The 47,041-nt window shown below is 59.0% G+C and carries 43 protein-coding genes, 1 tRNA gene and 1 pseudogene; 28 read left to right on the top strand and 17 right to left on the bottom strand.

All coding sequences use genetic code 11. The features are described 5' to 3' along the window. The 6 genes and pseudogenes from HCZ30_RS16095 to HCZ30_RS16120 all read left to right on the top strand — a co-directional run. Positions 1 to 220 (top strand): annotated as a pseudogene (locus HCZ30_RS16095) (phosphate ABC transporter permease subunit PstC); the annotation flags it as partial. Next, a complete protein-coding gene (pstA, locus tag HCZ30_RS16100; protein ID WP_167639337.1) occupies positions 217 to 1,554 on the top strand; it encodes a phosphate ABC transporter permease PstA in 1,338 nt (445 codons plus the stop codon). The pseudogene HCZ30_RS16095 and the gene pstA, both read left to right, overlap by 4 nt. A gap of 11 nt (positions 1,555 to 1,565) precedes the next feature. After that, positions 1,566 to 2,363 (top strand): phosphate ABC transporter ATP-binding protein PstB, encoded by a 798-nt coding sequence (pstB, locus tag HCZ30_RS16105; protein ID WP_167639338.1) that lies wholly within the window; start codon positions 1,566 to 1,568, stop codon positions 2,361 to 2,363. A gap of 12 nt (positions 2,364 to 2,375) precedes the next feature. Then, on the top strand, positions 2,376 to 3,083 hold the full coding sequence (gene phoU, locus HCZ30_RS16110) for a phosphate signaling complex protein PhoU (RefSeq protein ID WP_167639339.1): 708 nt from the start codon (positions 2,376 to 2,378) through the stop codon (positions 3,081 to 3,083). A gap of 11 nt (positions 3,084 to 3,094) precedes the next feature. Then, a complete protein-coding gene (gene phoB / locus HCZ30_RS16115) occupies positions 3,095 to 3,781 on the top strand; it encodes a phosphate regulon transcriptional regulator PhoB (protein WP_167639340.1) in 687 nt (228 codons plus the stop codon). Positions 3,782 to 4,050: 269 nt separating this feature from the next. Then, a complete protein-coding gene (locus tag HCZ30_RS16120; RefSeq protein ID WP_348640409.1) occupies positions 4,051 to 4,800 on the top strand; it encodes a helix-turn-helix transcriptional regulator in 750 nt (249 codons plus the stop codon). A 454-nt stretch (positions 4,801 to 5,254) separates the two neighbouring features. Here the strand turns inward: HCZ30_RS16120 and tsf are convergent, their stop codons facing one another. Together tsf and rpsB are read right to left on the bottom strand one after the other, a co-directional pair. Continuing rightward, entirely contained in the window at positions 5,255 to 6,127 is an 873-nt protein-coding gene (gene tsf, locus HCZ30_RS16125; protein ID WP_167639342.1) for a translation elongation factor Ts, read from the bottom strand. A gap of 73 nt (positions 6,128 to 6,200) precedes the next feature. After that, on the bottom strand, positions 6,201 to 6,962 hold the full coding sequence (rpsB, locus tag HCZ30_RS16130) for a 30S ribosomal protein S2 (RefSeq protein ID WP_167639343.1): 762 nt from the start codon (positions 6,960 to 6,962) through the stop codon (positions 6,201 to 6,203). Positions 6,963 to 7,183: 221 nt separating this feature from the next. On the opposite strand from rpsB, the gene HCZ30_RS16135 reads away from it, so the two are divergent. The 3 genes from HCZ30_RS16135 (at position 7,184) to HCZ30_RS16145 (ending at position 9,828) form a co-directional block, all read left to right on the top strand. Further along, on the top strand, positions 7,184 to 8,077 hold the full coding sequence (locus tag HCZ30_RS16135) for a PfkB family carbohydrate kinase (RefSeq protein WP_167639344.1): 894 nt from the start codon (positions 7,184 to 7,186) through the stop codon (positions 8,075 to 8,077). Next, on the top strand, positions 8,074 to 8,997 hold the full coding sequence (locus HCZ30_RS16140; RefSeq protein ID WP_167639345.1) for a pseudouridine-5'-phosphate glycosidase: 924 nt from the start codon (positions 8,074 to 8,076) through the stop codon (positions 8,995 to 8,997). The genes HCZ30_RS16135 and HCZ30_RS16140 overlap by 4 nt, the downstream gene beginning before the upstream one ends. 75 nt (positions 8,998 to 9,072) lie before the next feature. Further along, entirely contained in the window at positions 9,073 to 9,828 is a 756-nt protein-coding gene (locus HCZ30_RS16145) for a DUF502 domain-containing protein (protein ID WP_348640410.1), read from the top strand. On the opposite strand, the gene HCZ30_RS16150 is transcribed toward HCZ30_RS16145, so the two are convergent. Then, the gene (locus HCZ30_RS16150; protein WP_167639346.1) at positions 9,825 to 10,856 is read right to left on the bottom strand and encodes a patatin-like phospholipase family protein; all 1,032 of its coding nucleotides are present in this window, start codon (positions 10,854 to 10,856) and stop codon (positions 9,825 to 9,827) included. The genes HCZ30_RS16145 and HCZ30_RS16150 overlap by 4 nt on opposite strands. Positions 10,857 to 10,893: 37 nt before the next feature. Continuing rightward, positions 10,894 to 11,667, bottom strand: a complete 774-nt coding sequence (locus HCZ30_RS16155) for a 3-hydroxybutyrate dehydrogenase (RefSeq protein ID WP_167639347.1) — start codon at positions 11,665 to 11,667, stop codon at positions 10,894 to 10,896. Between the two features lie 345 nt (positions 11,668 to 12,012). Here HCZ30_RS16155 and HCZ30_RS16160 point away from each other — a divergent pair, with 345 nt between their 5' ends. From HCZ30_RS16160 to HCZ30_RS16170, 3 genes are all read left to right on the top strand, one after another. Continuing rightward, positions 12,013 to 13,827 carry an extracellular solute-binding protein gene (locus HCZ30_RS16160; protein WP_432442773.1) on the top strand — a complete coding sequence of 605 codons (1,815 nt, stop codon included), beginning with the start codon at positions 12,013 to 12,015 and terminating at the stop codon, positions 13,825 to 13,827. Continuing rightward, entirely contained in the window at positions 13,817 to 13,933 is a 117-nt protein-coding gene (locus HCZ30_RS16165) for an entericidin (RefSeq protein WP_167639348.1), read from the top strand. The genes HCZ30_RS16160 and HCZ30_RS16165 overlap by 11 nt, the downstream gene beginning before the upstream one ends. Positions 13,934 to 14,030: 97 nt before the next feature. Continuing rightward, positions 14,031 to 14,381: a hypothetical protein gene (locus tag HCZ30_RS16170; RefSeq protein ID WP_167639349.1), complete on the top strand. Its 351-nt coding sequence runs from the start codon at positions 14,031 to 14,033 to the stop codon at positions 14,379 to 14,381. A 9-nt stretch (positions 14,382 to 14,390) separates the two neighbouring features. Here HCZ30_RS16170 and HCZ30_RS16175 read toward each other — a convergent pair whose 3' ends face one another. Further along, positions 14,391 to 15,017 (bottom strand): helix-turn-helix domain-containing protein, encoded by a 627-nt coding sequence (locus tag HCZ30_RS16175; RefSeq protein ID WP_167639350.1) that lies wholly within the window; start codon positions 15,015 to 15,017, stop codon positions 14,391 to 14,393. A gap of 66 nt (positions 15,018 to 15,083) precedes the next feature. Between HCZ30_RS16175 and HCZ30_RS16180 the strand changes: the two genes are divergently transcribed. Genes HCZ30_RS16180 through HCZ30_RS16190 form a run of 3 tightly spaced genes read left to right on the top strand, consistent with a single transcriptional unit; the run spans position 15,084 to position 18,446 of the window. Then, positions 15,084 to 16,610 (top strand): class I adenylate-forming enzyme family protein, encoded by a 1,527-nt coding sequence (locus HCZ30_RS16180; protein ID WP_167639351.1) that lies wholly within the window; start codon positions 15,084 to 15,086, stop codon positions 16,608 to 16,610. After that, entirely contained in the window at positions 16,585 to 17,235 is a 651-nt protein-coding gene (locus HCZ30_RS16185) for a DsbA family oxidoreductase (RefSeq protein WP_167639352.1), read from the top strand. The genes HCZ30_RS16180 and HCZ30_RS16185 overlap by 26 nt, the downstream gene beginning before the upstream one ends. Beyond that, positions 17,235 to 18,446, top strand: a complete 1,212-nt coding sequence (locus HCZ30_RS16190; protein ID WP_167639353.1) for an MFS transporter — start codon at positions 17,235 to 17,237, stop codon at positions 18,444 to 18,446. Before HCZ30_RS16185 ends, HCZ30_RS16190 begins: the two co-directional genes overlap by 1 nt. Here HCZ30_RS16190 and mfd read toward each other — a convergent pair. Next, entirely contained in the window at positions 18,427 to 21,888 is a 3,462-nt protein-coding gene (mfd, locus tag HCZ30_RS16195) for a transcription-repair coupling factor (protein WP_167639354.1), read from the bottom strand. The genes HCZ30_RS16190 and mfd overlap by 20 nt on opposite strands. A gap of 37 nt (positions 21,889 to 21,925) precedes the next feature. Continuing rightward, positions 21,926 to 22,450 (bottom strand): component of SufBCD complex, encoded by a 525-nt coding sequence (locus HCZ30_RS16200; protein WP_167639355.1) that lies wholly within the window; start codon positions 22,448 to 22,450, stop codon positions 21,926 to 21,928. Positions 22,451 to 22,567: 117 nt separating this feature from the next. On the opposite strand from HCZ30_RS16200, the gene hemB reads away from it, so the two are divergent. Further along, positions 22,568 to 23,566: a porphobilinogen synthase gene (gene hemB / locus HCZ30_RS16205; RefSeq protein ID WP_167639356.1), complete on the top strand. Its 999-nt coding sequence runs from the start codon at positions 22,568 to 22,570 to the stop codon at positions 23,564 to 23,566. A gap of 79 nt (positions 23,567 to 23,645) precedes the next feature. Further along, entirely contained in the window at positions 23,646 to 24,206 is a 561-nt protein-coding gene (locus HCZ30_RS16210; protein WP_167639357.1) for a YSC84-related protein, read from the top strand. Here HCZ30_RS16210 and HCZ30_RS16215 read toward each other — a convergent pair. Continuing rightward, positions 24,196 to 25,428 carry a DUF2254 domain-containing protein gene (locus tag HCZ30_RS16215; RefSeq protein WP_167639358.1) on the bottom strand — a complete coding sequence of 411 codons (1,233 nt, stop codon included), beginning with the start codon at positions 25,426 to 25,428 and terminating at the stop codon, positions 24,196 to 24,198. The two genes, HCZ30_RS16210 and HCZ30_RS16215, sit on opposite strands and share 11 nt — an antisense overlap. 58 nt (positions 25,429 to 25,486) lie before the next feature. Here HCZ30_RS16215 and HCZ30_RS16220 point away from each other — a divergent pair, with 58 nt between their 5' ends. Then, positions 25,487 to 26,077: a nucleotidyltransferase family protein gene (locus HCZ30_RS16220; RefSeq protein ID WP_167639359.1), complete on the top strand. Its 591-nt coding sequence runs from the start codon at positions 25,487 to 25,489 to the stop codon at positions 26,075 to 26,077. Here the strand turns inward: HCZ30_RS16220 and HCZ30_RS16225 are convergent. Further along, entirely contained in the window at positions 26,074 to 27,126 is a 1,053-nt protein-coding gene (locus HCZ30_RS16225; protein ID WP_167639360.1) for a Hint domain-containing protein, read from the bottom strand. The two genes, HCZ30_RS16220 and HCZ30_RS16225, sit on opposite strands and share 4 nt — an antisense overlap. 302 nt (positions 27,127 to 27,428) lie before the next feature. Next, positions 27,429 to 32,174 carry a Hint domain-containing protein gene (locus HCZ30_RS16695; protein ID WP_246212941.1) on the bottom strand — a complete coding sequence of 1,582 codons (4,746 nt, stop codon included), beginning with the start codon at positions 32,172 to 32,174 and terminating at the stop codon, positions 27,429 to 27,431. A 923-nt stretch (positions 32,175 to 33,097) separates the two neighbouring features. Between HCZ30_RS16695 and HCZ30_RS16250 the strand changes: the two genes are divergently transcribed. Beyond that, positions 33,098 to 33,370, top strand: a complete 273-nt coding sequence (locus tag HCZ30_RS16250) for a hypothetical protein (protein WP_167639361.1) — start codon at positions 33,098 to 33,100, stop codon at positions 33,368 to 33,370. Positions 33,371 to 33,409: 39 nt separating this feature from the next. Here HCZ30_RS16250 and HCZ30_RS16255 read toward each other — a convergent pair whose 3' ends face one another. The 3 genes from HCZ30_RS16255 to HCZ30_RS16265 form a co-directional block, all read right to left on the bottom strand. Continuing rightward, positions 33,410 to 33,571 carry a hypothetical protein gene (locus HCZ30_RS16255; protein ID WP_167639362.1) on the bottom strand — a complete coding sequence of 54 codons (162 nt, stop codon included), beginning with the start codon at positions 33,569 to 33,571 and terminating at the stop codon, positions 33,410 to 33,412. A gap of 15 nt (positions 33,572 to 33,586) precedes the next feature. Continuing rightward, positions 33,587 to 33,670 (bottom strand) — tRNA-Leu (locus HCZ30_RS16260). A gap of 42 nt (positions 33,671 to 33,712) precedes the next feature. Continuing rightward, positions 33,713 to 34,075: a hypothetical protein gene (locus HCZ30_RS16265; protein ID WP_167639363.1), complete on the bottom strand. Its 363-nt coding sequence runs from the start codon at positions 34,073 to 34,075 to the stop codon at positions 33,713 to 33,715. A 696-nt stretch (positions 34,076 to 34,771) separates the two neighbouring features. On the opposite strand from HCZ30_RS16265, the gene HCZ30_RS16270 reads away from it, so the two are divergent. Both HCZ30_RS16270 and HCZ30_RS16275 read left to right on the top strand, forming a co-directional pair. Further along, positions 34,772 to 36,553 carry a restriction endonuclease gene (locus tag HCZ30_RS16270; RefSeq protein ID WP_167639364.1) on the top strand — a complete coding sequence of 594 codons (1,782 nt, stop codon included), beginning with the start codon at positions 34,772 to 34,774 and terminating at the stop codon, positions 36,551 to 36,553. 54 nt (positions 36,554 to 36,607) lie between these two features. Further along, positions 36,608 to 37,990, top strand: a complete 1,383-nt coding sequence (locus HCZ30_RS16275; protein WP_167639365.1) for a KAP family P-loop NTPase fold protein — start codon at positions 36,608 to 36,610, stop codon at positions 37,988 to 37,990. A 24-nt stretch (positions 37,991 to 38,014) separates the two neighbouring features. On the opposite strand, the gene HCZ30_RS16280 is transcribed toward HCZ30_RS16275, so the two are convergent. Then, the gene (locus HCZ30_RS16280) at positions 38,015 to 38,647 is read right to left on the bottom strand and encodes a recombinase family protein (protein ID WP_167639366.1); all 633 of its coding nucleotides are present in this window, start codon (positions 38,645 to 38,647) and stop codon (positions 38,015 to 38,017) included. A 461-nt stretch (positions 38,648 to 39,108) separates the two neighbouring features. Between HCZ30_RS16280 and HCZ30_RS16285 the strand changes: the two genes are divergently transcribed. The 4 genes from HCZ30_RS16285 to HCZ30_RS16300 all read left to right on the top strand — a co-directional run bounded on the left by HCZ30_RS16285 (position 39,109) and on the right by HCZ30_RS16300 (position 42,204). After that, the gene (locus tag HCZ30_RS16285; protein WP_246212943.1) at positions 39,109 to 40,479 is read left to right on the top strand and encodes a hypothetical protein; all 1,371 of its coding nucleotides are present in this window, start codon (positions 39,109 to 39,111) and stop codon (positions 40,477 to 40,479) included. An 8-nt stretch (positions 40,480 to 40,487) separates the two neighbouring features. Continuing rightward, positions 40,488 to 40,871 (top strand): hypothetical protein, encoded by a 384-nt coding sequence (locus tag HCZ30_RS16290; protein WP_167639367.1) that lies wholly within the window; start codon positions 40,488 to 40,490, stop codon positions 40,869 to 40,871. Continuing rightward, entirely contained in the window at positions 40,871 to 41,305 is a 435-nt protein-coding gene (locus HCZ30_RS16295; RefSeq protein ID WP_246212945.1) for a hypothetical protein, read from the top strand. Before HCZ30_RS16290 ends, HCZ30_RS16295 begins: the two co-directional genes overlap by 1 nt. Before the next feature lie 527 nt (positions 41,306 to 41,832). Further along, the gene (locus HCZ30_RS16300; RefSeq protein ID WP_246212953.1) at positions 41,833 to 42,204 is read left to right on the top strand and encodes an NUDIX hydrolase; all 372 of its coding nucleotides are present in this window, start codon (positions 41,833 to 41,835) and stop codon (positions 42,202 to 42,204) included. A gap of 482 nt (positions 42,205 to 42,686) precedes the next feature. Here HCZ30_RS16300 and HCZ30_RS16305 read toward each other — a convergent pair whose 3' ends face one another. From HCZ30_RS16305 to ypfJ, 3 genes are all read right to left on the bottom strand, one after another. Beyond that, the gene (locus HCZ30_RS16305) at positions 42,687 to 43,421 is read right to left on the bottom strand and encodes a hypothetical protein (RefSeq protein WP_167639368.1); all 735 of its coding nucleotides are present in this window, start codon (positions 43,419 to 43,421) and stop codon (positions 42,687 to 42,689) included. 187 nt (positions 43,422 to 43,608) lie between these two features. Then, positions 43,609 to 43,905 (bottom strand): hypothetical protein, encoded by a 297-nt coding sequence (locus HCZ30_RS16310; RefSeq protein WP_167639369.1) that lies wholly within the window; start codon positions 43,903 to 43,905, stop codon positions 43,609 to 43,611. Positions 43,906 to 44,186: 281 nt separating this feature from the next. Then, positions 44,187 to 45,038 carry a KPN_02809 family neutral zinc metallopeptidase gene (gene ypfJ, locus HCZ30_RS16315; RefSeq protein WP_167639370.1) on the bottom strand — a complete coding sequence of 284 codons (852 nt, stop codon included), beginning with the start codon at positions 45,036 to 45,038 and terminating at the stop codon, positions 44,187 to 44,189. Between the two features lie 108 nt (positions 45,039 to 45,146). Here ypfJ and HCZ30_RS16320 point away from each other — a divergent pair, with 108 nt between their 5' ends. The 3 genes from HCZ30_RS16320 to rocF all read left to right on the top strand — a co-directional run. After that, positions 45,147 to 45,725 (top strand): YqaA family protein, encoded by a 579-nt coding sequence (locus HCZ30_RS16320; protein ID WP_167639371.1) that lies wholly within the window; start codon positions 45,147 to 45,149, stop codon positions 45,723 to 45,725. After that, on the top strand, positions 45,725 to 46,210 hold the full coding sequence (locus tag HCZ30_RS16325) for a disulfide bond formation protein B (protein WP_167639372.1): 486 nt from the start codon (positions 45,725 to 45,727) through the stop codon (positions 46,208 to 46,210). Before HCZ30_RS16320 ends, HCZ30_RS16325 begins: the two co-directional genes overlap by 1 nt. Before the next feature lie 13 nt (positions 46,211 to 46,223). Beyond that, positions 46,224 to 47,041, top strand: an 818-nt coding sequence (gene rocF / locus HCZ30_RS16330; protein ID WP_167639373.1) for an arginase, incomplete at its 3' end; no start/stop codon positions are given.

Consider the following 47,041-nt stretch of genomic DNA (forward strand, 5'->3'; position numbering starts at 1 on the left):
GCTTGGGGCAGGGGCCGCGGCCCGCCTTTCGCTCAACCCGTTCGAAGCGATGACCACCATCACCACGCGTATCGTCTCGCAGCTGACCGGCGACGCCGACTTCAGTTCGCCGACCGCTCTGGTGGCCTTCGCACTGGGCACCACGCTGTTCGTCGCCACACTCGGCCTGAACGTGCTCGCCCTCTACATCGTCCGCAAATACCGGGAGCAGTACGAATGACCGATACCTCCGCAAACGGCCAGAACAACGCTGCCCCGAAAAAGAACTCGCTCTTCGTGCAGGACGCGCGCCTCAAGCGCCGCAAGTCCGCCGAGAAGCGTTTCCAGTGGTACGGCATCGGTGCGATCAGCATCGGCTGTATTTTCCTTGTGGTGCTCCTGACCAATATCTTGATGAACGGCTCCTCGGCGTTCCGTCAGACGTTTATCGACTTGCCGATCACGCTGAACGCCGAAGAGATCGAAGCCGCCGAAGCCTCCATGCTGAAAACCGGCGCCTACAAGAACATCATCTACGCGGCGCTCGAAGAGCAGGTCGCGTCCAAGGGCGTCGAGACAGAGATGTCCGGCAAGGACCTCGGCAAGATCATGTCCGACTCCGCACCGGGCGAGCTGCGTGGCTTCGTTCTCGCCAATCCGGACGCCATCGGCACCACCGTCGATTTCAGCTTCTTCGCGTCCTCCCGCGTCGACGGATACTTCAAGGGCCGTGTCGAGCGCGCGGACCTCGTGAACGACAAGAACCTCGATGCAGCGCACCTCGATATCATCGACCAGTTGAAGGACGCCGGCATCGTCGGTCTGCACTTCAACGCCGAATTCATCTTTGGCGCCGACGCCTCCGACAACCGTCCGGAGCAGGCGGGCATGGGTCTGTCGATCCTCGGCTCGTTCTACATGATGATCGTCGTTCTGCTGCTGGCGCTGCCCATCGGTGTTGGCGCTGCAATCTACCTCGAAGAATTCGCACCGCAGAGCAAATTCACCGACGTCATCGAAGTGAACATCTCGAACCTCGCCGCCGTGCCGTCCATCGTGTTCGGTATCCTCGGCCTCGCGATCTTCATCCAGACGATGCACTTCACCAAATCGGCCCCGCTGGTGGGCGGCCTGGTGCTGACCCTGATGACGCTGCCGACCATCATCATTTCGACCCGTGCGGCGCTCAAAGCTGTGCCTCCGTCGATCCGCGAAGCCGCTCTGGGCCTCGGTGCGTCGCGTATGCAGGCTGTCTTCGACCACGTCCTGCCGCTCGCCATGCCGGGTATCCTCACGGGCACCATCATCGGTCTGGCACAGGCGCTGGGTGAAACCGCACCGCTACTGCTGATCGGTATGGTCGGCTTCCTCGCAACCAACACGCCGGAGAGCTTCATCGCCGGCTTCGACACGCCGAACTCGGCCATGCCCGCACAGATCTACCAGTGGGCATCGCGCGCCGATCCGGCATTCTATGAACGCGCATGGGGCGGGATCATAATCCTCCTCTTCTTCCTTCTGGCCATGAACATCATCGCGGTGATCCTGCGCCGCAAATTCGAACGTCGCTGGTAATGAGTTATGCTATGAACGATATGCGCTACATTGAACGAGCTACTGATATGAACGAGACCAAGATTACCGCCCGCGACGTCCACGTCTTCTACGGCGACTCCGAAGCGATCAAGGGTGTCGACGTCGATATCCAGGCCCGTGCGGTCACCGCATTCATCGGCCCGTCGGGCTGCGGCAAATCCACCTTCCTGCGGACCATCAACCGCATGAACGACACCATTCCGAGCTGCCGCGTGACCGGCGGCATCACGCTGGACGGCGAGGACATCTACGACAAGCGCGTCGACGTGGTGCAACTGCGCCAGAAGATCGGCATGGTGTTCCAGAAACCGAACCCGTTCCCGAAGTCGATCTACGACAACATCGCCTACGGCCCGCGCATCCACGGCCTGACGAAGAATAAGGCGGAAATGGATGAAATCATTGAGAAATCTTTGCGTCGCGCCGCGATCTGGGACGAGGTAAAGGATCGCCTTCAGGCGCCTGGAACCGGCCTTTCGGGTGGTCAGCAGCAGCGTCTGTGCATCGCCCGCGCCATCGCCACGTCGCCCGAAGTTCTGCTGATGGACGAGCCGTGCTCCGCGCTTGACCCGATCGCCACCGCGCAGGTCGAGGAACTGATCGACGAGCTGCGTCAGGAATACACCGTGGTCATCGTGACCCACTCGATGCAGCAGGCCGCCCGCGTGAGCCAGAAGACCGCGTTCTTCCACCTCGGCCATCTGGTCGAATACGGCGACACCTCGGACATCTTTACTAACCCGAAAGACCAGCGCACCGAGAGCTACATCTCGGGCAAAATCGGCTAACCGGAGGCACCCATGGCTCAACACATTTCTTCTGCCTTCGACCGCGACCTCGAAGCCGTTCAGGCGCAGATCATCAAGATGGGTGGCCTCGTCGAGGCCGCGATCCTCGACAGCGCCAAGGCGCTCGAAGAGCGTGACACCGAACTGGCCGAGAAAGTCCGCAAGGCTGACAAGGCCGTCGACGCTCTCGAAACTACCATCAACGAAGAATGCGCCCGCATCATCGCGCTCCGTGCACCGGTTTCGACCGATCTGCGCACCGTTCTGGCCGTGATGAAAATCAACGGCAATCTGGAGCGGGTAGGCGACTACGCCAAGAACTGCGCCAAACGCGTTCCCGTCATCGCCCAAGGCCAGCGTATCAGCGGCCCCGACGCCGCGCTCCGCCGCATGGCCCGCGAAGTGCAGGACATGCTTAAGGACATGCTCGACGCGCTGATCCAGCGCGATGCGGCCCTCGCTGCCGACGTGCGCCTGCGCGATCAGGACGTCGACCAGATGTACAACGCGCTGTTCCGCGAAGTGCTGACCTTCATGCTCGAAGATCCGCGCAACATCACGGCCTGCATGCACCTGCATTTCATCGCCAAAAACATCGAACGTATGGGCGATCTGGTCACTAATATGGCCGAGCAGGTCATCTACCTCGTCACCGGCGAACTGCCGGAAGATCCGCGTCCCAAAGGCGATAACACCTCGCTCATCGCCGAAGTGAAGTAACAGGTATCTCCATGTCCTCCGAACCCCACGTTCTCATCGTCGAAGACGAACCCGCACAGCGCGAAATGCTGGCCTACAACGTAGGCGCCGAAGGCTATCGGGTATCGACCGCAGCCAATGGCGAGGAAGCCATTCTGATGATCGCCGAGGACGAACCGGACGTGGTCATCCTCGACTGGATGATGCCGAACCTGTCGGGCATCGAGGTCTGCCGCCGCGTGAAATCGCGCCCCGAAACCCGCGAGATCTCGATCATCATGCTCTCGGCACGGTCTGAGGACGTCGACCGCGTGCGCGGGCTCGAAACCGGCGCAGACGACTACGTGGTCAAGCCGTACTCGGTCAACGAACTGCTGGCCCGCGTACGTAGCCAGCTGCGCCGCACGCGTCCCGCGCTCGCAGGTCAGACGCTGGTGTTCGAGGACATTCAGCTCGACGCCGAAACGCACCGCGTGACGCGGGCAGGGGAACAGCTGAAGCTCGGCCCGACCGAGTTCCGTCTGCTCTCGACCTTCATCGAAAAGCCTGGCCGTGTCTGGTCGCGCGAGCAACTTCTCGACCGCGTCTGGGGCCGCGACATCTACGTCGACACACGCACCGTCGATGTCCATGTCGGACGCCTACGCAAAGCGCTCACGGCATACGGCGGCGGTGATCCGGTCCGCACGGTCCGCGGCGCAGGATACGCACTCGGTTAATCAATCAGAAACGCCCGTGTGATCCGTCACGCGGGCGTTTTCATATCCCGCAAGGGCACATCCGACAGCTTCTCCATCGTGCAACGCGTAAATGGCATAATCAGTATTATGTTGCTTATTGTCGTCTAAATCGTTCTTGCCGGCTTCTGAACGCGTTACTGGATACAGCAAACCTACGACCTAGGCACCGCTAGCCTCATTCATACTTTTGTAAAGGTATGGAAAGTGATACTCCTACCTGGCGTAGAAACTCGAACAAAGACTCGCTTGTGTTAAATTTTATCGATCACCTCGAAGCCATTACCAACGCCCCATCCGTCGAAGAACTCTGGGAACTCCACTCGACACGCATGGCCCGCTACGGCTTCGACCGGATCATTCTAGGTTACACACGCTACCGCACAACGAGCTCCCTCGGCGATCCGCAAGATTGGGTCGTGCTCACCAACCAGACGACCGAATACATGCGCGCCTTCATCGACGAAGGCATGTACTTCAACGCGCCCATGGTCCGCTGGGCCTTGGAAAACGACGGCGCCTGTAGCTGGAGCTGGGTCGCGGAAAACCTCGACAGCATGTCCCAAGGCGAACTTCGCACCGTCGAATATAACCGCTCCATGGGCGTGACAGCCGGCTACACGATCAGCTTCCGCTCCGTGACCGCCCGCACCAAAGGCGCCGTCGCGCTCACCGCGAAAAAGAACATGACGCAGGATCAGGTCGACGGGATCTGGGAAAAGCATGGCCGCGACATCACGCTGGCCAACAGCGTGGCTTACCTCAAACTCCTGACGCTCCCGTATGCGCGCCATCGCCAGCTCACCAAACGCCAACGCGAAGTGCTCGAATTCGTCGGCGACGGCAAAACTACCGCCGACATTGCTTATCTGATGAATCTGACGCCAGCGACCATCGAGAAGCACCTTCGCCTTGCCCGTGAAGCGCTCGATGTGGACACAACCGCTCAGGCCGTCCTCAAGGCCGCGTTTTATAACCAGATGTTCATTATCGACGCGTAATCATTAGGAAATTCCCAAAGGTCAGGTTTCCACTACTTTCGTGACGCAACGTCAAATGGCAAGTAGTAACCGTTCCGTGAGTGGTGGTTCATTGAGCCAAAGGAACGCCCAGCAGGACTAACCCTTGCGATTACAAGGCTCTTGGTTTTGTGCCGTGTTTGCGGCGCGTTGGGACGGCTATGTTTGCTAGGTCGTTTCAGCATCAGGCTAGTTGTGTGCTAATCCATCCCGTGCGCACAATATAGTTCGCGGCACTGCGTTCTCCCGACGCAGTGCCGCTTTTTTATGTCCGGGCACTGCTGCCTTTGTGCCCCAAATATCCTGGGGTGAATTGGCCCTCGGCCAAGAGGGGCAAAGCCCCTCCTCCGCACCTTGCCCCGCAGCACACCGACCAAAGAAAAAGCCCGCCGGATCGCTCCGACGGGCCTTCAATCATTCCAAAAAGAACGAAGTCTTACTTGTTCATTGCTGCAACTTCAGCAGCAAAGTCCGACTCTTCTTTCTCGATGCCTTCACCGACTTCCACGCGGATGAAGCCGGTAACCTTGACGCCGGCTTCAGCAGCAGCGGCTTCAACGGTCAGGTCGGGGTTTACGACGAATGCCTGACCCATCAGGGTCGATTCAGCGATGAACTTCTTCATGCGGCCTTCGATCATCTTTTCGATGACGGCTTCCGGCTTGCCGGATTCGCGAGCGATTTCGATCTGGATCGACTTCTCTTTCTCGACAACAGCAGCGTCGAGCGAGGTTTCGTCGAGAGCAGCCGGGTTCACAGCAGCGATGTGCATCGCAACCTGCTTGCCGAATGCTTCGTTGTCGCCGTCCAGAGCGACGAGAACGCCGATCTTGCCCATGCCGTCAGCAGCAGCGTTGTGGATGTAGCTGACAACCTGACCGCCTTCGATCGAAGCCATGCGGCGTACGCCCATGTTTTCGCCGATGGTAGCGATCTTGTCGGTGATGGTGTCTGCAACCGACTTGCCGTCGATTTCGGCAGCGTTCAGCGCTTCGACGTCAGCAACGTTCAGAGCAGCGGCAGCGATCTTAGCGACCATGCCCTGGAATTCTGCGTTCTTCGCAACGAAGTCGGTTTCCGAGTTAACTTCGACAGCGACGCCTTTGTTGCCCGAAACGGCGACGGCGACGAGGCCCTCAGCAGCGGTACGGCCCGACTTCTTGGCGGCTTTTGCGAGGCCCTTGGTGCGCAGCCAGTCAACTGCGGCGTCCATGTTGCCATCGTTTTCGACGAGAGCTTTTTTCGCGTCCATCATGCCTGCGCCGGTCGACTCGCGCAGTTCTTTCACCATTGCTGCGGTGATAGCCATGTCACATCTCCTGAAAATAAGGGTCCGGACGCGCATAACCGCGTCCGGTATCATTTTTACGAAGGGTCAGTAATTACTGAGCGTCTTCGGCGAGAGCTTCTTCAGCCAGCTCTTCGTAGGCGCCCATGTCGACGCCGGCTTTCTGCAGCTGGGTGCTCATGCCGTCGAGAGCAGCGCGTGCAACGAGGTCGCAGTACAGCTGGATAGCGCGAGCAGCGTCGTCGTTGCCCGGGATGACATAGTCAACGCCTTCCGGCGAGCAGTTGGTGTCGACAACAGCGACGACCGGGATGCCGAGCTTCTTGGCTTCGAGGATCGCGAGGTCTTCTTTGTTGACGTCGAGAACGAACAGCATGTCCGGAACGCCGCCCATCTCGCGGATGCCGCCGAGCGACAGCTGGAGCTTGGTCTGTTCACGTTCTGCGTTCAGGCGCTCTTTCTTGGTCAGGCCTTCGAAGCCGTTTTCCGAAGCTTCGTCGTACGACTTCAGGCGAGCGATCGACTGCGAAACGGTCTGCCAGTTGGTCAGCGTGCCGCCGAGCCAGCGGTGGTTCATGTAGAACTGAGCCGACTTTTCAGCAGCTTCTGCGATCGGCTTCTGAGCCTGACGCTTGGTGCCGACGAACAGGATGCGACCGCCGCGAGCAACGGTTTCACGGATTGCGTTCAGAGCAGCGTCCAGCATCGGGACGGTCTGGGTGAGGTCCATGATGTGGATGCCGTTGCGCGAGCCGTAGATGTACTGCTGCATCTTCGGGTTCCAGCGCTGGGTCTGGTGGCCGAAGTGAACACCAGCTTCAAGCAGCTGGCGCATGGTGAACTCGGGAAGAGCCATGTCCTTTTCCTTTTCCGGTTTGGCCTCAGCGGAGGATCAGACTTTTCGTCAACCGGTGGACCGTATGGGATGTCTCCCCATAGGGCCCGCCTCCGCCTGCGGGTTTGAGTGCTGGGCCTTTACGCCAGAAATTGACAGCTGACAACAGTAAAAGAGAAGTTGCGTACGCTTAATCGCTTTCCGGCCTTGCGGCGGCGCTCCGGTCGGGTCATGACACGTCTATGAACACTTCGCCAGACATCCTTTGTATCGGGTCGGTCCTTTGGGACATCATCGGCCGTTCCTCTGTCGTCATGCGCGTCGGGTCCGACGTGCCGGGTCATATCACCCGCGTTCCGGGCGGTGTTGCGATGAATATCGCGATGACCCTGACGCGCTTTGGTATGACCCCTGCTCTGCTCTCTGCCATCGGACGTGATCCGGCGGGCGAAGAACTGACCGAGCAAGCCGCCGCGATGGGTATGATCGTCGATCACCTTTATCATTCAGACGACCTGCCGACCGACAACTATATGGCGGTAGAGGGTGCCAACGGTCTGATCGCGGCGATTGCCGATGCGCATTCGCTCGAACAGGCAGGTGACAAGATCCTGCGTCCGCTGTCGGATGGCTCACTGGGATCAGAGGATGCGCCGTACGAGGGCCTCGTGGCGCTGGACGGCAACCTGACGGTCGAACTCCTCCGCCAGATCGCGCATTCGCCGCTGTTCAGCAAATCCGACCTCCGCGTTGCGCCTGCAAGTCCGGGCAAGGCGGACCGCCTTCTGGCGCTGGTCGGGCATCCGTCGGCGACGCTCTATGTGAACCTCGAAGAAGCCAGCCTGCTGTGCCACACCGACTTCCCGTCCTCGGAAGCGGCGGCCAAGGGTCTCATCGCGCGCGGTTGCAAGCGCGTGCTGGTAACGGACGGCGGTAGCTCCGCCTCCGAAGCGACTGGCGAAGACGTCATTACACTCACACCGCCCAAGGTGCTGGTCACACGCGTGACCGGCGCGGGCGACACTTTCATGGCAGCGCATATCGCGTCCGAACGCGAAGGCATGAACCGCCACGACGCGCTCGAACGCGCGCTCTTTGCCGCTGCAACCTACGTTTCAGGAGAAATTCCCAAATGATCCCGATGGCATTTTCCGCCGAAGTCACCGAAGCGATGAAGAACGGCACGCCGCTCGTCGCTCTGGAAAGCACGATCATCACCCACGGTATGCCTTATCCGCAGAACGTCGAAACCGCGCGGCTCGTTGAAGCTGCCGTGCGTGATAATGGCGCTGTTCCGGCGACCATCGCCATTATCAAAGGCACGCTGCACGTCGGCCTCGATAGCGATCAGCTCGATGATCTGGGTCAGGCCAAGGACGTCAAGAAACTCAGCCGCGCCGACATCGCAGCCTGCCTCGCCACCGGCGGCACGGGCGCGACCACTGTTGCGGCGACGATGATCTGCGCCGAAGCCGCAGGCATCGACGTGTTTGCCACGGGCGGTATCGGCGGCGTGCATCGCGGCGCCGAAGACACCTTTGACATTTCCGCCGACCTTCAGGAACTGGCGCAGACGGCTGTCACCGTTGTGGCCGCTGGCGCGAAGGCGATCCTCGATCTGCCGAAGACGTTCGAAGTGCTCGAAACGCTCGGCGTTCCGGTGATCGGTCTGGGTCAGGACGAACTGCCTGCGTTCTGGTCGCGCTCGTCGGGCATCCCGACGCCGATCCGCCTCGATACCGCGGACGAGATCGCGGCCGCCCACCAGATGCGCGGCCTCCTTGGCCTGCCGGGTGGTCAGCTGGTCTGCAACCCGATCCCCGAGGACGCTGAAATCACCGCCGAAGAAATCCTGCCACACATCGAAGCCGCTCTGGCCGATGCGGACGCACAGGGTATCAAGGCCAAGGAGGTCACGCCGTTCCTCCTCCAGCGGATGTACGAGATCACCGAGGGCCGCAGCCTGACCGCGAATATCGCATTGGTGCTTAACAATGCACGTCTTGCCGCGAAAATCGCCGTTGCTTTGGACAAGCTGTCACGAAAGTCGGAATAACGGGCGATAAGAGATTGAGCGGGGGCGACCCCGCTCTTACATATCAATACAGAACCTTTTCCCGTCGGGCCGATAGTGAACGAATTTTCCCAGATTACGCCTCCGAAGCAGCGCACGAGCCTGTTCGGTGTCCTCCGCAATAACTTCCTTGCCGGACTTGTCGTTGTGGCCCCTATCGGCCTTACGATCTGGCTGATCTGGTCCGTCGCAGGTTGGGTCGACGGTTTCGTCTGGCCCTTCGTGCCGGGCGGCTATCATCCCGAAGCGCTGGTGAACCGCTGGTTCGGTGATCCGAACCCGACAAGCCCCGACCACATCCGCGTCAACGTGCGCGGTCTGGGCGTGGTTCTGTTCCTGATCTTCACCGTATTCGTCGGTTGGATGGCGAAGGGCCTGATCGGTCGCAGCTTCCTCAACTGGGGCGAGAACATGGTCTCGCGGATGCCGGTCATCCGTTCGATCTACAACGGCGCGAAGCAGTTGGCGGAGACGGTGTTCGCACAGACCGAGTCCAGCTTCGACCGCGCCTGCCTCATCGAATATCCGCGCAAGGGCGTCTGGGCGATCGGCTTTGTGTCCACGGACGCCAAAGGCGAGATGGCCGAGAAGGTCGTGACCGAGGAAAAGGTGCTGACCGTGTTCCTGCCGACCACGCCGAACCCGACCTCGGGCTTCCTGCTGTTCCTGCCGGAAAGCGAAGTCACGATCCTCGATATGACGGTCGAGGACGCGGCGAAGCTCGTGATCTCTGCGGGTCTCGTTTATCCGAACGGCAAGGACAAGAACGGCAAAGACGGCGTCGCCGTCACGCCGCTCAAGGACAAAGCCTAAGCGAACATCGCGCTCAGATCGACGCTGCCTTCGGTGCCGATCTGGTCTTTGTGCTCTCCCAAGAACCGCTCCATCGCGGCATAGCCCGCATTCCGCAGACGCGACAGAACGGTCGGCAGAGCGATCATTTTGGTCGCGATGCTGAGTTCGGTCATCAGCGCCGCATCCTCGACCAGATGCACCTTCACGTCCTTCATCTTGCCAGCGGGCATGTCGTCGTCCGCGATCAGGCGTTTGACGAAGCTGATGGCTCGGAGTTCGCGCAGCAAGGACGTGTTGAAGCTGATTTCGTTGATCCGGTTCTGGATCGACTGCGCGTCACGCGGCACTTCCTCGCGGTAAAGCGGGTTGATGTTCACGATCAGGATGTCGTCGGGCAGATGCTTGGGGAACAGCGGGAAGAGCGCGGGATTGCCCGTGAAGCCGCCATCCCAGAACGCCTCGCGCTCGCCCGTCTGGGGATCGTCGATCTCCACCGCTTCGAACAGGGTCGGCAGGCAGGCGGAGGCGAGGATCGCATCGGGGCTGATTTCGGTGTCGGTGAAAATGCGGATCTTGCCGGTGCGGACGTTCGTGGCGCAGACGTGTAGTTCGGGGCCTTCGTTCGACAGCAGCGCCTCCCAGTCAAGATCACCCAGCACGCGGCCCAGAGGGTTTTGCAGCACCGCGCCGTTGGAATAAGGCGACATCATCCGCATCGTCGTGTCCCACCAGATATAAGCGGGCGAGTAGTTCAGCGCGTGGGCGTAAAGCTCGCTGACCTCGGCGAAGGGCTCCATCCATTTGGCGAGCGCGGGATGGGTGATGGCGCCGACGCTGCTCCACACCCAGCGGAGTTGCTCCTTGGCCCCTTCCCGTCCGCCAGCGACGAGACCGGATTTCAGCGCCGCGCCGTTCAGCGCTCCGGCGGATGTGCCGGAGATAGCTGCGATTTCGATGTCGTCCTCTTCGAGAAGGCGGTCCAGCGCGCCCCACGTGAAAGCACCGTGCGCGCCGCCGCCCTGAAGGGCCAAGTTGATCCGTTTCATCATCTTTTCCCTTCAGTCTTTCTTGTCGGTTCGTGCGTTAAAGGGCGGTCCAGCCACCATCCACGCTGATCGTCGTACCCGTGATCTGCGCAGCGGCGTCGGAGCAGAGGAAGACCGCCGTGCCGCCGATCTGTTCGACGGTCGCGAATTGCTTGGACGGCTGACGTTCGAGGATGACCTTCTCGATCGCCTCTTCCTCGGTCATGTTATATTTCTTTGCCGTATCAGGGATTTGCGCGTCCACCAGCGGCGTGTGCACATATCCCGGACAGATGGCGTTACAGGTGATGTCCTCTTTCGCGGTTTCCAGCGCGGTGACTTTGGTAAAGCCTACAACGCCGTGCTTGGCGGCAACATATGCACCTTTGTAGGGCGAGGCCGTCAGACCGTGGGCGGAGGCGATGTTCACCACGCGGCCCCAACCCGCCTTGCGCATCATCGGCAGCGCAGCGGCGGTGGTGTGGAAGGCGGAGGACATGTTGATCGCGATGATGGCGTCCCATTTCACGGTCGGGAAATCCTCGATCGGAGAGACGTGCTGGATGCCCGCGTTGTTCACGAGGATATCGCAGGCACCCGCTTTTTCGATCAGCGCGCGGCAGTCTTCGCCCTTGGACATATCGGCAGCGATGTAGCGGACGACCACGCCGAATTCGGCTTCCATATCGGCGGCCAGCTTGTGGTCCTCGTCGCGGTCGGTGAAGGAGTTCAGCACCACATTCGCGCCAGCGCGCGCCAGTTCACGCGCCACGCCAAGCCCGATGCCCGAGTTGGAGCCGGTAATCACAGCAGTTTTACCAGACAGTGTCATTGGGGAAGCCTCCTCCGTAAAGCCATTCGTTAAACGGATAATGCTGCACCTGCAGAAAAATTCAATGGGACATGCCGCGAATATGAGGGGGATTCGCACTTGCGCCCCTGCCGATTCCGAGGCAATAGAGCCGCCTGCCCGAAGCAGCGAATAGCCATAAAAAAAACGCCGGCACGAAGCCGGCGTTAAGTCATTGAGGCAGGTTTCATACAGGCAAGAAACCTATCGAGCAGTGCACTCTTTATAGGCAATTACCCGCGAACTTCCAAGCATTAAGTTTGAACTGGGCCAAAACCCCCGATACGCTCAATCAAAGGCATATGAGCAGAGGGGAGAGTTCATCGAATGAACGTCCAGCTAAATAAGAAATTCAGATATGGCATTGCCGTTGCTGCACTATTCGCTGCGGCGGGTATGGCAAATGCCGAAGCGAAACACGCGATTGCAATGTACGGCGACCCCGCGCTGGAAGAGGGCTTCGTCTCTCTGCCCTACGCGAACCCCGACGCGCCCAAGGGCGGGTCGATGGCCACCGCAGAGGTCGGATCCTTCACCTCGCTGAACCCGTTCGTGGATACCGGACGCTCGCCGTGGCAGCTGCCCTACCTGATGGGCGAAAGCCTGATGGGCCGCTCGCTGGACGAGCCGTTCTCGCTCTACGGTCTGCTGGCTGAAAGCATCGAAACGGGTCCGAACCGCGAATGGGTCGAGTTCACGCTGAACCCCGCCGCCGCATTCTCGGACGGCTCGCCTGTGACCGTTGAGGACGTCATCTGGTCGTTCGAAACGCTCGGCACCATGGGTCACGGCCGCTATCGCGGATTCTGGGCCAAGGTCGAAAAGATCGAACAGACCGGCGACCGTTCGGTACGTCTGACGTTCAACACCGAAGACCGTGAACTGGCTCTGCTGGCGGGTCTGCGTCCGATCCTGCAGAAATCGCAGTTCGAAGGCGTGGATTTCGTCGAAGAAGCGCCGGACATGATCCCCGTGACCTCGTCGCCCTACGTCATCACCGACTACGAACTGGGCCGTTTCATCGAGTTCACCCGCAACCCCGACTACTGGGGCGCGGATGTGCCGTTCCGCAAGGGCACAAACAACTTCGACACGCTGCGCATCGATTTCTTCGGTGACGAAGCGCCCGCGTTCGAAGCCTTCAAGACCGGCGAAGTGAACTTCACCCGCGAATTCAACGAAGCGCGCTGGATCAGCCAGTACGACTTCCCGCGTGCGCAGGACGGCTCGGTCAAAAAGGACGAACTGCAACACCAGCGTCCGTCGGGCATGACCGGTTTTGTGATGAACACGCGCTCCGCGCCGTTCGACGACTGGCACGTCCGCGATGCGATGATCGACATCTTCAACTTCGAGTTCATCAACGAGACCATGACCGGCGGCACCCAGCCGCGCATCACGTCGTACTATTCGAACTCGCCGCTGGGCATGAGCAACGGCCCCGCTGAAGGCCGCGTTCTGGAATTCCTCGAACCCTACGCCGGCGACCTGCTGCCGGGCGCGATCGAAGGCTACGAGCTGCCTGTTTCCGACGGATCGGAGCGGAACCGTGCTGGCACGGGCGCTGCCCTCGCAGCGCTTGAGGAAGCCGGTTACACCATTCAGGACGGCGTGATGAAGAACGAAGCGGGCGAGCCGCTGGAATTCGAAATTCTCCTCCAGACCGGTGCATCGGAGTTCCAGTCGATTGCAGATATGTTCATCCAATCACTCGACCGCTTGGGCATTAAGGCCACCGTCGATGCCGTCGATAGTGCCCAATACAAAGAGCGTACCGACAACTTCGACTTCGACATGACCTACTATCGCCGCGGGCTCAGCCTGTCGCCGGGGAACGAGCAGTTCGGCTATTACGGCTCCGAATACGCCGACACCGTGGGCAGCCGGAACCTGATGGGCGTGAAGTCCGAGGCCGTCGACGCGATGATCAACCAGATGCTGACCTCGGAAAGCCAGAGCGATTTCGTTGCGGCTGTCAAAGCGATGGACCGCGCGCTGACTGCCGGACGGTATGTGATCCCCACCTATCAGTGGAACATCAGCCGGATTGCATATGACGCGAACCTCCATTACCCCGAGGACATTCCGATTTTCGGCGACTGGCCGGGATGGCAACCTGATGTGTGGTGGTATGAAGACTAAGATCCTCCTCGTCCTCGCGCTCACGGCGCTGTCTGCCTGCAACACCGTAGCCGGTGTGGGCGAAGACATCTCCGAAACTGCGCGAAGCGTTCAGACCTGGTTTTGAGAATACGCAAAGAAGGGCCGGTTCATCCGGCCCTTTTTCGTTTCAGGAACCAAAGCCTCTGCCCTCGCGTTTTTCCTGCAACCAAGGAGATACCGCTATGAAATGGCAGCAAGTAACCGAGCACTGGAACGCATTCGTGCCGAGCATCCTCACCCGCTGGCCCGAACTGGACAGCGACACCGTGGATGCGATCGAAGGTGACCGCACCGCCCTGCTCAAGGAAATCGTCCACACCTATCAGGTTCCCGCCCGCGAGGCAGAGGACCAACTGGCGGAGTGGATGGAAGGCGCGACGCCCGCCGATGTGATCATGGATCCCGAAATGGACAACGAACGCATTCTGGCCGCAGCCGACAACATCCCCGAAGGCGAAGACGCCTATGACGACGACCGCCGTTTCGGTGATGACGGCTACGAGGCCAATCCGATCGGTCGCACCGACGCCTAAGACGTTCGCTTAATAGAGCGAAGTTACCCAGAGGATGTTGGCATCCTCCTGACTGGTCGAGATGACGTTGTGGCCCATGGTGGCGTCATAATACGCGCTATCGCCGCGGCGCATCTCGACCGGCTCGTAGAATTCGGTGAACAGCTTGATGGTGCCCGTCAGCACGTAGAGGAATTCCTCCCCGTCGTGACGCACCCAGCCTTCGAATTCATCCATGCTCCGTGCGCGCACCCGCGCCCGGTACGGAAGCATGTTTTTCTTTGTCAGTTGGTCAGCGAGCAGTTCGTGCTCGTAGGTGGTCGTGATGTGCGACTGGCCTTCGCTGTTGCGGGTCAGCGCCATGCGGCCATTCACCTGACTGCGGCTCGGAGTTGTGAAAAGCTGGGGCACTGAAATGCTCAGACCGACCGCCAATTTCTTGAGCGCCTCGTAGGTCGGAGACATCTGGCCGTTCTCGATCTTCGAAAGCGTAGAGCGGGCAAGTCCGGCGTGCTGCGCGGCTTGCTCTAGCGTCCAGTCACGTTCCTTGCGCAGCTCGCGCACACGGGCGCCCAGATCGAGCGGCGGCGCGGTTTCCTGCGCACCACTGTCACGGGCAATCTGAATGAGGCTGCGCTTTTCTGAGTTTTCCGACATGGACGCTCTTATATTCGAGTATTATCTTTACTTACAACGCCCAACGGTAAATTCTGGAATTCAGATATGTTGAGCATCACCGAACCGCGGGCAGTCGATCCCTGCCCTAAAAGCTTCAATATGGCGGCACATGTGCTGTCAAATGCTTCTTTACAGCCGGACCACGTCGCACTCGAAGTGCTCGGTCAGGAATGGTGGAGTTATGCCGAGCTTGAACAGGCGGTTCTGGGGCTCGGAACGGGGCTGAAGGCGCTCGGTATCAAGCCCGGTGAGCGGATGATGATGCGGCTGGGAAACACGCCGTGGTTCCCCATCGTCTACCTTGCCGCCATCGCGGTTGGCGTAGTGCCGATCCCGACATCGACGCAACTTACGGTCGAGGAAATTACCAAGATGTGCGAGAGCGTGAAGCCTGCGCTTATCGTCGGCGAACAGGGCATCACCCTGCCCGAATGCCGCGTTCCGGTGATCGCGCTCGACCAGCTGAAATCCTTCCGTGATTTCCCGCCAGCGAACTACGTTTTCGGCAAGCCCGACCGTCCCGCCTACATCATCTTCACCTCGGGCAGCACCGGAAAGCCCCGCGCCGTCGTCCACGCGCACCGCGCGATCTGGGCGCGGCAAATGATGTGGGGCGGCTGGTACGAACTGAAGTCGACCGACCGCCTGATGCACGCGGGCTCGTTCAACTGGACCTATACGCTGGGCGCGGGCCTCATGGACCCGTGGAGCATCGGGGCCACCGCGCTGATCCCGCCCGACGGAACGCCGACCACCAAACTGCCCGAACTGATTGCTAAATCCCGCGCCACGATCTTTGCCGCGACGCCCGGTGTGTTCCGCCAGATGATGCGGACGGACCTGCCGCCGATGCCCAAGCTGCGCCACGCGATCTCTGCTGGTGAAAGTATGCCCTACGCGATGAAGCGGCAATGGAACGCGGCGGCGGGCACCATGGTCTTTGAAGCCTACGGTATGTCCGAGTGCTCCACCTTTATCTCTGGCAGCCCCATGCGCCCCGCGCCGCCCCATGCCATTGGCTACCCGCAACCGGGCCGCCGGATCGCGATCCTCGGTGACGATGGCCCCGTGCCTGTGGGGGAAACAGGCCACCTCGGCATTCACAACTCCGACCCCGGCCTGTTTATCGAATATGACGGCCAACCCGAGGAAACCGCCTCCAAATTCCAAGGTGAGTGGTTCCTGACCGGCGATATGTGCCACATGGATGACACTGGCGCGATCTACTACGACGGCCGCACCGACGACATGATGAACGCGGGCGGCTACCGCGTCTCGCCCATCGAGGTGGAGGACGCCATGGCCAGCGCGGAAGGCATCCGCGAATGTGCAGCAGCGGAGGTCAGGGTCAAGATAGATGCAACGGTAATTGCCCTGTTTTACGTTGCAGACACCGATCTTTCCGAAGATATGTTGAGCAATCACGCAGCAGAAAAGCTCGCCCGCTATAAGAGCCCGCGTCTTTTCGTCCGTGTGGACGCGCTGCCACGAAATGCCAACAACAAGATCCTCCGCCGCGAGCTGCGCGGGGACTGGGAAAGACAACATGGTCAAACTGGACATCATCGCTGACCCCGCCTGCCCTTGGTGCTACGTCGGCAAAGGCTACCTCGACCGCGCGCTGGAAAAAGCCGGCGACCACCCCTTCGAAATCGAATACCACCCGTTCCAACTGCGCCCCGACATGCCCAAAGGCGGCATGGATCGCGGCGAGCTGATGGAGCAGGTCTTCGGCTCCAAGAAGCGCGCTGCCGAAGCGCACGTTGTACTGGAAGAGCACGCGAAGAACGCTGGTGTGACGTTTAATTTCGAGAAGATCACCCGCTCGCCCAATACCTTCGACGCGCAGCGCCTGATCTACTGGGCGGGCCTCGAACAGCGCCAAGCCTTTGTCGTCAGCGCCATCATGAAAGCCTACTGGGCCGAGGGCCGCGACATTGGTGACCACGAGGTCCTGATCGACATCGCCAAGGGCTGCGAGATGGACCCCGAGATGGTCCGCCGCCTATTGGAGAGCGACGCCGACATCGACAGTATCGCCAAGCGCGAGGCGCATTCGCGTCACATGGGCATCACCTCGGTTCCGACGTTCGTTGTCGGCAACCGCCACGCGGTGCCAGGTGCACAGCCGACCGAGCTGTGGCTCGACGTGATGAAGGATATCGCATCGCAGGACCGCGAAGAAAGCGCCGAGTGATGATCGCTACATCGACAGGCCGCCCCATCGGTCGCCGCGAATTCGTCGGCCTGATGGCGATGGTTTCGGCGCTGACCGCGTTTTCTATCGACGCGATGCTGCCCGGCCTTGGCAAGATCGCGGCAGAGCTGTCGCCCGACGCGCCGAACCTTGCGCAGCTTGTGGTGACCTCGTTCGTACTGGGCCTCGGGCTGGGCACGTTCTTTGTCGGGCCGCTGTCGGACACCTACGGGCGCAAGGTCGTGATCATCACGGGCTGCGTTCTGTACGTTGTGACCGCGTTCATCGCCTTCCTCGCGCCGTCGATGACCACCATGCTGATTTCGCGCTTCGTCATGGGTGTGGCCGCCGCCGCGCCGCGGATCGTCAGCATCGCGCTGATCCGTGACAAGCACAGCGGGCCGGAAATGGCGCGGATCAGCTCGCTCGTGATGATGATTTTCGGGATCATTCCGGCCTTTGCACCGATGGCGGGCGCCGCGCTGATGGACGCCTTCGGATGGCGCTCGATCTTTGCGTTCTTCGGCCTGTTCGGGGCGTTCGTGATGTTCTGGATGCTCTTCCGCCAGCCCGAAACGCTGCTGGAATCCAACCGCCGCACAATGAAGGTGTCGGAGCTGAAATGGGCGGTGAAAGAGGTGCTGAAAGCCCCCGCCGCGCGTCAGGTGATCTATGTACTGACGCTGGTCTACGCGATCCTGATGGCGACGCTGTCGTCCACCCAGCAAATCTATGCGGAGGCGTTTGGCGCCGCCGAAACCTTCGAGTATTTCTTTGGCGCGGCGGCGGCGATTGCGGCCTGCGCGTCCTTCATGAACTCGCGCCTCGTGATGCGGTTCGGCATGAAGCGGATCATCCAGATCGCGCTCTGCGTCATGGCCAGCTTGGCTGCAATCGTGACGGTAGTCGAACTGAGCAGCGCGCCACAAGTCATTCGCCTTGCGATGTTTTTCGTCTTTAGCGCCGCTGTTTTCGCGACCATCGGCCTGACGCTGGGCAACCTCAACGCACTGGCGCTGGAGCCGCTGGGTCACGTCGCTGGCATGGGCACCTCGGTGGTGATGTCGCTGTCGACCTCGCTCTCGCTGCTGCTGGCGATCCCTGTCGGTCAGTTCTTCAACGGCACACCGATCCCGCTGACGGTCGGCGTTTTCATCTTCGCCGTCGCAGCGTTCGGATTAAGCTTCGGCCTTAAGCGCCGGACTTTGTAGCTTTTTTCTTCTTGGCCGCGACCTTCTCTGCAAGGTCGCGGGCGATGGCGAAGGCGCCTTTGATCTTGTCCGCTTCCTTCGGCCAGTCGCGTTGCAGGACGATCTTGTTGTCCTTGATCTTGGCCTGACCTTTTTGGTCGCCGATGAACTCCACCAGACCTTCTGGCGATGCGAACTTGTCGTTGTGGAACCGCACGGTCGCGCCTTTCGGACCGCCGTCGAGGTGGCTGATGCCAGCGCGTTTGCACATCGCCTTGATGCGCACGATCAGCAGCAGCGTGTTCACTTCCTTCGGCAGCTTGCCGAAACGGTCGATCAATTCGGCGGCGAAACCTTCCAGCTCCACCTTGGTCGACAGGTTCGACAGACGGCGATAAAGGCCGAGGCGAACGTCGAGGTCTGGCACGTAATCCTCTGGAATCAGGACAGAAACGCCAAGGTTGATCTGCGGCGCCCACTGGCCGTCATCATCATTGAGCGCACCGCCGCCCTTCTTGATACGGTCGATCTCTTCTCCGAGCATGTTCTGGTAGAGCTCGTAGCCGACCTCATTGACGTGGCCCGATTGCTCTTCACCCAACAGGTTGCCCGCCCCGCGAATATCGAGGTCCTGCGAGGCCAGCGTGAAGCCAGCGCCGAGCGTGTCGAGGCTGCCCAGCACGCGAAGACGTTTTTCGGCCTGCGGGGTCAGTTTGCCGCGCGGTTTCGTCGTCAAGTACGCATAAGCGCGGGTCTTGGAACGGCCCACGCGGCCGCGGATCTGGTAGAGCTGCGCAAGGCCGAACATATCGGCGCGGTGCACGACCATCGTGTTCGCGGTCGGAATATCGAGGCCGCTCTCCACAATCGTGGTTGCCAGCAGTACATCGTATTTGCCGTCGTAGAAGGCGTTCATCCGGTCGTCGAGCTCGCCCGCCGCCATCTGGCCGTTCGCCACGACATAGGTGATCTCGGGGACGTTCTTTTTCAGCCAGTCTTCCATCTCTGGCAGGTCGCTCACGCGCGGCACGACGAGGAACGACTGACCGCCGCGATAGTGTTCGCGCAGCAGCGCCTCGCGGATGGTGACGGTGTCGAATTCGGAAACGTAGGTGCGGATCGACAGGCGGTCGATGGGCGGCGTGCCGATGATCGACAGATCGCGCACACCGGTGAGCGACAGTTGCAACGTACGCGGGATCGGCGTCGCGGTCAGCGTCAGGACGTGCACGTCGGAGCGAAGCTGCTTCAGGCGCTCTTTGTGCTGGACGCCGAAGTGCTGCTCTTCGTCGATGATAAGCAGGCCGAGGTTCTTGAAATTGACGCCCTTGGCGAGCAGCGCGTGGGTGCCGATGACGATGTCCATCTGACCGTTCGCCATGCCCTCGCGGGTTTTCGACGCCTCGCTGGCGGAGACGAAACGCGACAGCGGCGCCACGTTGATCGGGAAGCCGCGGAAGCGTTCCTTGAAGTTCTTGTAGTGCTGGCGGGCGAGCAGCGTGGTCGGCGCGATGACGGCAACCTGAACGCCGGACATGGCGGCGACGAAGGCCGCGCGGATCGCGACTTCGGTCTTACCAAAGCCCACATCGCCGCAGATGAGGCGGTCCATTGGGCGGCCACTGTCGAGGTCGTCGAGCACGTCGGAAATCGCCTGAAGCTGATCGTCGGTTTCCGCATAGGGGAAGCGCGCGAGGAACTGGTCCCACATGCCGTCGGGCGGCGTGAGAACGGGCGCTTTGCGCAACTCGCGCTCTGCAGCGACACGAATGAGACGCTCCGCCATCTGGCGGATGCGTTCCTTCATGCGGGCCTTTTTCGCCTGCCATGCACCGCCGCCGAGCTTGTCCAGCAGACCGCTTTCGTGGCCGTATTTCGACAGCAGTTCGATGTTCTCTACCGGCAGGTAAAGCTTTGATCCCTCTGCATATTCGAGCGAGATACATTCGTGCGCTGCACCGGCTGCCGTGATGACCTCAAGCCCCAGATACCGACCGACGCCGTGGTCGACGTGGACCACCAGATCGCCGGGGGTGAGGCTCTGCGTTTCGGTGAGGAAGTTCTCGGCCTTGCGCTTTTTCTTGGTCTGGCGAATGAGGCGGTCACCGAGCACGTCCTGTTCGGAAATGACGGTGATGCCTTTGGCTTCGAAGCCCTGTTCCAGCGCCCACACGGCAAGGTGCAGTCCGCGTTTGCCCACGCGGGAGAAATCGCTGACGGGGATGACCTCGCCCGCACCTTCGTCTTCCAGAAGGCCCGTCAGACGTTCGCGCGCACCGTCCGAATAGGACGCGATGACCACGGGGCCGTCTTCGAGCTTGTTCTTGATGTGCGAGACGAGGCTGCCGAAGAGGCTGATGCTCTCCTGCTGGCGTTCGGGGGCAAAATCGCGGCCGATCTTGCCGCCTGCGTCGATCACATTGAGGCCCGTGGGCTGTTTGAGCGGGCTGAATTGCAGCACGCGGCGATCGTCGACGGCCACCTCCCACGCGTTGTCATCGAGGTACATCAGGGACGGCGGCGCAGGTTTGTACACGCTGTCCATCCGGCCCTTTTGCTTGAGCGCGTGCATCCGCGTCTCGTAGGTGTCCTCGACCATCGTCCAGCGGGTGATGCGGGTCGGCGTGACCTGATCGTCCAGCGTGATCGTGGCCTTGGGCACGTAATCGAAGAGCGTCTCCAGCTCGGCATGGAAGAAGCCGAGCCAGTGTTCCTGACCCGCATGTTTGCGGCCCGCGCTGATCGCTTCGTAAAGCGGATCGTCAGTGCCCGCCGCGCCGAATTCAATGCGGTAGTTCTGACGGAAACGGGTGATCGCGGGCTCGTCGAGGATGACCTCGGACACGGGCGCGAGCTCGACCACGTCGAGCTTTTCCGTGGTGCGCTGCGTGGCGGGATCAAAACGGCGGGCGCTATCCAGAACATCGCCGAACAGGTCGAGGCGGACGGGGCCGCTCTGTCCCGGTGGGAAGATGTCGATGATGCCGCCGCGCACGGCGTAATCGCCCGGCTCCATCACCGTCGGCGCTTGGGTAAATCCCATGCGCGTCAGATAGTTACGCAGCCCTTCTTCATCGATACGGCTGTCCACGCGGGCCGTGAACGCGGCCTCTTTGAGGATGCTGCGGGCGGGCACCTTCTGTGTGGCGGCGTTGACGGTGGTCAGCAGCACGTATTTGGAGGGCATCCCGTGGGTCAGCGCGGCCAGCGTCGCCATACGGGTCGCGGAAATATCGGCGTTCGGCGAGGTCCGGTCATACGGCAGACAGTCCCACGCAGGGAACACGATGACGGGCATTTTGGGCGCGTAAAAATTCAGCGCGGCCTGCATCTCTGCCAGACGTTTGTCGTCGCGCGCGACGTGCAGAACGGGCTGGCCTGTCTTGGCCAACTCCTCGAGGATGAGCTTTGCGTCAAACCCCTCGGGGGCGCCGGAGACGGTGATGTGCGCGTTCTGAACCATGCAACTGACCTACGCTGCGGACGGCCAGAGTCAATCCTTAGAACGCATGAAGAACAGCGAGGTTGTAAAACATCCCGTAAGTCGCCGTGATGAAGATCGAAAACATGCCGATCGCCTGCACCATCAGACGGTGGCGACGCAGGCGGCGGAAGATCGTGTCACTGCCCACGCCTTCGGCTTCGATCTTGAGAGCGGTGCGGACATTGAGCGCACCCAGCCCGAACAGCGGAACCATCAGCAGCAGAAGCGCCTGCGCGAATTCCTTTTGGTAGAAAACGGCGAAGGTGATGAGCATCGCGAGGATGAAGCACATAAAGCCGATCAGGAAGACCGCCGATTGGCGCACGATGCTCAGCGTGCGGCGAACGTAAACGATCACAACTGCCTGCATGTCAGTGAAGGCATCGCCGTGTTCCCGCTCTGCCCGCTGGATCAGGTCATACGGCACACCAACAACCCAATAGGACGACGTCGACCAGAGGATGGCGACAACCATCCAGTACCACGCATTCGAAAAGGACCGAAAGTCGATGACGTCGAATACGTTCTGTATCAAATCCACGGGTATGGGCCTCGGTTGGTCTTCTGCGCGGACGTTAACTTCCGCTCTTGTGATTGCCCAGACTTGGCAACAACAATTTTACGTGGCACCCAAGGGGTGTGACATGAAAGGCCCGTTATGAAACCCACCGTCGCCCCCTATCCCACCGCCCGTTTCCGCCGCCTCCGCAAATCCGCAGGCATCCGCGCTATGGTCCGTGAAAACACGCTCACCACCGATGATTTCATCTGGCCGGTGTTCCTGATCGAGGGAAAGGACGACGAAACTGCGATCCCGTCCATGCCGGGTGTGACCCGCAAGACAATCGACCGCGTGGTGAATTCGGCGCGCGAGGCGTTCTCGCTCGGCATTCCGGCGATGTGCCTGTTTCCCTACACCTCGATGGAGCACCGGACCGAGGATTGCGCGATGGCGTGGTCTCGCGACAATCTGACCAATCAGGCGATCCGCGCGATCAAGGACGCGGTGCCCGAGATGGTCATCATGACGGACATCGCTCTCGATCCCTACAACATCAACGGCCACGACGGTTACGTCGAAAACGGCGAGATCCTGAACGATGAAACCGTGGATGCGCTGGTGAAAATGGCGCTCGCGCAGGCCGAGGCCGGTGCCGATCTGCTCGGGCCGTCGGACATGATGGACGGGCGTATCGGGGCCATGCGGTCGGCGCTGGAAAGCGAAGGATATCAGAACGTTGGCATCCTTTCTTATACCGCGAAATACGCCTCGGGCTTCTACGGTCCGTTCCGCGATGCGGTCGGTGCCTCGAGCGCGCTGAAGGGTGACAAGAAGACCTATCAGATGGACGCGGGCAATTCGGACGAGGCTCTTCGTCTGGTCGAACGCGACCTGATGGAAGGCGCCGACATGGTTATGATCAAACCGGGGATGCCGTACCTCGATATCTGCCGCCGCGTGAAGGATACATTTGGTGTGCCGACTTTCGCCTATCAGGTGTCGGGCGAATACGCGATGATCCAGGCTGCGGTGGCGAACGGCTGGCTCGACGGTGAAAAAGTCATGCTGGAGAGCCTCTTAGCGTTCAAACGTGCGGGCTGTGACGGCATCCTGACGTATTTCGCGCCCGAAGCGGCACGTATCCTCAACGGATGACATAACACGGTTTGCGGCGTATAGTGCCGCTACATGACAGAGCGGCAGACAAGCCGCCCCTTATTGACGAGGCACAAGTATGACCAACCTGACACGACGCGGATTTGCGGCCGGCGCCATGATGGCAGCCGGAACCCTTGCTGCTTGCGGCAACCCCATCGGCGGAAGCGGCGCTGCGACCATCGACGCGCGCGTCGCCGCAACGCTCAACCACATGTACACCGCCTATCCGGGCACCCGCCAGCTGGCGAGCCAGTCCTCGGGTATGCTGGTCATGCCGCTAATTTCCGAAGCGGGCATTGGACTTGGCGGCTCTTACGGACGCGGCGCGCTTGTAATTGGCGAGACCACCGTGGACTACTATTCGGCAGCGGGCGCGAGCGCGGGCATCCAGTTCGGCGCGCAGCAGTTCAGCGCGGTTCTGTTCTTCATGACCCCCGAAGCGCTGAGCGCTTTCCGTCAGTCGAGCGGCTGGACCGCCGGTGCCGACGTGGCCTACGCGCTCAACGACCGCGGCGAGATGCTGAGCGCCTCGACGCTGACCTCGACCTCTCCGGTCATCGCGGTGGTATTTGCGCAGGCGGGCTTCCGCGTGGGCGCGACGCTCGAAGGCGTCAAGTACACGCGCATCATCCCGTAAGGCACTGTGGTTTCACAAGTTTTGCCTTGTCGACCTTAGTCGGCAGGGCCTCCTGAGCGCGGTCAAAAGCGTCCTGCGCAACCTCCCGCGCGGCCTTTGCTATCTCAAGATCAGGGTGGCGCGACAGGATATCGAGGCGTTTGAGCAGCACCTCCTGCACCTCCAGAGAGGTGATCGCATAGCGCGAAATCAGATCGAACGGACGGCGGATGATATCGCCCGTGTTCAGCGGCGGCATCCAGAGGTTCGAATAGGTCGTCTCGCCCAAGTCCTCATGCGTTTCAGCAAGCTCGGCCATCCGGTCGATCATGTCGATCGCCGTTCCGCCGTCGTTCACACCGGGCGAAAGCGCTTTTTCTCCAATCTCTGCAAGCATGAGCAGGCCGAAGTTCGGATCCTGTTCGATGTCGCGATGATGGCCGATGTCGATGTTCTGCTCCACCGCCTCGGTCATCCTCTCGGTGTGACCGGTGGTAAAGGCAATCGGATCGCCCTTGGTGATGTGCTCGCCCACGTCGACGATGATGTAGATCGCGCCACCGCAGTCCTCTGCCGCGCTATCAAGCGCGCTGGCCATCATCCGCACGACGTAGCCGGAGCGCGAGGCGAACACGGGCTTGGCACCCATCGGGATGATCGCACGGTCTAGCAGCGCGTGCCCGCCAAGGCACGGGTGCGCCATCCTCAGTTGCAACGCGTCGCGGGTCTGTTCGTGGATGCGGTCGGCGGTCTGCTCCAAGCTGCCAAAGGTTTGGAGGTGCAGCACCCACATCAGCATCTGGTAAACGATCCACGCAATCACGCCGAGCGTCGTAACGAAGAGCGCGACGACCTCTTTATCGCCGAAATACGGGGTATCCAGCAGGATCAGCGAGAGGAGCGCGTAGATGTAAGCCCCTAGAAACGTTGCAATAACCGTCTGCGTCCGGCTGTCGCGGAGGTGCATCCGGTGGGCGCGCGGTGTCCACTGGCTGGATGCGTTGCGGTGGATCGTCACCATCACGGACAGCGAGAACGTGGTGACCGTCAGCATAGAGTTCGCGATGATGTTCAGCAGCGAAACCACTGAATCCGCGCCGATTTTCTCGGCCACGCCAGCAGGCACATAAACGCCCGAGTATTTCGCCGCGAAGACCGACAGCACCGAAAGTGCCGCGATCGAAACAACGCGGACCCCGAGCTTTCGTGCCCAGAGCCTCAGGCGGTAAAGGAATGCCCGCATCAATCCCTCGCTAAAGTCTTAATGGCCTTTGGGCCGTAGACGTGTCATTCTTCGTAATATGATATCTATTCTGATACTTGCCGCCGGCAACGCTTCTCGTATGCGCGGCGCCGATAAACTCGCCGAACCTGTGGACGGTGTGCCTCTTCTCAACCTCCAATGTCAGCGCGCACTTTCCACGGGGTATCAAGTGTTTGTCGCCCTGCCCTCATCCGATCATCCGCGTCTGGACCTGATCCGAGATCTACCTGTGACGCCGCTGTTTGTCGCGGACGCCGCTGAAGGCATTTCCGGCACGTTGCGCGGCGCGGTGAAGATGCTGCCGAAGGGCGATGTGCTGGTGTTCCTCGGTGATCTCGCAGAGGTCGAGGCGGAGGATCTGAACACGATCTGCAATGCACGCGTCGCACATCCGAACGCGAAAATCTGGCGCGCCGCGACGGCTGAAGGCAAACCGGGGCATCCGGTGCTGTTCCATCAAAGCACGCGGCCGATGTTCGAGGACATCACGGGCGACAATGGTGGAGAAGCGATCGTCAAGTCGTTGAAACAGCAGACTGTTCTGGTTCCGCTGTTCGGCAATCGGGCGAGACGCGATCTGGATACGCCCGAGGATTGGGCCGCGTTCCGCGCGGAAACGGGGCGTTAACCCAGCAGCAGTTGAGCCTCATGCCGCTTCAGGCAGCGGCGGGCCGATTGGTATCCGTCAACGCCGGAACGCGTGGCAAGCTCCGGAAATAGCTGAAAAATCTCGGCCCGCTGATCGGCGTCGATCCCCTTGAGGCTCTGATCGCCAGGCTGGAAGCTTTCGGTCCAAGCGCCGTCTGCCAGAACGACTTCGTGGCGTTCGAACATGATGTGGTGGTAGCTGACGCCCGGCGTCATGGTTTGCAGCACGCCCGGAAGGCCGACAAGGTGCTTGGCTGCGACGAACACTTCGGACTCGTTGAAATAGAGCTCCGCCTGCTCGGAGGCGAGCAGCATCCGGTGGTTCGGCGACACCCACATATCGCGTTCGGGCAGATCGGCGCCGAGCGCGCCGCGCTTGATCAGGATCGGGCGAAGGTTTTTCTGCCCCACGAGGTCATGGCGCCTCAGGTTACGGCGTCCGGCCCAAGCGACCTCTTGGATGCCGTTGTCGCGGGTGACGATCTGATGGCCGGGGCGGATCTGTTCAACAGGCAGTTCGCCGAGCGTCGTCGCGATCAGGCTGCCAGTGGTGAAACACGGCACGAAACGTTCGATGTCTTCGAAGTTGATGTTGGCGTGCTTGCCCGTCGACGGATTATAGAGCTGGAGCTGGCCGTGATAGCCGGGCTGGCCGTTGTTTTCGGCGTTCTTGACGAAGTTCTGGATTTCCCAGCCGTTGCGGGTGAACTCGCTGAAATCGAGGGTGTCCGCGTCATTACCGGCCGAGCCGCCTTTGACCGTGGTGTTCGACCAGTCCTGGCTTCCGTCGGGGCTAATGATGAAAGTATCGGCACCGGACTCGCCCATCAGCTCGTCGTTGTCGCCGCCACCGTAAATTGTGTCGTCGCCGTCGCCGCCGTAAACCTTATCGAAACCATTGCCGGCATATATTGTGTCGTTACCGCCACCGCCGTAGACAATGTCATCGCCGCCTTTCGCGGTGATAGTGTCATCGCCGTTCGATCCAGTGATCGTATCGGCATGGCCTGTGCCAATGTATTTACCCAATTTCATGCCCCAAATAACCTCGCGCACACAACAAACACGGGCAGACCACCCGTCACGCGGTGGCCCAAACTATCCGTTCTCTAAGGCATATCTGTGGCAATCCGAAAGTATATTCGCACATGCGAAATGATAGAAATGACTGACTGGCCGAATTCCGCCACAGATTGTCGCACAGCGGTCAAAAGATCAGCAAATCAACGTCGGATTATTTCGGAAATGAAACCGGAGAGCGCACCCCACTGCGCACTCCGGCCATGCGGAAGAGGCAGGTGCCTGCCTCTTTCCTGCTGCAAAGTCTAAAATTAGCGAACGAGCAGTTTGGCTTCGTGCTTCTTGAGCGACTTACGGGCCGACTGGTAGTTCTCGACGCCGACCTTTTCGCGCAGTTCGGGGAACAGTTCGAAGATTTCGTTACGCTGTTCTTTCCCGATGCCCTTGAGGCTGTAGTCACCCGGCTGGAAGCTTTCGGTCCATGCACCGTCCGAGAGGACGACTTCGTGGCGTTCGAACATGAAGTGGATGTAGTTCGTGTTCGTCACGTCAATCTGATGGATGCCCTGCGAGCCGACGAGGTGCTTGGCAGCTGCGAGAACTTCGCGCTCCTCGAAGTACAGCTCGGCAACATCCGAGGCGACCAGAAGGCGGTGGTTCGGCGAGACCATCATGTCACGCTCCGGCAGACCGTTGCCCAAAGCGCCAGCCTTGATCAGGACCGGACGCATGTGCGGCGCGGCGACCAGATCTTTGGTGGTCATGAGCTTGGAACCGACCCATGCGATTTCCTGAATGCCGTTGTCGCGAGTGATGACCTTGTCGCCTTCGCGCAGTTTCTCGACCGGAACCTGACCACGAGCGGTCGCGATCAGCGTACCCGGCGTGAAGCACGGGATGACGTTCTCGATCTGCTCGAAGCGCATGGTCTGCGTGTCGTCGTTTGCATCGAAGTAGACGGTGCCCGCTTCGGGGTTGCCGTTGTCGTAAACGATGCGGTCGAACGCAACGCCGGTCAGGTCGAGCACGTCGACGTCCGAGTTGTCGGGATCTTCGCCGCCTTCAACGTAGTCGCCCACGTTGCCGCCGAGGAAGGTATCAGAGTTCAGACCGCCGTAGAGCGTATCGACACCGTCGCCGCCAACGATGGTGTCGGAACCTTCGTTGCCCCAAATGATGTCGTCGTCGATGCCGCCGTCGAGGTAGTCGTCGCCCTCGCCGCCACGGATGGTGTCGTCGTCGTCCTGACCGTAGACGGTGTCGTTACCCGCGCCAGCGCTGATGTCGTCACGACCGTTGTTCAGAACGAGGTCGGTCCCGTCGTTCGGCTGGTTGATCGAGTCCGGGAAGTTCGGGCCCAGACCACCGGCGATGAAGTCGTCGCCGTCACCGCCATAAAGAACGTCGTCGCCCTCGCCGCCGATGATGTAGTCGTTGCCTTCGTCACCCCAGATTTCGTCAGCGTCGATGCCGCCGTCGAGGTAGTCGTCGCCCGTGCCGCCGCGGATGGTGTCGGCGTCGTCACCAGTGAAGATGGTGTCGTTGCCTTCGCCGCCGTCAACGTAGTCGCGGTCGTTGTTCGGATCGGTGTCCGACGGGTACAAACCCGGATAGCCGACGTCCGGCAGCGCGTAGGGATACTGCGAGGAGGCGTCGATGATGTCGTCGCCCTTGCCGCCGTAGATCTCGTCCGAACCGGTGTTGCCGATGAGCGAGTCGTCCGCACCCTGACCGTAGAGCGTGTCGTTGCCAGCGCCGCCGATCAGCACGTCTTCTTCTTCGCCGCCGATGATGCGGTCGTTACCGAGCGCGCCGTCGAGGGTGTCGAAACCACCGTTGCCGTTGACGTAATCGTCGCCGTCACCGCCGATGATGTAGTCGTCATCCTGTCCGCCGAACAGCGAGTCATTGCCGTCGCCGCCGCGCAGGGTGTCGTTGCCGCCACCACCGTAGATGTTGTCGTTGCCAGCGCCGCCCTGAACGGAGTCGTCGCCGTTGCCGCCGTAGACTTCGTCGTTACCAGCGCCCGCAACGATGGTGTCGTTGCCTTCGCCGCCGGTGATGATGTCGTCGCCGACACCGCCGTCGATGGTGTCATTGCCAGCACCGCCGTAGACTTCGTCGTTGCCGTCACCGGCGAGGATCGAGTCGTTGCCGCCGTAGCCGTAGATCAGGTCGTCGTTGCCGGTGTCGCCAGTGAGGATCGCGTCGTCATTGTCGACGAAGTCGCCGTCGGGGTCGCCAGCGTAGTTCACGTCGATGACGTCATCGCCAGCAGTACCCATGACGGTACCGTCGCGCTGCTCTTCTTCGACCTGAATGCGGGCAGTGCCGTTGTCGGTCTTTTCACCGTCCGAAACGGTGTAGTTAATGGTCGCGGGACCGAAGAAGCCGTTCAGCGGAGTGAACAGAACCTTGCCGTCGCCGAGCGGATCAACCAGACCGTCGTCCGAGGTGACGCTGACCAGCGTGAGCGGGTTGCCGTCCGGATCGTAGTCGTTTGCCAGCAGGTCAATGATGACCGGAGTCTCGAACGCGGTGGTGGCAAAGTCGTCGTTCGCGATCGGGCCGCGGTTATAGACGTCGCCTTTTAAGCCTTCGATCTCGGTGAAGTCGATGGTCTGGCCGGTTTCGGCGCCGTTGTCGTCAACAAAGCGGACAGTACCGTCGAAGCCGTTGCCGTTGGAGTCAGCGACAAGGTTGTCGAGGAAGAACTTGCCCTGACCGGACAGGTCCAGCGTGTCGTTGTCGTCACCGCCTGCGCCGCCGTCGATGATGTCACCGGCAGTACCGTAGATGTAGTCGGCATCGTCGCCGCCGGAGATGCTATCGGCACCCTCGCCGCCCGAGATGACGTCCGCACCGGCACCGCCGCGCAGATCGTCTGCGCCGTGACCACCGTAGATTTCGTCATTGCCGGCGTCGCCGTTGATGAAGTCGTCGCCGCCTTCGCCGAAGAGCTTATCGTTGCCTTCGCCGCCGTAGATGGTGTCGTTGTCGAGACCTGCGAAGACAACGTCGTTGCCTTTGCCGCCTTCGATGTAGTCGTTACCGGCGTTGTCCTGATCGGTGCCAGCCACGTCGTCGAACAGGTCGTCGCCGTCGCCGCCGTACATGCTGTCGTCGCCGTTGCCGCCAACGAAGTTGTCGTTGCCTTCGCCGCCGTTCAGGTAGTCGTTGCCGGTGCCGCCGTAGAGTTCGTCGTTGCCCGCGTCGCCTTCGATCCAGTCGTCGCCGTCGTCACCGTAGATGACGTCGTCGCCAGCTACGCCGGTGTCCAGCGCGATGGTGGTGACATTCAGGTCGGTGACGTTGATCGCCTGGTCGCTGTAGCCGCCGTTGTCGTAGTCGATGACGATCTTGGAGACCGGACCCGCGATTTCGAACAGGACCGAACCTGCTGCCGAGGTCGGGGTCAGCGTGCCGCCGTTATCGATGTCGCCGCCGGTGACGGTGTTGCCGTTGACGGTCTGGTTGCCTTCGGGCGTGATGGTCACGGTGACTTCGTTGCCGTTCGCGTCATAAGCGCGGACGGTCACGATATCGCGGTGGTATTCGCCGTTAGGACCGTAGTCGATGTCATTGATACGGAACGAAACATTCTCGACTTCGCCCGAATAGGCGTTGTCAGCCGACGAGAAGTCGAGCGTCGCGGTCGAGACGTCGCCGACAGCATCGGTCGCCACGCTGTAGCCGTCGAGCTGGCTGTAGCCGATCGAGGGCAGGTTCTCGGGGCAACTGACGATCTGGTACTGGTGACCAGGGATCATCGCCTTGTTGGAAGCAAGCGCAACGGTGTCCGAGTCCGGCATCTGGATTGCGTAGATGTTGGTGTATTCGCCGGTGACGCAGTCCTTGACAGTGTAGGCGTACTCGGGCTGGACCTTGGAGCCGCTCGAATAGGTCGTGCCCTCGAGGTGCTCGCTGCCCACCAGTTTCTGATCGCTGTCGTCGTTATCGTTCAGGTAGCCATCGTTGTCCGAGACGGTGATGTCCTTGACCGACGCGCCGCTGTTGATGGTGAAGGTCTTGCCCACGGCGTAGTCCGAACCGACAGCGCCGCTCTGGAAGATCTTGCTCGACGATGCGGTGACATCGTTCAGATCCCAAGCGTGGAAGGTGTATTCGATCGAGCCGGTGTTGCAGGTGTCCTTGTCCGGACCGTAGAGGTACAGCGCGGAGTTGCTGTCGAGGTTATCGCCAGCTTCGACGTATTCGTTCTGGTTGGTGTAGGTGGCGGTGGAGCCGACTTGCTGGCCGTTGAACGAAAAGGTGACATTGACGCCGCCGATGTCCTGCGTCGCACCCGAGGTCACATGGCCGTTGCTGTTGCGTGCGAAATCGCCCCAATCGACCGAGGTATCGGTGTTGGTAACGGCCGCATCGCCTTCGTCGCCCTTGAGGTAGTCGTTGCCCGCGCCGCCATAGAGCGTGTCCGAACCGGTGCCGCCAAAGACGTCGTCGTTGCCTTCGCCTGCAAAGACGGTGTCGTCGCCTGCGCCGGCCTTGACGATATCGTCGTTCCCGTATTCGTCAGCGAGGATCGCGTCGTTGTTGTCGATCATGTCGCCGTCGGGATCGCCGGTGTAAGCGAGGTCGATCAGGTCGCCTGCGGGCGTACCTTCGACGATGCCGTCGCTGTCGTTCACGGGATCACACTGAAGCTCACCGATCTTGATGTCGCAGTTGGTGTTGTTCTTGACGATGAGCTTGAAGAAGTTGTCCGGTGCGGTGACGGTGACGTAACCGTCGTGCTGCTCGTAGGTCGGCTGCATGGCGCAGTTGTTTTCGTCGTAGAAGATAACCTGAACGCCCTTGCCCGCACCAATGTTGTGCATATCGACGTCGTAGATGTTGATCTTGCCGCCTTCGAGCTCGGTGCCGAATGCACCGCCGGCCCAGCCGCCCGCCTTTACAGTAAGGCAACCCTCGTCGTTGTAAGTCGACGTATAGCAACCGTCGCTCGCACCAATCTGGTAGATAAAGTCACCCCATTGCGTCGTGTAGGAGCCGTAACCCCAGGAGCACTTCGTCCAATCAAAACCAAACCAAGACATATCATTCTCCACTTGCCCGACGGCCCGTTAATTCGGGCAACCTAGGGGACCGGCCTTCGCAACCTTGGCGATAAGCGCGACTTCATCCCGCACGCCGAAATCGCTTTCGACGCGTTGTTTCTCTCCAGCAAAAGGAAGTTCCTCTCGCAGACACTTTGTTCGGATCACGCGGATGCCGCGTTCACCAGGATCGCCCCAATCGATCCAAAGCCCCCCAGTTAGGCTATGTATGAATACTCTAAAGTATACGTTCGCTAAACCTAATTTTTCACAATTTCGCCTTTTTCTTCCAAATACCGCCACAAAGTTGTGGCGTCGATTGCTGCACACGCGAAAAGGCGAACAAGGCAGCAACAAACTGTTTCCAGGCACCCTACCCCAAGGTTGTTAAATCCGCCCTTATTTTACAGGTAAAATGCGATTCAAAGGCTACCGTTTTTGGAATGTATTTTCGCCTATGGGATGCATTCAGGCCCCGATCTGCCTGTAATTGTGGGGACTTCTCACTTTTGCCTCATTCGGTGAGTGCTGTTTTCAAAACCGCACCAATAGATGGAAAAACCCGATTTTGTACCCGTTTTGCGGACCGATTTTCACGCAATCGAGAGGACCAACTACCCGAATGAGACCTTTTTAGGGCGCGCGATTCGGGCGTTAGGAACAGGGGTTCTCAGATTGCAACCCCGAAGGTCCGCCACATTGCTGCCGCATTTCCGCCACACTCGACCACGGAAAATGACGCGATCAAGGCACGACGGCCCCGCGCGGGAACTGCTATTCTATTGAATCATTGGGAAAAGTTGGTGCCGGTAAAGAGACTCGAACTCTTACGATGTTACCATCGGCGGATTTTGAATGTGCTGGTGACTTGTAAGCCATTGATTTCGCATAGAGAATTTCAGGCGATGTCAGTGGAAATTGACATGATTGACATTGTCATTGACATTATTGACATTGTCTTTGTTTTCAGTGGGTTACATGCAACCCGTGAAGGCTTTGTGCAGGTATTCGAGCATGTGTTCGATACGGCGCGCCACATTTTCTCGGTTCTCCCTGCCCCCGCTGAAGAGCGCGTGACGGAGTTGGTGAAGGTTCTTGTAAAAAGGAGCATAAATGTGGGCAACGACCTGTCCCTGCCCACGTCTCGCCTCCTCGATCCTCCGAAGTTCGATATTACGGATACGGGCCTAGCGTAGCGTCTGAGGGTTGACCGCGAATGTCGACCCGATGAGGACCTAGGTGCGTATGACTTCTTCGAAGGACATGGACATGCTCCGTTCGAGCCAGAGATCGCCTTCGACGTATGCGCCGACTTTATCAAGTTCGGTGTGTACGCGCTGGTGGGTGACAGCCACGTCGATGTGTTCCGCCAGCGGCAGAGAGAAGTCTTTTGGCATGTTGGGGGAGTTGGTTGGTGCGGGCGGTGGGACTCGAACCCACACTCCGTGAGGAAAGGGTGTTTGAGACCCTCGCGTCTACCGTTCCGCCACGCCCGCACTGGATGGGTCTATGAGACGCGAGGGCCGAGTCGTCAAGCGCTACTCTGCGACTGACACGGTGTACTCTATAGCGTCGAAGTGATGGGCCAGCCACATCGCGACGATGTCCTCGACCTCCGCTTTGGCGCTGGGCCTATTAGCGAGTAATCCGCCCAGTTCCCCCTCAAGCACCTCGATCTTGGGCTGCATGAAGGCCAGCGTAGCGCTGTGAGCGTAAGGCTCACCCATGAGCACCCAACCAACAGCGTTCCGCTGCCGCTGATCGATCTCCGTCGCTGTCAGGCGGGTGACCTTGTCTTGGTCGTGATGAATGACGAGGGCGAGACCAATGTCAGACAAGTTGACGAGCATCTCCACGCGGCTTGTCACGGCGCAGAGAGCGTCCATATCGTGTGCATTCACTTTTGTTCCTTTCCGTATGCCTCGAGGGCATCAGTTCTCACGTCGAAATAGTCAGACGCAAGGGCGCGTGGCGCACGGTCGTGGTGATGACCTTATCGCCCATCCACTGCTGAACTATCTTGATGAGCCCGTCAGAGATGACGAAGCGAGAGCAGCATGGGCGCACCCCCACGAGGGCCCAGTCCCGGACCCTTTAGAGGGCAATGTGGGAAATGGTCCTACCGTCGAGATGAGGCCCGCATGATGGCTGCGGACGAGGCCTTTATGGAATGCTCACAGTCGGGCATCATTGGGCGTCCAAACTTTAACAGATCGGGCACACAGACACACCTCCTCCTCGGCTCCTTGAGACGTAGCCATCACTATGAGCGTGTGCTCCATCGAGACCCTCAAAGCCAGAAGCAATCCCGACTTGGGTGTCCGCTCATTTGAGATCTGAAGTTGAAGGTGGAGATGGAGGGACGGCGATAGAGGTTTACTTCCAAATGCCATTACGCACCCTTTGAAACCTCATATATACAATGCGGACGGACGTTTCGATAATGTCTCTCGCGTACCGCAAAGTCCTGCGTGCAGCGCCCCGCTGACTAGCAATACTCATGACATCCTATGCGAGAAGTGCCGTAACTATTATCTGGCATAGGGTGTTTGATGCCGTTAGGCTATCGAAAGTCATTTGGGAGTGTCTGAACGAGTATGCCAACAATTACCTCCTCCTCCTCCGTTTACATCGAAGGCGAACTGGCCAAACACGTCCAAGTCGGTGAGGCCCGAGCTACATATAACCGATATGGTGAAGTCACCCGCATCTATATTCCGGTAAGCCATTGTGCTCTTGCACTCTTCAAAGAGATTAGCGGGCCCGATCGATATACCCTTCAGGAGAAGCTAAACGAGTTACTCGTTTCATGGGGCAAAAAGCATGCAGCGGCTTTAGCCAAAGCTGAGCGCGAGGCGGGTAATGATCTAGCGCTCGAAAATACAATCGAGGCTGAGCGAAAAATCAGCGAGCTTGAGGGCTTACTTAAGCAAACATTGGACGTTGATGATAAAGTTCGATGGGACAAACTTCGGACCAACAAGTTCCACCAGCCGCTGGAATTTGATCGCAGTCAGCCTCACGAGCTCTCCAAGCCACAAGCCCCTCATCTCCGACTTCCAGCTGCCTCTCCCCCTCGTGTCAGTCTCATGCAAAAGCTGATGGGAAAAGCACGAGCAATCGAAGAAAAGCACCGCGCTGACTATGAGGCAGAGTGCAGTCGGGCACGCGCAGAGCACGCAAAGAGGATAGAAGAGTACGAAGCGAATTTGAAAAAACGCGATGAGGAGCACGCGGTCCGGCTTGAGGCATGGCGGCGCGACAAAGACAAGTGGGACAAAGACCAAGCGCGCCTCGTCGAAGAGCTCGATAGAGAGCTCAAAGAACACAATGCAGCGATAGATCAGCTTGAAGCGGATTGGGCTACTGGAGCTCCCTCGGCAGTCATTGAACACGCATCACTGGTGCTTGACGCGTCTAATTATCCCGATTGGTTCCAAAGCAGCTATAGGCTCGACTTCACGTCCGAAGATCGCCTGCTCAAAGTGGAGTTCATGCTGCCTGAGCCCACGGTGGTGGAGATTGCAAAGACCACGCGCTTCATACCTGCGACAGGTGAGCTGAAGTCCACATTGATATCAAAGGCCGAGCAGAAGCGTCTCTACGACAGCCTCTGCTATCAGGTCGCTTTGAGAACTGTACACGAACTCTTCGAGGCTGACACGCCGAACAACATCTCCGCTATCCTCTTCAACGGCGTAGTGCGCCACACAGACCCGGCTACAGGTCGTGAAGAAGATCTGACCATCTTGTCAGCCGTGTTTGAGCGCGAGAAGTTCCTTGAAGTTAACCTCGCGGCGGTTGACCCGAAGGCCTGCTTCAAAGCCTTCAAGGGTGTCTCTGCGGCTTCTCTAAGCGGTCTCGCAGCGATTGCCCCGGTCATTCAGTTCGATACATCGGACAAGCGGTTCATCGACGGTCGTGAGATCGCTGTCGGCGTAAATGAAGGCGTGAACGTCGCTGCAATGAATTGGGACGACTTCGAGCACCTCGTGCGCGAAATCTTCGAGAAGGAGTTCGCGAGCCGTGGTGGTGAAGTGAAGGTGACCCAATCGAGCTCGGACGGCGGAGTGGACGCAGTCGCCTTCGACCCTGACCCGATTACTGGCGGCAAGATCGTCATCCAAGCAAAGCGCTACACGAAGACCGTTGGTGTTTCAGCTGTGCGAGACCTCTATGGCACAGTGATGAATGAGGGTGCCAGCAAAGGCATCTTGGTCACCACTGCGGACTATGGACCTGACGCCTACAAGTTTGCCGCTGACAAGCCCATTACACTGCTCAATGGGTCCAACCTTCTCCACCTGCTTTCCAAGCACGGCATCAATGCGCAGATCGATCTTAAGGCAGCACGGCAAGAGCTTGGCTACACTGCCTAGAAGGCACCATCCTACCCACTGAGTGACAACCAATAAAAAATCTCAGGCACACGTATGACCGACGACAGCAGTCGCGACATTTGGAAAGACGACCGCCTTGGCTACCAAGCCATAGGTGCGGCTTTCACGAATCTCATCAAGTCAATCGATGATGAAAAGGTTATCTCAATCGAAGCTGGGTTCGGTCGCGGAAAAACATTCTTCCGCAAGGCTTGGGCCCAGCAATTGCGAGCCGCTGGCGAGGTGGTAATTGAAGTTGATGTCCGCCTCTCAGACCATTCCGGAGACCCTGTAATCACGCTACTTGGCGCAATGCTCGAACATCTTCCTAGGGAGGATGTCGCAAAGACAAAAGAAGCACTGAAAAAAGCAAAGAAGATCGGGCAGGTCGCTGCGAAAGCCGGAGCTTCAATTCTGTTCAAGCACGCGACTGAAGATGCCCTTAATCTCCTTACTGACAAAGCCATTGACGAACTCGGCGACTTTGACGCACTCGATGGGCTCTTAGAAGATGTTGGCGGCGAGATGTCGAAGGCCGCAGCACAACTCATTGCTACGAGCATGGTGGCGGAGAGAATTCGAAAGAAGGAACTGCCGGACCAGCTACGCACACTCAGAGAGGCGCTAACATCTTCAAATGAAGTCAATCGTGTGGTCGTCATCATCGACGAACTCGACCGCTGCCATCCCGACTACGCGCTCGCATTTCTGGAAGCTACGAAACTGATGTTTGATCAGACTGGCTTCACCTTCTGCCTCATGGTCAACGCTGACTATCTAGAGAACCTAGCAAAGCACCGCTACGGTGCGGCCCAAGGCGACGAGATGTATTTGGACAAGTTTGTCGACATCAGACTAGGCCTTGCCTCCCAACCTGAAAACTTGTCTGCAGCAGTGTCGGACCTTGTGCATGAGTTACCACCGTTTACGCCGTTTGGTGAAGCGGAGGAATTTTCGAGCACGGCTGCTGCAGAACTCGCAGCTAAGTTAGCTGTGGCCTCCACTTGTGGCATGAGGAAAATTAAACGCATTCTTCTAAAGGTAGAGCTAGCACTGCGTTGCTACCGGGACAGACCAATAGATTTGCCCCTCCTGATCTACTTAGCCTTTGAGCCACATCTTCCCTCAAAGGACTGGCTTAACCGTGCGGCACTTACGCCTGAGGTTTTAGTCCAATACAATCGCGGTTGGGAAAAGCTAAATTCGCACCCGAATAGGGCAATTGCTGACAAGCGGCATGAGTTCGGCCCATCTGAACTACGAAAGCTAGGTGTTCCTGAACTGACAGACCTGCCGGATGACAGGTATCGATTGCCCGAAAAAAACAAAGACTACCAAGCTTGGGCCAAAGTCATTCTTTTCTTGGCCCCGCACTACATACCTGAGCATGAAAAGATGTTGAACAGCATTGCGGCAGTAATGGTGCCTGACGAGTGAGAACCGTAAGTTTTATGGCACTGCCTAGCTCCACACCTCCAACGCCGCCTCTGCCTTCGCGGGGTCGTCCTTAATCCGCAGGACGGCCTGGCGGGAGAGACCCGTGGCTCTGGAGATGGAGGAGGTGCCAGCCCCTCGGGAGAGCATCTCCGTCACTACCGCTAGCTGCTGACGGTCGTAGCTCGGTTTGCGTCCACGGTAGCTCTGAGGGTCACGCTCACGGGCAGCCGCTATGCCAGCTTTCTGGGCCTCTTTCGTTGCCTCGGCCTGTGCCTGTGCCGTGGCAGCCATGAAGGCAATGAGAGCGTCCCTCACGGCCTCCTGCATGGGGTCTGTGGTGGCTCCGTCGAAGGTGAGGTTGTTGATGACCGTGCGAATGATGACGCCTCGGCGCATGAACTCCCTGATGGTGTCCGTAACGTCCTGATAGTTGCGCCCCAGACGGTCCACCCAGCGGACCACAAGCGTGTCTCCTCTGCGGAGCATGTCGAACAGCCGACGGCCTTCCTCGCGTTCTCTGAGCGTTGTTGTGACGCCAGAGGTGCCGTGGTCGGCCACCACCTCCTCGATCACAAACCCCGCATCCTCTGCCTGAGACTTCTGGTGGTCGAGGGTCTGCTCCGTGGTGGAGACGCGGGCATAGAGAATGGTGGTCATGGTGCTGTCCAGAAGCGTCCGTAAAGGTTGTGCCCGATAGGTGGACTGTCCGTAGATGGAAGTCAACCCTTACGGACATACTTTCGGACAGTCTTAGGGGTGACCGTTACGGTATGCCCTTACGGACAAAACAAACAGATTGCGCTGGGCTGGGGCACGTACCGACGCCAAGTCTCGGGAAATATTCTCTGAGGAAGGCCACAGTATATCGTAATGATACGATTGCAGCACAAAGCGAATGGCAAGCATGTGCAATGAGGCACGCACTTAGGTGGCCGCTTTTCGCAGGTGTTCTCGCTCAGTTCTGTTGATAGTTGGCCCGCATCAAAAACGGCAGTCTAGTGCGCGAAATGGTCTTGAAAAGAGTCTACTTGAGCTTTATTTTCGATCAACCCTCGGTTGCCAATCGGATGCAGAATTTGGTATCTCAAAGCAACCTCAGCTAACATACGGCGCTATAGTTGCTTATTCGGCCTCGTCTTACAGATTATCATGGAATTCATGCGGCACAGGTCGACCTCGACTTCGCGATTCCGTTTCTGGATGAAGATATTCCCCTATACCTTGACCCATTTATGCTGTGGCGGTCACCTTCTCAGCAGGACCAAGCGCTTCATACAGGCCTTATCAACGCATTCAATCACCTTGGGGTTCTTGCTGCGCAAGGCAAAGAAGTGCAGGCAATCGGGACATTGATTATCGCGTCCGAGTGCGACGAAGTCGGCTTGGGCACGTCCCTAAACCGAAAGGGCAAGCGGATTGGCCCAGACAAAGCCCGCGAGATCATTGACCTGTTCAAGGTAATTCCGCGCTATCAACAGAGTGGTTTCAGACACTTCGAGGAGATTCAACTTTTCATCGAAGGAATATCAAAGGACCGCATTTCTGATATTGGTTGCAACTTCCTCAAGTCGTTCTTAATCGACTTCACGATTGAGCAGTGTCAAAAACTCGGTATTCCAACACAAGATTGCATAATCGAGCATGTTTATGATGCTCGCTCGGGCGCATTCAAACGGGAAGCCGGTTTGCCATTGCCGGTGAACCCTGAAAATGGTTCGCCGATTATCTTCGTGCCGAAGCGTTGGCTGCGGTTTGCCCCTTGGATTAGCTACGACGATTACTTTGAAAAACACTGCCCGCAGGACGAGATTTCGCATGAGCCAGAAGAACTGACGCGAGTTAAGGTTCTGGGCTATAACCGGCAAAACTACGGCGTCATTGATGGCTATATCCAGTCGAAGGAACGTACTGCAGACGATTGCGCGAACGATCCACTTTTTTCGCAAATCCCCGTTACTTCGGCAAAGCGGGTCTTTGCAGAGATAAAAAAGCTGCCGACAGGGAAAACCAACGGCGCAGATGCGAAGTACGAGCAATTGGTCGGTCGGTTGTTGCCCTCGCTGTTCTATCCGAACCTCGACTTTGCTCAGGAGCAGGCGCGCACGGACGATGGTGTGTCCATACGTGACTTGATCTTCTACAACACCCGCTCGAACCCACTCCTGCAAGAGTTAATGGACGACTATGGGTCGCGGCAGATCACCTTCGAGATGAAGAACGTTGCGGCGATTGAGCGAACGCATATCGACCAGATCAACCGCTACCTGACAGACGAGCTTGGAAAGTTCGGGGTCTTAGTGACACGGAACCCGCTTAAGCGGGCAGAGGTTCAGCGCACTGTCAACCTTTGGGCGGGACAGCGGAAAGCTGTTATTAGCCTGACCGATGCAGACCTAGAGCAGATGGTCGAGGTTTTCGAAAGTAAACAACGCACACCGCTCGACATTTTGAACAAGAAATACGTCGAGTTCCGGCGCGCTTGCCCATAGGAGAGATCATGGACAGCAAAGAAGATGTGGAACGGCTTGAGAAGTTGATCGGCCAACTTCAAGGCCTTAATTCTGAAATCGGGGCCCTTGCCAAGAAAAGACCGAATGATGCGGTCAATGCATTCAAGCTAAAGCTCATCAACAGAATTCTGGCCACTGGCAATGAAGTACTGGGCGACAATTACAAGCCGTTTGAAGAGTTCGATCAGTTCGATCCTGACGACGCGCCATCAACTAGCGATGTGACCATGGTGATCGCCCAGTATATGGAAGAAGCTGAGAGATTTCGTTCGGATAACGTGATCGGCGAATTCGGTATTTGGTACTACGTTATAAATGGTGAGCCGAGTGAGATTAGATCTGGCCCACCGACAAAGATTGGGAGAAAATAATGGCATTTGAGGACTATTACAATTTCCCTCATATCACGACAGATGCCAAAGTCGCTGAGTATGAAGCAAGTTTCGACGTGTTCTCGTCCTTGCTCGACGAGGTGAAAGAGCTTTCAAGGAAAAAGCCCGACGCATCTATGAGTGCTGGCAAAGTCAAGATCGTGAACCGCGTTCTGGAAAACTTGGTGGTGGTGCTTCAAGGTCAGCCCGACGCAAAATATCTCGAAGCTCTAGATGACGACGACTTGCCGCAAGTAAGCGACGCAGTTCTTGTCATGGTGCAATTCCAGTCAGCCCTTCGCTCGTTCAAGGGGCGACACTATCGGAGTGTTTTGGGAATGGGCTATCAATGGATTACCGAGGAACTGATGGTTCAACTCGAGACCAATTACTCAAAAGACTTCGATGATACTGAGGACGAAGACGAGTCATAGTAGGGCGTCAGCGAAAGCGGACGCAAATTGCACCTTTTGAGGTATTCGCCGGCACGACGGCTTTTCTAAGCCCGCTATCATCGCCTAGCTGCGTTTCATGGCTAACGCAGGAAAAGATAACTCTTCAACATTCAGACTATTCTTCTGCAAACCTAACTCTAGGGATGACGCTAGAAGCACAGTCAATTTCGCTGTCTGCTCAGTCATCAAGTCGAACATCTGCTGTTCGCGCCTAGCATTGCCAAGAAGCTTTGTGGTTGACGCCTAGTACCATTTCTTTGACTGCGCCAAAGCACCCCCGGGGAGAGGGGGGATAGCTGCTTTAGCCACGTATAATGTCGGCCTCACAGATACGTGCAGCAAAACAAAACGGCCCTCTCACGGCCACTCTCCATTCTCCTTGTTAGCACCGTCACGCGCCCCTAGCGTGCCCGTATGACGACTTGGCGACCCTCACCCCATACGGTTCAAAGCTCTCGGCCTTCATTGGCGGGAGGGCAAATTGCTTGCCAGCGAAGTCTCGGTTGATGAAGGCAACATCAGGCGTTCGTCCTCTTGGCGGGGCTGTAGAGTTCGGAGAGACGGCGGAGGAGGCCGTCGTTCGAGAGTTCCGTGAAGAGCTTGGAGTGGAGGTGAAGACCCACGGCCCAGCGCTCTACATGGAGAACATAAATACGCATGAAGGCAGCCTCGGCCACGAAGTGATCGCCCTCTTCAACATCACCTTCGCGGACACCGCCTTCGCAGGGGAGACCCGGATTGAGTTCCTAGAGAGCGATGGAAGCTCATGTTTCGCCGAATGGTTCGATCTAACGGAGCTCGACCTCCTCGACGGCCCTCACCTCTATCCTGACGGCCTTAAGTCGCTTTTAGCGGGCAACCTTAAGAGGGAGCGCTAGGGGGCAGCCTTAGAGTGAGTGATGGTAGGAGATAGCGGTGGTCGTCTACTCCTTCGCTGTCTCAGTCACTAGCACCTCTGATAGGGCTTGATAGTAGGATAAGGAGGAAGTTGTCTCCACCTTCACTCACATCTCTACTCTCTTCTCTTGAGAGGGAGGAGGAGGAGGTGGTCTCCACCTTCACTGTCACCCTCACTAGCACCTCTACTCTCTCTCTTTAGGAGGAGGAGGTGGAGGAGGTGTACCCTCTAGCTAGACCTCTCACGGGAACCTCTAAGGTACACCTCTCTCTATATAACCTTAAATAGTATATAGTTCAATAGGGTGGGATTATTCCAAGCCATTGAAAACACTACACGAAACCGAGGCGTAATCCTGGCCTTGAAACCCCCTCAAAACCCGAAAAAACCCCCAAGCACGGAGCCTCAGAGAGGCCCCAGAGAGGCCCGTAGAGGGGTATCTGTGCTTGGGGGTATGGTTGGTTATCGACGGCGCTTACGGCCTCTGAACGGCGCTCCTGCGGGCTGTCCCATCGTATTGAAAAAGCGCCAATCACGGGAGACGGAGATCACGGTGTCCACGCGCTCGGCCTCGGTCACGGTAGACTGCACGAAGTAGCCAGTGGCTTCGATCACAGCCTCGATCAGGTACTGACCGACGAGACCCTGTTCCTTCGGTGACCAATCCTTGGCCAGCGCGAGTTCGCGGCGCTTGATGAACAGGTCGGTGACGCGGCGCTTGACGTGGGTTGCCGAACGCTTACTCGCCTCCTCGGCCAGACGCTTGTAGAACTTCTTGTCCAACTCACGGACCTCGGCGTAGCGCATCTCAGCGTTGACCGAGCCGCCGATGGTCATTGCCATCGTGGACATCTTCACGCGGGGGCTGGTGATGGTGGCGACCATGTGACGGATGGCAACGTAGGCGATCATGTCGAGGTCATGCTCTGCCGCCTTGAGCAGCTTGTAGGCTGGACCCTTGCGGCCAGCTTTACCTGCCTCGCGCTGGGCAAACATCTCACCGATCTTCGCGGAGACCTTGAGGACCGCTCGGTTGATCAGCATCGAGCCGTAAGCGGTGCCCTCTTCGCGGCCATGCTCTTGGTCCTTGGCAACCTGCTTGCGGTAGCGGTCGATGCCCTTCTCGCGCATCTCCATTTCGAGTTCAGCTTGCTGCTGGAAGAGGTCGGCGGCGGGGGTGATGGGCTGTGCGAACATCGCGGTCTCCGTGGGGAATGGGGAGACCCTGAGGTTCAGTGAGCGTCAGCATTAAAGGTTAAGTTAAAGGTTAAGTTAAAGGTTAAATACACCTTCACCTACACCTCTAACAGGAAACTCTAACTGAACCTCTATGGGTCTTGATCAATAGGGTGGGTTAATTGGGAGGAGGAGGAGGAAGAGGGTCTTAACCCAGCTTCGAAAGCACCCGTTCGAGTGCTATGGTGTCGGCCAATTTGGCGTTCGACTTCTTGAGGTACTCGATCTCCTCAAGGGCATCACGCAGAGCGATGCGGAGGTTCGTCGTCTCGGTGTGGAGGGCCATGTAGTTCTCCACCGCGCTCTCCACCTCTGCCGAGGTGTTGAGGGCATAACGCTGCAACTCGTCCAAGGTCGCGTTCACCTCAACCATGCGGTTTTCGAGGAGCGACTGAGCGACTGAGGGCAGGTTCTTCTCGATCAGATTGGCGATGATGTTCTGCATTGGAATGTCCATTCGTGTTTTGACATTCGCAATCCGTTATTGACATGCACTTTCGAGACTATCTCTAGGGTGGGTTAATTCCCCAGCCGAAAGGAAAGTCTGTAAGCCAATGATTTGTTTGGGTTTTCTCGGCCAAACTAGTCTCGCTACCCGTGGTTGTCTTGTAAGCGAGATCATTTTGATGTCGGAAGTATTCGGATTTTGAATCCGCTGCGTCTACCATTCCGCCATACCGGCCAACACCGTTCCTCTAGCCGTGCGCCAGAGGAACGTCAACGCACTTAAAGCGAGCGGGCTTCGAATGTATTGCACTGCCCCATATCGGCAGTCTGGAAGCCCGTATCAAACCAGCGCTGGCGCTGTTCGGAGGTGCCGTGCGTGAAGGTGTGCGGCTGGACACGCTGGCCTGCGTTGCGTTGCAGCGTGTCATCACCAATCTGGCGGGCCGCATTCAGCGCCTCGCGGATATCGCCCGCCTCCAGCGTGCCCAGAGCGTCTTGCGCATAGCGCGCGAAGATGCCGGAGAAACAGTCGGCTTGAAGTTCGGTCATCACCGAAATGCGGTTCGCGTCAGCCTCGGAAGAGCGCTGGCGCAGGCGCATCGTCTGATCGAGGATGCCAAGCTGGTCCTGCACCGCGTGGGCGACCTCGTGAGCGACGACATAAGCGGCGGCAAAGTCACCCCCTGCCCCGAGCTGGCGATCCATCACGGTAAAGAACTGGGTGTCGAGGTAGATCATCCCGTCGAGCGGACAGTAAAACGGCCCCGTGACCGCGCTCGCGCCGCCGCAATCGGACTGGGTGCCGCCGGAGAATAGTACAAGCTGCGGCGGGCGGTACTGGATGCCTGCCTGTTCGGGCAACACGGTGTCCCAGACGTCTTCGGTATCGGCCAACGTGACGGCGACAAACTCGCCCTCCTGCTGCTCCGCTGCGGTCAGCTCGCGCGACTGGCCCGTCGGCACCTGTTGCCCGCCATCCAGCAGCGGCGACACGTCCACCCCGAGGAACCAGCCGATGACGACGATGGCAAGAACACCCAAGCCTCCGACACCGCCGATGGCGCCGCCCCGACCGCCCATACGGCGGCGGTCCTGGATGTTTGTACTTTGGCGTCTGCCTTGCCATTTCATGAATTGATCCTCCGTTAGCTCTCGAACTTAACTGGCGGACATGCAATTGTGTTCCCGCGCGTGCGTTCCGTTCGCCTCCTCCATTTCATTTACGAGCTGTTTTTTCCGATGATCCGTAGTCTTTATAACTGGACCATGTCGCTTGCGCGGGGTCCGCACGCTCTCTGGGCGCTCGCGCTCGTGTCGTTCATTGAATCCTCGGTCTTCCCGATCCCGCCCGACGTGCTGATGATCCCGATGATCATCGCCCGCCCGAACAAGGCGTTCCTGATCGCGGCAGTCGCGACCATCTCATCGGTGCTTGGTGCGCTGCTCGGCTATTTCATCGGCTACGCGCTGTTCGACCTGATCGGAGAGCCCGTGCTCGCCTTCTACGGCAAGATGCACGCCTTCGACGATTTCGCCGCGCGCTTTGATCAATATGGTGTCTGGGCCGTGCTGATCGCAGGTGTCACGCCCTTCCCGTTCAAGGTCATCACCATCGCCTCTGGCGTCTTGCAGTTCCAGCTCGTCCCGTTCCTCATCTCCGCCATCATCGCACGCGGCCTGCGCTTCTTCATCGTGGCGGGCCTCTTGTGGAAATTCGGTACACCTATCCGTGATTTCATCGAAAAGCGCTTGGGTCTGGTGTTCATTGTGTTTTGTGTCGTGCTCATCGGTGGCTTCTATCTTGTGAAATACCTCTAATGAACAAACGCAATAAAATCGTCGCTCTGGCCGGACTTGCGCACGCAGGGATGCTCGGCGGAGCCTACTTCATTTTCGAAAAACTGATGGGCCTGCCGCCCTGCGCGATGTGCTTCTGGCAGCGCTACCCGCACGGCGCGGCGATCGTCATCGCCATCGCGGCGCTGTTCCTGCCCGGCCCTGTGCTGCCCGTCCTTGGCCTTCTGGCCGCGCTGACAACCGGCGGCATCGGCGTCTACCACGCCGGCGTCGAGCAGAAATGGTGGGCTGGCCCGTCCTCCTGCACGGGGAGCGGCCAAGATCTCGGCGCGCTGAGCGGCACCGACCTTCTTGCCGTGGACGCGGCCCCCAAACTGGTGATGTGTGACCAGATCAGCTGGCAGTGGCTCGGCCTTTCCATGCCGGCCTGGAACGCTGTCGTGTCCTTCGGCATCGCGATCATCTGGATCATGGCGATCCGCGCCAGCCGCCGCACAGTATATTAACAAGGAGCCAGCAATGACCCATGTGATCCTGATCGGAGCCCCCGTCGACTGCGGAAAACGCCGCCGTGGCTGCCTGATGGGCCCCGACGCCTACCGTGTGGCCCGCCTGCCCGAAACTGTGACCAACCTCGGCCACACGGTCGAGGATATCGGCAACCTCGCACCGGCCAAGGTCGATGCGGGCGCGCCGAACAACCCCGTTGTGCATATGCTGGACGAAAACGTCGGCTGGACACAGACGCTGGCGGCTGCCGCGCTGGAACACGCACCCAAGGGCCTGCCGATCTTCATGGGCGGCGACCACGCACTTTCGCTCGGGTCGGTCAGCGGCATCGCGGCCCACGCCGAAAAGGAAGGCCGCCCGCTCTATATCCTCTGGCTCGACGCGCACACGGACGTCCACACGCCCGACACCTCGACCAGCGGCAACCTGCACGGCACGCCCGTGGGTTATGTCACGGGCCGTGAAGGCTTCGACGCCTTCCCGCCGCTCACGACCACCATCCCCGTCGAGCGCGTCGGCATGATTGGCCTGCGCTCCGTCGACCCCGAAGAGCGCGCGTTTCTTGAGGACAGCGACAACGGCTCCGCCACGCTGGTCGACATGCGCACTATCGACGAGGTCGGTATCGCCAAACCGCTCGGTGAATTCCTCGAACGGGTGAAAGCCGACAACGCGATGCTGCACGTCTCGCTCGACGTCGACTTCCTCGACCCCTCGGTCGCCCCTGCGGTCGGCACCACGGTTCCCGGCGGCGCAACGGTCCGCGAAGCGCACCTCGTCATGGAAATGCTCTGCGACAGCGGCCTCGTCACCTCGCTCGATCTGGT

This window comes from Marivivens donghaensis, from assembly GCF_011806565.1.
Lineage (GTDB): Bacteria > Pseudomonadota > Alphaproteobacteria > Rhodobacterales > Rhodobacteraceae > Marivivens > Marivivens donghaensis_A.

Coding starts and splice junctions, on each gene's coding strand:
- pstA (WP_167639337.1), top strand. CDS start 217: ATGACCGATACCTCCGCAAACGGCCAGAACAACGCTGCCCCGAAAAAG.
- pstB (WP_167639338.1), top strand. CDS start 1,566: ATGAACGATATGCGCTACATTGAACGAGCTACTGATATGAACGAGACC.
- phoU (WP_167639339.1), top strand. CDS start 2,376: ATGGCTCAACACATTTCTTCTGCCTTCGACCGCGACCTCGAAGCCGTT.
- phoB (WP_167639340.1), top strand. CDS start 3,095: ATGTCCTCCGAACCCCACGTTCTCATCGTCGAAGACGAACCCGCACAG.
- tsf (WP_167639342.1), bottom strand. CDS start 6,127: ATGGCTATCACCGCAGCAATGGTGAAAGAACTGCGCGAGTCGACCGGC.
- rpsB (WP_167639343.1), bottom strand. CDS start 6,962: ATGGCTCTTCCCGAGTTCACCATGCGCCAGCTGCTTGAAGCTGGTGTT.
- HCZ30_RS16135 (WP_167639344.1), top strand. CDS start 7,184: ATGAACACTTCGCCAGACATCCTTTGTATCGGGTCGGTCCTTTGGGAC.
- HCZ30_RS16140 (WP_167639345.1), top strand. CDS start 8,074: ATGATCCCGATGGCATTTTCCGCCGAAGTCACCGAAGCGATGAAGAAC.
- HCZ30_RS16150 (WP_167639346.1), bottom strand. CDS start 10,856: ATGAAACGGATCAACTTGGCCCTTCAGGGCGGCGGCGCGCACGGTGCT.
- HCZ30_RS16155 (WP_167639347.1), bottom strand. CDS start 11,667: ATGACACTGTCTGGTAAAACTGCTGTGATTACCGGCTCCAACTCGGGC.
- HCZ30_RS16160 (WP_432442773.1), top strand. CDS start 12,013: ATGAACGTCCAGCTAAATAAGAAATTCAGATATGGCATTGCCGTTGCT.
- HCZ30_RS16165 (WP_167639348.1), top strand. CDS start 13,817: ATGAAGACTAAGATCCTCCTCGTCCTCGCGCTCACGGCGCTGTCTGCC.
- HCZ30_RS16170 (WP_167639349.1), top strand. CDS start 14,031: ATGAAATGGCAGCAAGTAACCGAGCACTGGAACGCATTCGTGCCGAGC.
- HCZ30_RS16175 (WP_167639350.1), bottom strand. CDS start 15,017: ATGTCGGAAAACTCAGAAAAGCGCAGCCTCATTCAGATTGCCCGTGAC.
- HCZ30_RS16180 (WP_167639351.1), top strand. CDS start 15,084: ATGTTGAGCATCACCGAACCGCGGGCAGTCGATCCCTGCCCTAAAAGC.
- HCZ30_RS16185 (WP_167639352.1), top strand. CDS start 16,585: ATGGTCAAACTGGACATCATCGCTGACCCCGCCTGCCCTTGGTGCTAC.
- HCZ30_RS16190 (WP_167639353.1), top strand. CDS start 17,235: ATGATCGCTACATCGACAGGCCGCCCCATCGGTCGCCGCGAATTCGTC.
- mfd (WP_167639354.1), bottom strand. CDS start 21,888: ATGGTTCAGAACGCGCACATCACCGTCTCCGGCGCCCCCGAGGGGTTT.
- hemB (WP_167639356.1), top strand. CDS start 22,568: ATGAAACCCACCGTCGCCCCCTATCCCACCGCCCGTTTCCGCCGCCTC.
- HCZ30_RS16210 (WP_167639357.1), top strand. CDS start 23,646: ATGACCAACCTGACACGACGCGGATTTGCGGCCGGCGCCATGATGGCA.
- HCZ30_RS16215 (WP_167639358.1), bottom strand. CDS start 25,428: ATGCGGGCATTCCTTTACCGCCTGAGGCTCTGGGCACGAAAGCTCGGG.
- HCZ30_RS16220 (WP_167639359.1), top strand. CDS start 25,487: ATGATATCTATTCTGATACTTGCCGCCGGCAACGCTTCTCGTATGCGC.
- HCZ30_RS16695 (WP_246212941.1), bottom strand. CDS start 32,174: ATGTCTTGGTTTGGTTTTGATTGGACGAAGTGCTCCTGGGGTTACGGC.
- HCZ30_RS16250 (WP_167639361.1), top strand. CDS start 33,098: ATGATTGACATTGTCATTGACATTATTGACATTGTCTTTGTTTTCAGT.
- HCZ30_RS16255 (WP_167639362.1), bottom strand. CDS start 33,571: ATGCCAAAAGACTTCTCTCTGCCGCTGGCGGAACACATCGACGTGGCT.
- HCZ30_RS16270 (WP_167639364.1), top strand. CDS start 34,772: ATGCCAACAATTACCTCCTCCTCCTCCGTTTACATCGAAGGCGAACTG.
- HCZ30_RS16275 (WP_167639365.1), top strand. CDS start 36,608: ATGACCGACGACAGCAGTCGCGACATTTGGAAAGACGACCGCCTTGGC.
- HCZ30_RS16280 (WP_167639366.1), bottom strand. CDS start 38,647: ATGACCACCATTCTCTATGCCCGCGTCTCCACCACGGAGCAGACCCTC.
- HCZ30_RS16290 (WP_167639367.1), top strand. CDS start 40,488: ATGGACAGCAAAGAAGATGTGGAACGGCTTGAGAAGTTGATCGGCCAA.
- HCZ30_RS16295 (WP_246212945.1), top strand. CDS start 40,871: ATGGCATTTGAGGACTATTACAATTTCCCTCATATCACGACAGATGCC.
- HCZ30_RS16300 (WP_246212953.1), top strand. CDS start 41,833: ATGAAGGCAACATCAGGCGTTCGTCCTCTTGGCGGGGCTGTAGAGTTC.
- HCZ30_RS16305 (WP_167639368.1), bottom strand. CDS start 43,421: ATGTTCGCACAGCCCATCACCCCCGCCGCCGACCTCTTCCAGCAGCAA.
- HCZ30_RS16310 (WP_167639369.1), bottom strand. CDS start 43,905: ATGCAGAACATCATCGCCAATCTGATCGAGAAGAACCTGCCCTCAGTC.
- ypfJ (WP_167639370.1), bottom strand. CDS start 45,038: ATGAAATGGCAAGGCAGACGCCAAAGTACAAACATCCAGGACCGCCGC.
- HCZ30_RS16320 (WP_167639371.1), top strand. CDS start 45,147: ATGATCCGTAGTCTTTATAACTGGACCATGTCGCTTGCGCGGGGTCCG.
- HCZ30_RS16325 (WP_167639372.1), top strand. CDS start 45,725: ATGAACAAACGCAATAAAATCGTCGCTCTGGCCGGACTTGCGCACGCA.